This is a genomic window from Cloacibacterium normanense (genome assembly GCF_002943105.1).
Taxonomy (GTDB): Bacteria; Bacteroidota; Bacteroidia; order Flavobacteriales; family Weeksellaceae; genus Cloacibacterium.
In genome coordinates this window covers 411,852-469,522 of record NZ_PTPZ01000002.1, presented here as the reverse complement: position 1 = coordinate 469,522, position 57,671 = coordinate 411,852, and the positions used below count along the sequence as shown (strand labels likewise).

52 protein-coding genes are annotated in these 57,671 nt (G+C 33.7%); 36 read left to right on the top strand and 16 right to left on the bottom strand.

Features of this window, described 5'->3' with window-relative positions; translation table 11 throughout:
- The 7 genes from rnhA (at nt 1) to C3729_RS05180 (ending at nt 8,773) form a co-directional block, all read left to right on the top strand.
- Nucleotides 1–477, top strand: a complete 477-nt coding sequence (rnhA, locus tag C3729_RS05210) for a ribonuclease HI (protein ID WP_104793173.1) — start codon at nt 1–3, stop codon at nt 475–477.
- A 116-nt stretch (nt 478–593) separates the two neighbouring features.
- On the top strand, nt 594–2,168 hold the full coding sequence (gene nadB, locus C3729_RS05205) for an L-aspartate oxidase (protein ID WP_069800089.1): 1,575 nt from the start codon (nt 594–596) through the stop codon (nt 2,166–2,168).
- A gap of 36 nt (nt 2,169–2,204) precedes the next feature.
- Nucleotides 2,205–3,077: a carboxylating nicotinate-nucleotide diphosphorylase gene (gene nadC, locus C3729_RS05200; protein ID WP_069800087.1), complete on the top strand. Its 873-nt coding sequence runs from the start codon at nt 2,205–2,207 to the stop codon at nt 3,075–3,077.
- A gap of 175 nt (nt 3,078–3,252) precedes the next feature.
- Nucleotides 3,253–5,985, top strand: a complete 2,733-nt coding sequence (locus tag C3729_RS05195) for a TonB-dependent receptor (RefSeq protein WP_104793172.1) — start codon at nt 3,253–3,255, stop codon at nt 5,983–5,985.
- A 78-nt stretch (nt 5,986–6,063) separates the two neighbouring features.
- On the top strand, nt 6,064–6,501 hold the full coding sequence (locus C3729_RS05190; protein ID WP_104793171.1) for a hypothetical protein: 438 nt from the start codon (nt 6,064–6,066) through the stop codon (nt 6,499–6,501).
- 194 nt (nt 6,502–6,695) lie between these two features.
- On the top strand, nt 6,696–7,703 hold the full coding sequence (locus C3729_RS05185; RefSeq protein WP_104793170.1) for an aspartate-semialdehyde dehydrogenase: 1,008 nt from the start codon (nt 6,696–6,698) through the stop codon (nt 7,701–7,703).
- A gap of 62 nt (nt 7,704–7,765) precedes the next feature.
- A complete protein-coding gene (locus C3729_RS05180; RefSeq protein ID WP_104793169.1) occupies nt 7,766–8,773 on the top strand; it encodes a cation diffusion facilitator family transporter in 1,008 nt (335 codons plus the stop codon).
- On the opposite strand, the gene C3729_RS05175 is transcribed toward C3729_RS05180, so the two are convergent.
- On the bottom strand, nt 8,770–9,204 hold the full coding sequence (locus C3729_RS05175; RefSeq protein ID WP_104793168.1) for an exosortase F system-associated membrane protein: 435 nt from the start codon (nt 9,202–9,204) through the stop codon (nt 8,770–8,772). The two genes, C3729_RS05180 and C3729_RS05175, sit on opposite strands and share 4 nt — an antisense overlap.
- The gene (gene xrtF, locus C3729_RS05170; protein ID WP_104793167.1) at nt 9,188–9,715 is read right to left on the bottom strand and encodes an exosortase family protein XrtF; all 528 of its coding nucleotides are present in this window, start codon (nt 9,713–9,715) and stop codon (nt 9,188–9,190) included. Before xrtF ends, C3729_RS05175 begins: the two co-directional genes overlap by 17 nt.
- Nucleotides 9,716–9,770: 55 nt before the next feature.
- Here xrtF and C3729_RS05165 point away from each other — a divergent pair, with 55 nt between their 5' ends.
- From C3729_RS05165 to C3729_RS05145, 5 genes are all read left to right on the top strand, one after another.
- Nucleotides 9,771–10,793, top strand: a complete 1,023-nt coding sequence (locus C3729_RS05165) for an aminoglycoside phosphotransferase family protein (protein ID WP_104793166.1) — start codon at nt 9,771–9,773, stop codon at nt 10,791–10,793.
- Nucleotides 10,783–11,196 (top strand): RNase adapter RapZ, encoded by a 414-nt coding sequence (locus C3729_RS05160; protein ID WP_104793165.1) that lies wholly within the window; start codon nt 10,783–10,785, stop codon nt 11,194–11,196. Before C3729_RS05165 ends, C3729_RS05160 begins: the two co-directional genes overlap by 11 nt.
- 30 nt (nt 11,197–11,226) lie before the next feature.
- A complete protein-coding gene (locus C3729_RS05155) occupies nt 11,227–11,946 on the top strand; it encodes an NDP-sugar synthase (protein WP_104793164.1) in 720 nt (239 codons plus the stop codon).
- Between the two features lie 11 nt (nt 11,947–11,957).
- Entirely contained in the window at nt 11,958–12,677 is a 720-nt protein-coding gene (locus C3729_RS05150) for a TIGR00730 family Rossman fold protein (RefSeq protein ID WP_069800065.1), read from the top strand.
- Between the two features lie 79 nt (nt 12,678–12,756).
- Nucleotides 12,757–13,227: a DUF6702 family protein gene (locus tag C3729_RS05145; protein WP_069800189.1), complete on the top strand. Its 471-nt coding sequence runs from the start codon at nt 12,757–12,759 to the stop codon at nt 13,225–13,227.
- 489 nt (nt 13,228–13,716) lie between these two features.
- Here C3729_RS05145 and C3729_RS05140 read toward each other — a convergent pair whose 3' ends face one another.
- A complete protein-coding gene (locus C3729_RS05140; protein WP_104793163.1) occupies nt 13,717–15,768 on the bottom strand; it encodes a DUF5689 domain-containing protein in 2,052 nt (683 codons plus the stop codon).
- 18 nt (nt 15,769–15,786) lie between these two features.
- A complete protein-coding gene (locus tag C3729_RS05135; RefSeq protein WP_104793162.1) occupies nt 15,787–18,624 on the bottom strand; it encodes a carboxypeptidase-like regulatory domain-containing protein in 2,838 nt (945 codons plus the stop codon).
- 252 nt (nt 18,625–18,876) lie between these two features.
- Here C3729_RS05135 and C3729_RS05130 point away from each other — a divergent pair, with 252 nt between their 5' ends.
- Nucleotides 18,877–20,082 (top strand): endonuclease, encoded by a 1,206-nt coding sequence (locus C3729_RS05130; RefSeq protein WP_104793161.1) that lies wholly within the window; start codon nt 18,877–18,879, stop codon nt 20,080–20,082.
- A gap of 94 nt (nt 20,083–20,176) precedes the next feature.
- Nucleotides 20,177–20,596, top strand: coding sequence for a DUF6146 family protein (locus tag C3729_RS05125; RefSeq protein ID WP_104793160.1), 420 nt, complete (start codon nt 20,177–20,179; stop codon nt 20,594–20,596).
- A gap of 71 nt (nt 20,597–20,667) precedes the next feature.
- Here the strand turns inward: C3729_RS05125 and C3729_RS05120 are convergent, their stop codons facing one another.
- Together C3729_RS05120 and rho are read right to left on the bottom strand one after the other, a co-directional pair.
- The gene (locus C3729_RS05120) at nt 20,668–21,267 is read right to left on the bottom strand and encodes a superoxide dismutase (RefSeq protein WP_104793159.1); all 600 of its coding nucleotides are present in this window, start codon (nt 21,265–21,267) and stop codon (nt 20,668–20,670) included.
- Between the two features lie 178 nt (nt 21,268–21,445).
- Nucleotides 21,446–23,248, bottom strand: coding sequence for a transcription termination factor Rho (gene rho / locus C3729_RS05115; protein WP_104793158.1), 1,803 nt, complete (start codon nt 23,246–23,248; stop codon nt 21,446–21,448).
- Between the two features lie 145 nt (nt 23,249–23,393).
- On the opposite strand from rho, the gene C3729_RS05110 reads away from it, so the two are divergent.
- Both C3729_RS05110 and C3729_RS05105 read left to right on the top strand, forming a co-directional pair.
- Complete coding sequence (locus tag C3729_RS05110) at nt 23,394–23,783, top strand: DUF4293 domain-containing protein (protein ID WP_104793157.1); 390 nt, start codon at nt 23,394–23,396, stop codon at nt 23,781–23,783.
- 135 nt (nt 23,784–23,918) lie between these two features.
- A complete protein-coding gene (locus C3729_RS05105) occupies nt 23,919–25,751 on the top strand; it encodes an ABC transporter ATP-binding protein (RefSeq protein WP_104793156.1) in 1,833 nt (610 codons plus the stop codon).
- 173 nt (nt 25,752–25,924) lie between these two features.
- On the opposite strand, the gene C3729_RS05100 is transcribed toward C3729_RS05105, so the two are convergent.
- The 5 genes from C3729_RS05100 to rsfS all read right to left on the bottom strand — a co-directional run bounded on the left by C3729_RS05100 (nt 25,925) and on the right by rsfS (nt 30,628).
- A complete protein-coding gene (locus tag C3729_RS05100) occupies nt 25,925–26,578 on the bottom strand; it encodes a phosphatidylserine decarboxylase family protein (protein WP_104793155.1) in 654 nt (217 codons plus the stop codon).
- 25 nt (nt 26,579–26,603) lie between these two features.
- A complete protein-coding gene (locus C3729_RS05095) occupies nt 26,604–27,476 on the bottom strand; it encodes a phosphatidate cytidylyltransferase (protein WP_069800044.1) in 873 nt (290 codons plus the stop codon).
- A 26-nt stretch (nt 27,477–27,502) separates the two neighbouring features.
- Entirely contained in the window at nt 27,503–28,084 is a 582-nt protein-coding gene (locus C3729_RS05090) for an LUD domain-containing protein (RefSeq protein ID WP_104793154.1), read from the bottom strand.
- A 134-nt stretch (nt 28,085–28,218) separates the two neighbouring features.
- Nucleotides 28,219–30,198: an ATP-dependent zinc metalloprotease FtsH gene (ftsH, locus tag C3729_RS05085; protein ID WP_104793153.1), complete on the bottom strand. Its 1,980-nt coding sequence runs from the start codon at nt 30,196–30,198 to the stop codon at nt 28,219–28,221.
- Nucleotides 30,199–30,265: 67 nt separating this feature from the next.
- Nucleotides 30,266–30,628, bottom strand: coding sequence for a ribosome silencing factor (rsfS, locus tag C3729_RS05080; RefSeq protein ID WP_069800040.1), 363 nt, complete (start codon nt 30,626–30,628; stop codon nt 30,266–30,268).
- A gap of 79 nt (nt 30,629–30,707) precedes the next feature.
- Between rsfS and C3729_RS05075 the strand changes: the two genes are divergently transcribed.
- The gene (locus C3729_RS05075; RefSeq protein WP_104793152.1) at nt 30,708–31,418 is read left to right on the top strand and encodes a biotin--[acetyl-CoA-carboxylase] ligase; all 711 of its coding nucleotides are present in this window, start codon (nt 30,708–30,710) and stop codon (nt 31,416–31,418) included.
- Here the strand turns inward: C3729_RS05075 and C3729_RS05070 are convergent.
- From C3729_RS05070 to C3729_RS05055, 4 genes are all read right to left on the bottom strand, one after another.
- Complete coding sequence (locus C3729_RS05070) at nt 31,412–32,509, bottom strand: LptF/LptG family permease (RefSeq protein WP_104793151.1); 1,098 nt, start codon at nt 32,507–32,509, stop codon at nt 31,412–31,414. The genes C3729_RS05075 and C3729_RS05070 overlap by 7 nt on opposite strands.
- A 69-nt stretch (nt 32,510–32,578) precedes the next feature.
- On the bottom strand, nt 32,579–33,712 hold the full coding sequence (tgt, locus tag C3729_RS05065) for a tRNA guanosine(34) transglycosylase Tgt (protein ID WP_104793150.1): 1,134 nt from the start codon (nt 33,710–33,712) through the stop codon (nt 32,579–32,581).
- A gap of 25 nt (nt 33,713–33,737) precedes the next feature.
- The gene (locus tag C3729_RS05060; protein ID WP_104793149.1) at nt 33,738–34,109 is read right to left on the bottom strand and encodes a DUF4296 domain-containing protein; all 372 of its coding nucleotides are present in this window, start codon (nt 34,107–34,109) and stop codon (nt 33,738–33,740) included.
- Nucleotides 34,106–34,822, bottom strand: coding sequence for a polyprenol monophosphomannose synthase (locus C3729_RS05055; RefSeq protein ID WP_104793148.1), 717 nt, complete (start codon nt 34,820–34,822; stop codon nt 34,106–34,108). The genes C3729_RS05060 and C3729_RS05055 overlap by 4 nt, the downstream gene beginning before the upstream one ends.
- A 113-nt stretch (nt 34,823–34,935) precedes the next feature.
- On the opposite strand from C3729_RS05055, the gene C3729_RS05050 reads away from it, so the two are divergent.
- The 6 genes from C3729_RS05050 (at nt 34,936) to C3729_RS05025 (ending at nt 41,276) form a co-directional block, all read left to right on the top strand.
- Nucleotides 34,936–35,580 carry a DUF4271 domain-containing protein gene (locus C3729_RS05050; RefSeq protein ID WP_104793147.1) on the top strand — a complete coding sequence of 215 codons (645 nt, stop codon included), beginning with the start codon at nt 34,936–34,938 and terminating at the stop codon, nt 35,578–35,580.
- Between the two features lie 21 nt (nt 35,581–35,601).
- Nucleotides 35,602–36,345, top strand: coding sequence for a uroporphyrinogen-III synthase (locus C3729_RS05045; RefSeq protein WP_104793146.1), 744 nt, complete (start codon nt 35,602–35,604; stop codon nt 36,343–36,345).
- Nucleotides 36,346–36,484: 139 nt separating this feature from the next.
- Nucleotides 36,485–38,536: a S9 family peptidase gene (locus C3729_RS05040; RefSeq protein WP_104793233.1), complete on the top strand. Its 2,052-nt coding sequence runs from the start codon at nt 36,485–36,487 to the stop codon at nt 38,534–38,536.
- Nucleotides 38,523–38,882, top strand: a complete 360-nt coding sequence (locus C3729_RS05035; RefSeq protein ID WP_069800021.1) for a hypothetical protein — start codon at nt 38,523–38,525, stop codon at nt 38,880–38,882. Before C3729_RS05040 ends, C3729_RS05035 begins: the two co-directional genes overlap by 14 nt.
- Nucleotides 38,883–39,020: 138 nt before the next feature.
- Nucleotides 39,021–40,565, top strand: coding sequence for a sensor histidine kinase (locus C3729_RS05030; protein WP_104793145.1), 1,545 nt, complete (start codon nt 39,021–39,023; stop codon nt 40,563–40,565).
- A 24-nt stretch (nt 40,566–40,589) separates the two neighbouring features.
- Nucleotides 40,590–41,276 (top strand): response regulator transcription factor, encoded by a 687-nt coding sequence (locus C3729_RS05025; RefSeq protein WP_069800018.1) that lies wholly within the window; start codon nt 40,590–40,592, stop codon nt 41,274–41,276.
- Between the two features lie 54 nt (nt 41,277–41,330).
- On the opposite strand, the gene C3729_RS05020 is transcribed toward C3729_RS05025, so the two are convergent.
- On the bottom strand, nt 41,331–41,846 hold the full coding sequence (locus tag C3729_RS05020; protein ID WP_104793144.1) for an SPOR domain-containing protein: 516 nt from the start codon (nt 41,844–41,846) through the stop codon (nt 41,331–41,333).
- Between the two features lie 180 nt (nt 41,847–42,026).
- Here C3729_RS05020 and C3729_RS05015 point away from each other — a divergent pair, with 180 nt between their 5' ends.
- The 13 genes from C3729_RS05015 to C3729_RS04955 all read left to right on the top strand — a co-directional run bounded on the left by C3729_RS05015 (nt 42,027) and on the right by C3729_RS04955 (nt 57,639).
- The gene (locus C3729_RS05015; RefSeq protein WP_104793143.1) at nt 42,027–43,370 is read left to right on the top strand and encodes a c-type cytochrome; all 1,344 of its coding nucleotides are present in this window, start codon (nt 42,027–42,029) and stop codon (nt 43,368–43,370) included.
- A 22-nt stretch (nt 43,371–43,392) separates the two neighbouring features.
- The gene (locus tag C3729_RS05010; RefSeq protein ID WP_104793142.1) at nt 43,393–46,428 is read left to right on the top strand and encodes a TAT-variant-translocated molybdopterin oxidoreductase; all 3,036 of its coding nucleotides are present in this window, start codon (nt 43,393–43,395) and stop codon (nt 46,426–46,428) included.
- Nucleotides 46,429–46,448: 20 nt separating this feature from the next.
- On the top strand, nt 46,449–47,846 hold the full coding sequence (nrfD, locus tag C3729_RS05005; protein ID WP_104793141.1) for an NrfD/PsrC family molybdoenzyme membrane anchor subunit: 1,398 nt from the start codon (nt 46,449–46,451) through the stop codon (nt 47,844–47,846).
- Nucleotides 47,833–48,354 carry a DUF3341 domain-containing protein gene (locus C3729_RS05000; RefSeq protein ID WP_104793140.1) on the top strand — a complete coding sequence of 174 codons (522 nt, stop codon included), beginning with the start codon at nt 47,833–47,835 and terminating at the stop codon, nt 48,352–48,354. The genes nrfD and C3729_RS05000 overlap by 14 nt, the downstream gene beginning before the upstream one ends.
- The gene (locus C3729_RS04995) at nt 48,347–49,039 is read left to right on the top strand and encodes a c-type cytochrome (protein WP_104793139.1); all 693 of its coding nucleotides are present in this window, start codon (nt 48,347–48,349) and stop codon (nt 49,037–49,039) included. The genes C3729_RS05000 and C3729_RS04995 overlap by 8 nt, the downstream gene beginning before the upstream one ends.
- A gap of 15 nt (nt 49,040–49,054) precedes the next feature.
- A complete protein-coding gene (locus tag C3729_RS04990; protein ID WP_104793138.1) occupies nt 49,055–50,389 on the top strand; it encodes a quinol:cytochrome C oxidoreductase in 1,335 nt (444 codons plus the stop codon).
- A 75-nt stretch (nt 50,390–50,464) separates the two neighbouring features.
- The gene (locus tag C3729_RS04985) at nt 50,465–51,613 is read left to right on the top strand and encodes a DUF6694 family lipoprotein (RefSeq protein WP_104793137.1); all 1,149 of its coding nucleotides are present in this window, start codon (nt 50,465–50,467) and stop codon (nt 51,611–51,613) included.
- Nucleotides 51,614–51,629: 16 nt separating this feature from the next.
- Nucleotides 51,630–52,166, top strand: coding sequence for an adenine phosphoribosyltransferase (locus C3729_RS04980; protein ID WP_104793136.1), 537 nt, complete (start codon nt 51,630–51,632; stop codon nt 52,164–52,166).
- A 133-nt stretch (nt 52,167–52,299) separates the two neighbouring features.
- Nucleotides 52,300–53,313 (top strand): potassium channel family protein, encoded by a 1,014-nt coding sequence (locus tag C3729_RS04975; protein ID WP_104793135.1) that lies wholly within the window; start codon nt 52,300–52,302, stop codon nt 53,311–53,313.
- Nucleotides 53,314–53,412: 99 nt separating this feature from the next.
- On the top strand, nt 53,413–54,123 hold the full coding sequence (locus tag C3729_RS04970) for a hypothetical protein (RefSeq protein WP_104793134.1): 711 nt from the start codon (nt 53,413–53,415) through the stop codon (nt 54,121–54,123).
- Nucleotides 54,124–54,132: 9 nt separating this feature from the next.
- Nucleotides 54,133–54,621: a 6,7-dimethyl-8-ribityllumazine synthase gene (gene ribH / locus C3729_RS04965; RefSeq protein ID WP_104793133.1), complete on the top strand. Its 489-nt coding sequence runs from the start codon at nt 54,133–54,135 to the stop codon at nt 54,619–54,621.
- A gap of 36 nt (nt 54,622–54,657) precedes the next feature.
- On the top strand, nt 54,658–56,742 hold the full coding sequence (locus C3729_RS04960; RefSeq protein WP_104793132.1) for an LTA synthase family protein: 2,085 nt from the start codon (nt 54,658–54,660) through the stop codon (nt 56,740–56,742).
- Nucleotides 56,743–56,787: 45 nt separating this feature from the next.
- Nucleotides 56,788–57,639, top strand: coding sequence for a neutral zinc metallopeptidase (locus C3729_RS04955; protein ID WP_104793131.1), 852 nt, complete (start codon nt 56,788–56,790; stop codon nt 57,637–57,639).
- The last annotated feature ends 32 nt before the right edge of the window (nt 57,640–57,671 follow it).

Here is a 57,671-nt window from a genome sequence, read left to right as displayed (position 1 = left end):
ATGAAAATCGAAATTTACACAGACGGCGCTTGTAGTGGCAATCCTGGAAAAGGTGGCTATGGAATTCTCATGCGTGTTCCTGAAAAAAAATATCAAAAAACTTTTTCCGAAGGTTTCCGTTTGACCACCAACAATAGAATGGAACTTCTCGCGGTGATTGAAGCACTTGAAAAGTTGAAAAATCCCGAAGAAAACGTTCATGTTTTCACTGATTCTAAATATGTAGCCGATGCTATTAACCAAAATTGGATTTTTGGTTGGATAAAAAAAGGGTTTAAAAATGTGAAAAATCCCGATTTGTGGCAAAGATTTATTCCGCTTTTTAGGAAACATAAAATAGAATTTCATTGGATAAAAGGTCATGCTGGTCATCCTGAAAATGAAATCTGCGACCAACTCGCTGTAAAAGCTTCTCAATCATCAAATTTAAAAATTGACACCTTCTTTGAAAATCAAAAAGAGGGCGGATTGTTTTAAATCTGAATAAAGATTATAGTCAATTTCTTTAGCAGAATTCTGCCTATTCTTTTCAAAATCCTTACATTTGAAATGTAGTTTTACAGACTTTCTAATTTCAAATCTCAATTTTTAAAATGATAAAAACAGATGTATTGGTAATTGGCTCAGGAATTTCGGGACTTTCTTACGCCATTAAAATTTCTGAAAAATTACCAGATGCTAAAATCACCATCGTCACCAAAGCTGAGGAAGACGAAACCAACACCAAATATGCTCAAGGTGGTTTAGCAGTAGTAATGGATTTAGACACAGATAATTTCCAGAAACATATAGATGATACGATGCGCGCTGGAGATTACGAAAACAATAGAGAAGTGGTAGAAATGGTCATCAAAGAAGGACCAGACCGTTTCAGAGAAATTGTAGAATGGGGCGTAAATTTTGACAAAAAAGAAGACGGTGAATTTAAACTCGGAAGAGAAGGTGGTCACACCGAATTTAGAATTGTTCACCATAAAGATATTACAGGTGCCGAAATAGAACGGGCACTTTTAGAATATTGCAACAAATCTCCGAATATAGAAATTCTTGATTATCATTACGTTATTGATTTAATCACTCAACACCACATTCCCAATAAAAACTTTGATTTAGAAAATATTTCTTGTTATGGAGCTTATGTTCTAGACCAAAAAAATAAAAAAATAAAAAAAATTACCGCAAAAGTAACCATGGTAGCAACTGGAGGAGCTGGTCACGTTTATAAAAACACCACAAATCCAAAAATTGCCACAGGAGACGGAATTGCTTTTGTACACAGAGCTCGCGGTAAAGTTTCTAACATGCAATACATTCAGTTTCACCCTACCGCAATGTATTCTAAACGAGACGGAATGCTCTTCCTAATTTCGGAAGCAGTACGCGGTGACGGCGCAAAACTCAGAACCAAAAATGGCGAAAAATTCATGCACAAATATGATGAGCGAGAAGAATTAGCTTCGCGTGATATTGTCGCAAGAGCCATTGACAACGAAATGAAAATTTCTGGTGATGAATATGTAGGCCTTGATTGTAGAGAAATGGATAAAGAAAAGTTCATAGAACATTTTCCTAATATTTATCAAAAATGTATGGATGAAGGAATTGATCCATTTAAACAACTGATTCCTGTGGTTCCTGCAAGTCATTATTTAATGGGCGGAATCGTGGTAGATAAAGACGGACAATCTTCTATCAAAAATCTATTTGCAGTGGGAGAATGCACCAATTCTGGATTGCACGGCGCAAATCGTCTCGCTTCTAATTCACTTTTGGAAGGTTTGGTTTATGGTCATAATGCTGCGATGAAATCTATAGAATTGCTTCACAAAGACGAATTTAATTACTTCGACCTAGAAAATGTACCAGAATGGAATGAAGAAGGCATGAAAGTAATGGAAGAAAAAGTACTCATCACTTATCTAAGAAAACAACTTCAAGAAATGATGAGCGATTTGGTAAGTATCGTAAGAAGCAACGAAAGATTGCAACTTGCTCAAAAAAAACAAAGAGAAATCTACGAAGCGGTTACAGAATTGTATAATTATTCAGTAATTTCGCCAGAATTATCAGAATTAAGAAATCTGGTGAATGTTTCTTACCTTATTATTAAGCATTCTTTGGCGATGAAAGAAAACAAAGGTGCTTTTTACAATAAAGATTTTGCTTAAAGATTCATCACAGATAAAAACTTGAAATTTACATCTATGAAACGTCCACATTACGTAACCGATAAAGCCTTAAAACAATTTATAAAATCTGCTTTAGAAGAAGATATTCAAAGCGGTGACCACTCTACTCTTTCTACCATCCCTAAAGAATTGGTACAAAGTGCTAAACTTTTGGTAAAAGAAGACTGTATTTTGGCTGGTGTAGAATTGGCAGAGATTATTTTTAAAACTTTTGACAAAGATTTAAAAGTAGAGGTTTTTATTAAAGATGGAGAAAACGCAAAAGTTGGCGACATTGCTTTCATCGTTACTGGAAGTGCGCGTTCTATCCTTTCTACCGAAAGATTAGTGCTAAATTGCATGCAAAGAATGAGCGGAATTGCTACTTTAACTCATGAGTGGGACTCTAGACTTCTAGGAACCAAAACCAAATTGCTTGACACGAGAAAAACTACTCCAAATTTCAGAATTTGTGAAAAATGGGCAGTAGCAATTGGCGGCGGAACCAATCACAGATATGGTTTGTATGATATGATTATGCTGAAAGACAATCACATAGATTACAACGGAAGCATTACCAATGCAGTGAAAATGACGCAAGACTACCTCAAAAAAAATAAATTAAAACTAAAAGTAGAAGTAGAAACCAGAAATCTAGCCGAAGTAGAAGAAGCTGCAAAACTTGCTGGAAAAGGAATTGATAGAATTATGCTAGATAATATGGATGTAAAAACCATGACAGAAGCAGTGAAAATTATTGCAGGAAAATGCGAAACTGAAGCTTCAGGAGGAATTTCAAGAGACCAACTAAACGAAATCGCAAGAACAGGTGTCACTTATATTTCTGCAGGAGCACTTACCCATTCCGCAGAAAATATAGATTTAAGTTTAAAAGCCATAAAAAATTAAAAATAATAGAAACACGCTAATAGCGTGTTTTTTTGTATCAAATTGAAAATCAAAAACTTCATTGTGGATAAAAAATTATGGATTTCATAAAATTTTAACACTATGTTAATTTTAGTTAAAAAAAAATAATGTATTTTGCATAGCGATAAAACAATGTTTGAAATAATATAACTTTATGAAAATCAACTATTTAGGAAAGTCAAGACTTTCTGTGGTTATTGTATTAAGTGCTGCTAGTGTAGCATTTGCGCAAAAAACTAGAGATTCTATCAACTCTAAAGACATCGAACAAGTTGTTCTTACTGGGGTGGCAGATATCGCAAAGGACAGAAAAACTCCAGTTGCTGTTTCTACTATTAAAGAAGCACAAATTGTAGAGAAATTGGGTAACCAAGAATTCCCAGAAGTCCTAAACACTACTCCTTCTGTGTATGCAACTAAATCTGGTGGAGGTTTTGGAGACTCTAAAATTAACATTAGAGGTTTTGCTCAAGAAAACGTAGCGGTAATGATCAATGGGGTTCCTGTAAACGACATGGAAAACGGAGCTGTATATTGGTCAAACTGGGCTGGTCTATCAGATGTAACTTCTGCTATGCAAGTACAGAGAGGTCTAGGTTCATCTAAATTAGCTATTGCTTCTGTAGGTGGTACTATTAACGTAGTAACTAGAGCTGCTGACAAAAAACAAGGAGGAATTGTTTCTTTAGGTGTTGCTAATGACGATTACTTAAAAACTCTATTTGCTTACAATAGCGGTAAAATGTCTACAGGATGGTCTACTTCTTTCCTATTAAGTAGAACTGCTGGTAACATGTATGCTAATGGTACAGAATTCGAAGGATATAACTATTATTGGGCATTAGGTTACCAAAACGGTAAACATGATTTCCAATTTACCATTACTGGTGCTCCACAATGGCACAACCAAAGATCATCTTTCATTACTATCGCTAACTATATTAAATATGGTGGTGTAAATGGTGGTGATCCAAACAGAAAATATAACGCAGATTGGGGACTTCTAAATGGAGAGGAATACTCTATGAGAAGAAACTATTACCACAAACCAGTAATGTCTTTAAACTGGGATTGGAACATTTCTTCTGCTTCTAAACTTAACACTGTAGTATATGCTTCTTTTGGTAGAGGTGGTGGTACTGGAGATACTGGAAGTTTTTGGAATGGAAAATTTCAAAGTAATGGTTCTCCTTCTACTATTACAGCATCTAATTTACCTAGAACAACAGATGGCTTAATAAGATTTGATGATATTGCTACATACAATAGTGGTGGTGCAGTTGCTGATTTCGGACCTGGTACTGGTAGCGACATCGCTGGAAATCCTAGAACTGTAACTAATCCTGCAAATGGAAAAACTTACACTGTTACAGACGGCATAATAAGAAGGTCATCTATTAATTCTCATAACTGGTTTGGTATTATTTCTAGTTTTAACCAAAAAATTAATGATAACTTAAAACTTACTGCAGGTATTGATGGTAGATATTATTATGGTTACCACTATCAAGTAGCAAGTGACTTCTTAGGTGCTATTGGTTTCAGAGATACTACTAACAAAAACGCTATTTCTACAAGTAACCCAACTGGTCAAAGAATTATCGTAAATTCTCATGATGCTACTCCTACTTGGAATCCTTTTGGAGGAAAAATTGATCCAGAAGCAGATATGATTTCTTACTGGAATGATGGAGAAGTACTTTGGTATGGTGGTTTCGGTCAGTTAGAATATTCTAATGATAATTTATCAGCATTTGTACAAGGTGCAGTTTCTAACCAAGGTTTCCAAAGAATTGACCACTTTATCGTAGATGGTGTTTCTTTATTAAACGGAACATTAGCATCTCCAACTAACCAACCTACTGCTAAAAACCCAGCACTTAACACTAAAACTGGCTTCAAAAATTTAGTTGGTTACAATATTAAAGGGGGAATCAACTATAATATTAATGATCACCATAACGTTTTTGGAAACATCGGTTACTATTCTAAGCAACCTTTCTTAAACGCTGTTTATCCTAACAATAAAAACTTCTTAAACCCAAATCTTACCAATGAAAAGATTTTTGGTGCTGAATTAGGATATGGTTTCCGTTCATCTGCTGTAAACCTTAACGTGAACGTTTATAGAACTTCTTGGAAAGATAGATTCTTAAGAAGAGGTAATTTAAATATTCCAGATCCAAACAACCCAGGAGTAACATTTACTAATGCATATGCTAACATTGCTGGAATTACTGAAATTCACAGAGGTGTAGAAGTAGATGGTAGCGTAAAAGTAAACCAATATTTATCTTTCACAGGTATGGTTTCTGTAGGGGATTGGTATTATGAAGGAAACGCAACTGGTACTTACTTCACTGAAACAAACGAAGAAATCGCTGGAACTAGCTTTGCTGGAACCACACTTTATTTAGACAAAGTAAAAGTAGGAGGATCTGCTCAGAATACTTATGCTGCAGGTTTCGTTCTTGAACCAGCTAAAAACTTCAAATTAGATGGAACATACAGATATGTTAACAATCTATACGCTAACGTAAACCCTATCAACTTCCAAAGTCAAGCTGCTGGAAACTTAGGTGCTCTTAAACTTCCTAGTTTTGGACTTTTTGATTTAGGTGCATCTTACAAGGTAAACCTTAATGCTAAGCAATACTTTACTCTAAGAGCAAACGTTTATAACGTTTTTGATAAAGTTTACATTGCAGAATCTAACACTAACTACCAGAGCAACCTTTCTGCAGCTGATTACGCAGCTTATGGTTCTTCTGCCCCTTCTTACACAAGCTATGTACAAGCAGGAGAATGGAACGGTGTTTCTCAACAAAACCAAGTTTTCTTTGGATTTGGTAGAACTTGGGCTGCAACATTCTCATTCAACTTCTAAAAACAATTTTAGATTTTATAAATCACGAATCCCGGCTATATTTGCCGGGATTTTTTATATTTGTAACAAATAAAAAATATGGATACATTTAACATTATTAGAGAAGCTCACAAAGGTTTCGGTTATTTAATTTTAGTAGCAGCACTAGTTTTCATCGTAGCATTATTGATGGCTATGTTTGGTTATTCTGGTAAAATCAGCAAGCTATTAAAAAAATCTACCCTTTTTACCATGATTTTGTTTCACCTACAATTCTTAATCGGGATTGCTATGCTTGTTTTTTCTCCAGGATTAAAAGCAGCATTAGATAGCGGAACATTAATGAGCGATTCTTACAATAGAGTAACTTTCGTAGAGCATCCTTTTTCTATGTTAGTGGCAGCTATTTTATTGACCATTATCAACAAATATTTAAAAAAGAACGAAACCTTATCACTAAAAGTAGTTTTCATGGGAGTTCTGGCATTGCTATTATTTGGCTACGCATTTCCTTGGGCTAAAGTTTTCGGAGCATAAAAAAGGAAAGGTGTAAAATTGATTTAAATCATTTTATTGCAAAAGATAATTTTTACTATCTTTGTAAAAAATTTAGATAAATTTTCCATTAAACAATTTTCAAAAGGATTATTTATAACGAATTTTATTAAATGTTAGATTTAAGCAATATTTTACACCTTTAACTTTTTAAAAAATTTAAAACAATTTCAATTATGAAAATCGCAGTAGTAGGCGCAACCGGAATGGTAGGCCAAGTTATGTTGAAAGTTTTGGAAGAAAGAAACCTTCCTATTACAGAATTAATTCCCGTAGCATCAGAAAAATCTGTAGGAAAGAAAATCACTTTCAAGAGTAAACAGTATGACATCGTTTCTATGGAAACTGCGATTTCTATGAAACCTGAAATTGCTATTTTCTCTGCAGGAGGTTCTACTTCACTAGAATACGCTCCTAAATTTGCAGAAGTAGGTTGCACCGTGATAGACAACTCTTCTGCTTGGAGAATGGATCCTACCAAAAAATTAGTAGTTCCAGAAATTAACGCTCACGTTTTGACCAAAGAAGATAAAATCATCGCAAATCCTAATTGCTCTACCATTCAAATGGTGATGGTTCTTAATCCTCTTCATTTAAAATACAAAGTAAAAAGAGTAATCGTTTCTACTTACCAATCGGTTTCAGGAACAGGAAAGGCTGCTGTAGATCAATTGAACGCAGAAATTGCAAATGCTGTAAATCCTGGTTCAGTAGAAGTAAACGCCGTTTATCCTTACCAAATTTTCAAAAATGCATTGCCACAGTGTGACGTTTTTGATGCAGATGATTACACTAAAGAAGAGCTTAAGCTCATCAAAGAACCTAAAAAAATCATGGGAGATGATTCTATTAAAATTACAGCAACTGCGGTGAGAATTCCTGTACAAGGTGGTCACTCAGAAAGTGTAAACATAGAATTCGAAAATGATTTTGATTTAGAAGAAGTTAAAAATATTCTGGCTAATACTCCAGGAGTTGTTCTTCAAGATGATGTAGAAAATAAAGTTTATCCTATGTGTTTCTACTCTGAAGGAAAAGACGAAGTTTTCGTAGGAAGAATCAGAAGAGACCTTTCTCAGCCAAACACTCTGAACTGCTGGATTGTAGCAGACAATCTGAGAAAAGGCGCCGCAACGAACGCGGTACAAATCGCAGAATATCTCATTGCAAACCAATTAGCATAAAATAACATCCCGCGAAAAGCGGGATTTTTTGTTAGAACCTTCAAACTTTTAAAATTAAATACATGGAAGTCGCTACCATCAATAAAAACAAACAAAAATTTACTTTCCAGAGAAATGTTGCCATAGTAGGTGTCATTTTATTCATAGGAAAGTTGATTGCATGGCATCTTACCAATTCTGATGCTGTTTTTTCAGATGCTATGGAAAGTATTGTGAATATTATTTCGGCTTTCATGGGATTATATTCCTTGTATTTGGCAGCCCAACCTAAAGACGAAAACCATCCTTATGGTCACGGAAAAGTAGAGTTTGTAACTTCTGGTGTGGAAGGTTCGCTGATTATTTTTGCAGGGATTATGATTATTGTAGAAGCTGTGGACAGTTTGCTTCATGGCAATACTTTAAAAAAATTAGATTATGGAATTCTCATTGTCTTAGCAACTGCCATTATCAATTATTTGATGGGTTATTTTTCCATCAAAAAAGGAGAAAGAGATAATTCTGTGGTTCTTATTTCTTCAGGAAAACATCTTCAATCAGACACTTGGACAACTGTGGGTGTAGTCATCAGTTTAGTTCTAGTATATTTTACTAAAATTTATTGGATAGATGCAGCCGTAGCTTTGGTTTTTGGTTCTTATATCATCTTTGTAGGATACAAAATTGTAAGGAAATCACTCAGTGGAATTATGGACGAAGCAGACCCAGATTTATTAAAAGCTGTAGTAGAAGTTCTCGCCAAAAACCGAAAAAAAGAATGGATTGACATTCATAACATGAAAATCCAACAATACGGAAGTGGTTTACATATCGACGCTCACATTACGCTTCCATGGTATGATACGCTTAGAGAATCTCACCAAGAAATGGAAAACATCATCAAAACTTTAGCATCAGAAACAGAAAGACACGTGGAATTTAATTTCCATATGGATGATTGTAAACCGCATTCTTGCGAAATTTGTCAACTAGAATGTGCGCACAGAATTCATACTTTTAAAAAGAAAATAGAATGGACTCCAGAAAGCGTTTCTCAAGTTTCGAAACATTGTCTAGAAAACAATCCTTAATTTTTTTCAAGTTTTTTTCTGTAATAAAAAATAGGAATAATCAACAGTAAAATTACCGGTTGAATGACAAATCTTCTCACTGAAAACGTGAAAAGATAACCTACTTCCATTTTTGAATACAAACACCAAAGATAAATCGGGAAGAAAAATAAAAACGCTATCGTCATTAAAGCAACAGCTTGCAAAGTCCATTTTTTATTTAAAAACATAAAATGAACTATAACTGCCGAGAAAAATAAATTCAACAAAAATCTTAACAAATGACTTATCATTAATTTCACCGAGTCAAAATCTGGAATCATTGCTACTTTATAATCTCCTTTGAAAAACGCTAAAAATGGATCGTAGAAAATTTTATCTTCTAAAAAACGTATAGAAATTAATCCTAAAATCCCTACGAAAACAAACAGCCAATTAAGAATTTTTCTCATCGGTAATGACAAATTTATTAATCCAAATTAACCACAGAATCACTACTCCGCCATAAATAATTGCAGGAAAAAAATAATCATGTGCAGGTTTAGTTAAAGCAGGAAAATCTACCACAATCACATTCAGCACATAAATTCTAAAAAGATTTAAAATATAGAGCAAAACAATTCCTGAAAAAGCGAAATAAAACGTTTTTACGCCTTTATAAAAAGCAAAAACAAACGCCAAAAACATGATCATCACCGAAACCGCATTACAACCTTCTATCATTCTAGTTGCAGACTTTCCATTAATATAGAAGAGAATAGTTTCATGAGTTGGAAAATCTTTGGTTATCGTTTCATAACCTGTAAAATTCAGTAAGGAAGCACTTTGGTCAGAAATAATTTTAGTAAAGCCATCAATATTTCCAGAAAATTGGTTCAAATACCATTGATACAAAAGAAATAGCAATAGCCAAATCCCCAAAAATCTAAGCAAAACCCACAGTATTTCTTTGAAATCTTTCATATTATAACAAAAATACACAAAAAATCCCTTTTCAAATTATTATATTTGCTTGGTAATGAAAAATCAAGAAATAGCTCAACTTTTTTTCGAAGAGTTTTTAGGCGAAAAAGCAACCGCATTTTTGGCATTGCCTCAAAATGGTTCTGCGCGAATGAATTTCATAGGAAAATCCTCGAATGAAACTTACGTGATTACTTACAACGAAAATCTTCTAGAAAACGAAGCGTTTTTCTATTTCACACAAGTTTTTTCAGATTTAAAGTTGAATACGCCTCAGATTTTAAAAATCAACGAAGAAAGAAAACTATACATTCAGGAATTTTTAGGCGAAAAAACACTTTCTGAAATCATCACTCAAGAAGGCGAATCTGAAAGAGTAAAATCTTTGGTCAAACAAACATTAAAACATTTATTTGAACTTCAAGAAAAGACCCAAAATTCAATAGATCTTTCTAAAACTTTCGATTACGAAAAGTATGACGAACTGCCCATTACGCATGATTTATACTACTTCAAAAATTATTTGATAGACATTCTAGAGTTGCCTTATCACAAATCTACTTTACTGAAAGAGTTCAAAAAAATTGTAGAAAAAATAGAAAATCTAGCTCCAAAATCATTGATGATAAGAGATTTTCAGGCAAGAAATATTTTGGTAAATGATCAAGACGAAGTTTTTTTCATCGATTATCAAGCGGCAATGAAAGGACCTGCTCTTTACGATGTAGTTTCTTTTCTCTTCCAAGCTAAAGCCAATTTTTCTGAAAATTTCAAAAATGAAATGCTGGAATATTACTTCTCTTTTCATCCTTTAGAACAAAGAAATGAATTAGAAAAATCTTTGAAATATTGTAAAATGATTCGTTTTATTCAGGTTTTAGGAGCCTATGGTTTTAGAGGAATTATTCAGAGAAAACCGCATTTTATCGCAAGTTTAGAACAGGGAATTCAAAATTTAGTAGAATTCACCAAAACGGAACTCGAAATGAATGAATATCCAGAACTAAAAAATTTAATTCTACAACTGAACACAACAGAAACTAAAAATAAAATTCAAAAATTAATTGATGGACAATAAACTAAACATAGACATTTACAGTTTTTCTTATAAAAAAGGCGGAATACCAGTAGACAACAGCGGAAATGGTGGCGGTTTTGTATTCGATTGCAGAGGAATTCTCAATCCGGGAAGAATAGAAGAATATAAACCTCAAACTGGCAATGATAAAGGCGTTCAAGAATTTCTAGAAACCAAAACTGAAATGCCTCAATTTATAGACCTCATCAAAAATTTAGTAAGCATTACCATAAATGATTACATCGCTCGTGGTTTTGACCATTTGCAAATAGCTTTTGGTTGTACCGGTGGTCAACACAGAAGTGTGTATTGCGCCATAAAACTCGGCAAATTTTTGCAAGAAAAATATCCAGAATTGGTAAATGTTACGGTGACGCATAACGAACAACCTCAACTTAATTAACAATTGTAAAATCTGCAATATTCATTCTACATGATTAAGAAAGCGCTCATTTTCGCAGCCGGAAAAGGAACTCGGTTAAAACCTTTTACAGATAGCCATCCTAAAGCTTTGGCTTTGGTGAATGATGTTCCGTTGCTGGAAAGAAATATAAAATATCTGCAAAGTTTTGGAGTTACAGAATTTGTGATTAACGTACATCATTTCGGAGAACAAATTGCAGAATTTCTAGAAAAAAACAATCATTTTGGAGCCAAAATTGATATTTCTGACGAAAAAGATGAACTTCTAGAAACTGGAGGTGGCTTGCTTTTTGCTCAAAAGTATCTGGAAAACGAAGAAAACTTCCTGATTATGAATGCTGATATTCTTACCGATTTAAATATTCATGAATTGGTAAAATTTCACGAAACGCATCTTCCATTAGCTACTTTGGCAGTTTCGGACAGAAATTCTTCCCGAAAACTTTTCTTTAACTCAGAAATGGTTTTAAAAGGTTGGATGAACAAAAATTCTGGAGAAACCAAAATGGCAGAATTCAATAATAATTTTAAAGAATTGGCTTTCAGCGGAATACACTGTATTAATTCTTCTATCTTTGACAAAATAAAAAGAAGAGGAAAATTTTCTATCATGGAAGAATATTTGGATTTAATGTTTGAAAATAACATCTTAGGATTTCAGCACGAAGCTAGATTAATAGATGTAGGAAGACCCGAATCTGTGATAGAAGCAGAAAAATATTTTAAATAAAAATTAAAAAAATGCTAGACGATAACGCATCAGAAGATAAAAGATTACAAGAAAGTTTAAGACAAAAAACTTGGGACGAAACCGTAACCAAAGATTCTTGGATGGTTTTCAAAGTGATGTCTGAATTTGTAGATGGCTACGAAAAACTAGCCAAAATAGGACCTTGTGTTTCTATATTCGGTTCTGCAAGGTTAAAACCAGAAGATCCTTATTATCAAATGGCGGTAGATATTGCCAGAAAAATTACAGAAATCGGCTTCGGTGTTATTACAGGAGGCGGTCCTGGAATTATGGAAGCAGGAAACAAAGGAGCGAGAGAAGGCAACGGAAAATCAATTGGATTAAACATAGAATTGCCATTTGAACAGAATTTTAATCCTTTTATAGATAAACCTTACTCGATTAATTTCGATTACTTTTTCGTAAGAAAAGTGATGTTTGTAAAGTATTCTCAAGGCTTCATCGTTTTACCTGGAGGTTTCGGAACGCTAGATGAACTTTCGGAAGCGTTAACATTAATTCAGACACATAAAATCGGCAGATTCCCAATCGTTTTGGTGGGAACAGAATTTTGGAGCGGACTTCTGGATTGGTTTACCGGAACTTTGCTGAAAAATCATTTGATTAAAGAAGAAGATTTAAGTCTTTTCCGAGTGGTAGATACAGCAGATGAAGCAGTAGCTCATATTAAAGCTTTCTACGATAAATACTCTGTAAGTGTAAATTTCTAGAATTTGGCATAAGATTTGACATTTTTTATATACATTTGAAAAAAATACAACTTTGAAAAAAGTATTAAATAAGAAAAAAATGAAAAAATTTATAGGAATAATCGCAATAGGTTTAATCACAATGCTGATGAGTTTTACACTCTCAGATTTTTATTCTTCTATGACCAAGGTAGATTATGTAGAAGGCAGTAAAACGCTAAAATTCACTACAAAATTAAACTCTGGACACATAGCAGAAGTTTTAAAAATTAATCCTAATACAACTGCTTTTGAAGCGGAAGTGAAAAGATATGTAAATGACCATTTTGACGTGTATGTAAACGGTCAAAACAAAGCGCTTACGTTTACCGGAAGTCAAGTGAATGGAGAAAGTGTTTGGGTATATTTCGAAGCGAATGGCGTTTCTGATATTTCTAGCTTAAAAATTAAAAATAATCTTTTATTAGAAGCTTATCCTAAACAACTCAACTTGGTAAATATTGCTTATAAAGGTTCACAAAAAAACATGACCTTTATGCGTGGTAAAGAAGTAAACGAAGTTTCTTTTTAACAAAAATTTTAAAGATAAAAGTAAGCCTTACAGATTTTGTAAGGCTTTTTTGTTCTTAAAAATTATTATCAATTAATGCTTTTGTTTTTACATCTACGTCTTCTTTTCTATTCAATATAAATATTACATCTTCTGTGGCTGATTGATAATTATTCTTGTTATACATTATCATAGAATTGTAGAGAAAATCATCTGCATTACCACTTAAATAATAAATATTTCTTAACTGTTTATAAGCTAATGTATCATTGCTATAAATTGCCTTTTCTTGTAAACTATCTCTTAATTTCTTATTCTCAAAATCTGTAGTATAAATTTCACCTGTGTTTACAGAAGAGTCAAAACTAGATTCTTTCTCTTTACAATTAAAAAAAGAATAAAAATAATGATATTATAAACATTAGATGATTGGTTTTTTACTACTCAAAGTAAATAAAAAAACAGCCTCATTTCTGAAGCTGTTTTATGAATATATATGCGAAGTTAGATTTATTTTCTACCTCTTACTTTTACATTATCAAGCTCCCAAGTTGCAGAAGCTGTAGCCGTAGAAGTATATTTAAATGCAACTACCACATTTTTACCTGCAAAATTAGAAATATCTAATTTACCTGAGTTTACAAATGGTGCAAACTTACTTAAATCAGAATCTAAGATTGGGTTAAGTTTAGTCCAAGTCGTAGTAGCATAGTTTCCTGTATAGTTATCTGTTACATAAACTTCTAACGGATTTGAAGGAACGCTTGCTCTACCATCAGTTTCAAAACTTAAGTAGTAATTTTTATATCCTGCAAGTGTAATAGGTTTAGAAATCAACCAGTCTTCATTACCGTTTCCGCTCATTACAACACATGGTTTTGGATTACCAAACTGTTGGATATTCCAAACAGCAGCTCCAAGAACGCTTACAGCAGTCCAGTTATTGGTTAATGCTCCAGAAAAATCTTCATTAAAAATATTTTCAAAAACTGGTACTGGAGAGCCATCACATCTATTTCCATCAAAGTCTGCTCCAAGTGGATTAGTAATCCAAACTTCGTACTTGCCATTATATTTGGTTAATACACCATAAAGGTCTCCTTTTCCGCTATCAATTTGTCTGCTTGCAAAATTTGCAAAGCTACTTGTAGTAAGAGAAATTTTAGCTCCTGAACAATCTTCTAATGTTCTAGAAGTATTAGAACCACCAGCATAAGATTCCCCTAAATCATCATTAATGAATTGAAGGTTTTTAATTTTTATCCATCTGCCTACATCTGCATCAGTAAGACCCGCGATTGTTTTTTCTGTCGCTACCACTTCTGTAAAATCATTAGTTGGGAAGAAATGCTTATATACGTCGTTTGGTAAAACTCTACCTACATTTCCACTAAATAAGCCTCCTAATTGTACTTCACCGTTTACAGATCCTACATATAAATCCTTAAGATTAATTAACACTTGTTTTCCTACAAAGAATCTAGGGTCTGCATAAAGAGAAGCCATATCTATGTTTACTCTAATACCACCTGTTTTATCTTCTACATAAATGTATTTAAATAAGTTTCCTGTTTTATCGTTAGCAGTTACTTGAGCTTTAAGGTATGCATTATCAGGAATTTGAGCCAAAGTACCAGAGAAATAAGCTTTTACTTCTGCAACAGTTTTCATTGTTTTACCTGTAGTGTTGAAAGTACAAGAAGGAGTAGTACCGTCTAATCTTGCCCCTTTCATGTTAAGATCTGAAACTCTATTAATAAAAAATTGATAATCAGAATTAAATTTACTTAAAATACCTATAAAAGTACCATTTCCAGAAGGTAATTGGTCTGCAGCAAAAGAAGCATAACCACTGTTTCTTACTACTCTAGAATTTATTGGAGTAGTCATGGTAGGGTCTACAATTTGTCTATTTACAGTAGTTCCATTTGGTGCATAAATATTACAAAGTAAATTGATTGGAAATTCTGCATTATTTATTTGTACTAAAGCACCAATTAGAGGATCAACAGTAGAAGTATTCGTTAAACTTGCTAAAGTTATTACTTTAGGAACCATTTTCACTTTAGAAGCACAAGATCTTACCAAATGATTTGCTACTAATTTTTCTGGAATTCTACCAAAAGTAGGAGTATTGGTAATGGGATCAATATTATTATAGCCAACTTGTAAAACGTTACCATATCTACCAAAAGCTAAGCCTTTTAGCTTGATGTATACTTTAGAACCTTGTGGGAAAGAAGTATAAGTACTTACAGCATCTACACTTACTACTAAACCTTGAGTAGGGTTTTCTGGCGCGTCTTGTAAATAAATCGTTTTATAAACATTCCCAGACTCATCAGAAGAAGAGACATACCCTTCTATAATGATATCATCCGTAATAGTTGCTGTGTTATTTGCAAAAGCTGTTTTTACTTCTGCAATCGTTTTAGTAGGTGTTAAATCTTGACACTTTCCTTGTAAATCTGGTGTCGAATAAACATCATCTTGTACACAACTGGTTAAGAAAACCGTAAGTGACAAAATGAAAATTCTTATAATTGAAAAATATTTTTTCATGTTTTAATATTAATGAAATTAAAATCTTAAATAAACATTAGCAAAGAAAGTAGTTCCTCTGTCATACCATAATTTCGGACCAAATAATGAAACTGGTGAAATTACATTATCTACATATGATTCTGTGAAGTTAGATTTTCTACCTTGTTCAAAACCACCTGTTACATAATCTCTATTGTTTAGGATATTGTTTACACTTAAACTTAATCCCATTCTATATTTGCCTAATAAGAATGATTTACCAACATTTGCGTTTAACATGAATTGGTCATCAAATTTCTTTTGTTTGTTTAATGCGTCTACATCACTCTGAGTTACCACTTGTCCTGTAACTGGGTGAATGTAATTATCACCAGTAGTAGGATCTGTGTAGAAGTTTGGAGTTCTGTTTAATGCAGAGAAATCTAAATATTGATCCATTAAATAGTTTGCAGACATACCAAACCACCAATATTTAGGTGAGTTATATCTGAAGCTTAATGAAGCTGCTTTTTGTGGAGTTCCAGCAATTTTATAACCTTTAAGTTTTGCTGTTCCAATTTCGTCATAACCATTAGGATATAAATCTGAATCAATTGAAACATACGCAGTAGGATTATTGCTAATAGTATAATCACCGTAGCTTACTACTAAAACTGATGTTAAAGTAGGGGTAATTTTTACATCTGCAGCAAATTCTGCTCCCATATATTTTTTATCAATTCCTGATAAAATTTCTGCCACGAAAGCATCTTGTGCAGTTGCATCTGTACCTAACTGAATACCTTCTGCAAAATATCTAGAAATTTCTGTAGAATTTTTGATTGAGGTATAGTAACCCGTTAATCTTAATTTAAGAACTTGACCTCTTGTAATGTAACTGAAATCAGAAGAAGCAACTTCTTGGTTTTGCAAGTTTGGAGTTACAAAATCGTTTACTCTTGGGTTAATGAAAATCTCGTTCAATGTAGGTGCTAATGTGAAATAAGCTCCGTTTGCCACTAAGAAATTTCTACCATTAATTTTATAAGTAAGTTTACCTTTTACCCCATAGTCTTGAGAATCGTAAACATCACTTTTTCCTTTAGAATTATTTAGATAAAAATGATTTCTAAAATATCCTTCTCTAAATGACTCTGAATATGAAGAGAAACCAGATAATACCACATTCCATCTTTTTAAATCTAATTCTGTAGAAATATTTAATGCTGCTACATCTCTATTAAGAAGATAAGAATATTGTGTTCTATCGCCTTCGTAAACCCTAGTGCTTGCTCCATCTACATTAAACGGCTTATCACCACCGAATGCATCTAGATTATTAGCATAAGCTGCACCTAACAAATCTTTAATTCTTCTAAAGTTATCTGATCTTAGATTTTGGTAGTTAAAGTTAACATTTAATTTCCAATTGTCTTTTAATCTGGTGTCAAAGTGAGAAACAAAATTAATGGTTTTATCTCTATTTACATCTTCTACCATGGTGTAAACAGCTCCTCTTTCAAGGTTGTTTCTGTTTGCTTCATATAAAAAGTCCCAGTCAATTTGTTGTCCTGATTTATTTTGTCTCCAATCATAGATTCCTCTAGCATAAAGTGGTAAATATGCATTAAATTCTGCTGCTGTTATATTATATCCACCATCACTAGTATCATAAGTTGTTGGAGCAAAAATGTAGCTTGGCAATTTTCTATAATAAGTTGGATTTGGATCCGCACCATGGAACCAATCTAATCTACTTCTAGCATCTTCGCCTTGTTGATAAGAGAAAGTAGAATTTAAATTAGATGATTTTCCGATTTTCCAATAGTGCGCCATTTGGAAAACTGGTTCGAAAACGTTTCTAATTCTAGAATTTCTTTTCTCTCCATCTTGCCATCCCCAATAAGAGTTGTAGTTTTTACCAGCTAAATCATATACTTCTTGTGTATTTGGACTGTTAGAACCTCTGTAAGTTGGTGAACCAAATGCTGTAAAGTTAAGAGCATGTCTTTCTCCTAATCTTTTTTCTACTGATAAGAAATAAGCGTATGCATCTTGATAAGTTCCTTCTATCACTCCTTCTTCTGCCCATCTTCTACTTGCAGAGAATGAATAAGCCCATCCTTTTTTATTAAGTCCACTGTTATAAGTAGCCATCGCTCTGTGGAAATAACTTCTATTAGTAAAAGAATATGCTAATGAAGTTCCTTTTCTATAAGAAGAAGCTCTAGTATTGTAATATGTTACACCACCTAAGTTACCAAACGTGAATTCTGAAGGAGTAAGATTTTCTACATTTTCTTGAGGATATCTTGTTACGTCATTAAGACCTCCCCAGTTACTGAAATCTACTCTACCGTCATCATTTTTAGACATAGAAACACCGTTGAATAAAATATCTTCAAAACGATTATCTACACCTCTTGGTCTAAACCAATATGCTCCTAGTTCAAATGCCGCTACATTAGCAAAAGCATCTCTACCTGAGCTTAACAAACCTACTGTAGGTTGAGTACTACCATTGTCAGAATCTTGAGTGTCAGAATCATCAATGGTAATAACTCCTAAATCTGCCATATCTAGCGAAGGAGCAAGAGAAATAGAACCTAAATCTTTTTTCTTCTCATTTGCATAAACATCAAATTCAATAATTTTGTGTTCAAAGCCCGGCTTCGAAATTGTAATGGAATAATGTCCCGGTTTCATATCCACCAATTGGAAATAGCCAATTTTATCAGCCGTAACATCATTGTCTGAATCTCTCAAATCAACTTCAGCATTCTCTACTGGTTTGCCTTGTGCATCTTTTAGATAGGCATAAACTGTAGTTTGCGCTTGTAGTGCTGAGAAAGAAAGTATCCCAAATATTGAGATAATTGATAATTTCTTAATCATAACTTATTTTATTTTTTTCCTTCTTTACAATAGTGAACTATTGAACCTACAAATTTATGTGAAATTTCCTTTACTTTAACTTTTTTTAATCTTTTTTTCACAAAAATCAAACCTAATAATTGTCATATTTTTTTTAATAATGTTTAATATCATGCTAATCTGGCATTTTTTTGGATATATATTTGCAAATAATTATATGCGTTATTCGAACTAAATGATTTAAATTTGTAATCCACTTTTTAATTTTATAAAATGAGAAAATATTTTAGCCTTATTGCAATAGCGATTTTCTTTATAGGATTTGCTCAAAAACCACAAGTTCAGGTTAAAAGAGCTACTATTGCTTTCCTAAATGTAGAAAACCTTTGGGACACCATTCCATCTGCTGATTATATTGATGGAACCTTACCAATTAATAATCCTGCTTTCCACAGAAGCGTACCAATTGATTCTCTTAAATTTTTACCTGTAACAGAAGAATATAAAGGTCAATGGAGTGACGAATTACTTATCGGAAAAAAAGTAATCAGATACCAGAACTTAGCAGATGATTTTACTCCAAAAAGTGCTAAAAACTATAATTCTAAAGTTTACCAAACTAAACTAGCGAATGAATCAAAAGTAATCTCTGAGCTAGGATATCAATACACCAAAACTTTACCCGCAATTGTAGGTTTAATAGAAGTAGAAAACAGACAAGTTGTTCAGGACTTAATTAAACAACCTGCGCTTAACAAAGTAGAATGGGGAATTGTACATTACAATTCTTATGATGCGAGAGGAATAGACGTAGCTGTAATTTACCAAAAGAAAAGATTTACCGTAACAGATTCTTACAAAAAAGAAGTGGTAAATTATAATGACGAAGGCAGAAGAAGTTACACCAGAGATGTGATGGTGGTAAAAGGTTTATTAGACGGAGAAAAAGTAGCCGTTTTCATGAACCACTGGCCAAGTAGAAGCGGCGGTGAAGCTGCATCTGCACCAAGAAGAAATGCTGCTGCTGCAGTTTTAAAAGCAGAAATGGATAAAATAAGAGCCGAAGAACCAGACAGACTTCTTTTTGCAATGGGCGACTTTAATGACGACCCGGTAAATGTGAGTTTAACTAAACATTTAGGTGCTGTAGGTGACAAAAAAGAATTATCAGAAGAGAGACCTTACTATAATTTAATGTATAAAATGTTCAAAAGTGGTGTAGCATCATTAGGCTACAGAGACGCTCCGAACTTATTTGACCAAATTATCGTATCTAAAAATGCTTTATCTGATACACTTCAAAAAAATTACAGTGTTTACAAAGCTGAAGTATTCGCGCCGTCTTATTTGATTACTCCAGATGGACAATACAAAGGTTATCCTTACCGTTCTTGGGCTGGAGATACTTTTACAGGAGGTTACAGTGACCATTTCCCATCATTGGTAGTTTTACAAAAAGAATTTACACCAGCTCAATAAGCTGTAAATAAATAAAAATTAGACCGCTTCAATTCTTTTGGAGCGGTTTTTGTTTTTTATGATTAACTTTACTTTAAAATAAAACTACCTCATCATGAAAAAATTAATTCTAATTATTGCTACAATATTTTTAATTATCAGTTGTAGTAGCCCACAAAAAATTGCTAAAGACGCCAATAATCAAACTGCAATGAAGCCAGAAAAAAATGATGATGGAGAATGGGATTTAGACGTAATTGATACTCAATATGATTATTTCTTAAACGCCATTGCAAAACCAATGAGCTTTTACTCCGAAGAATATTTGAAATCTAGAAACACTTTTCTCGTAAACGAATGGAACAGTTATTACTACTCTGGAAGATACAGAAACATCATAGAATCTTCTATTGACTATGACCCAAATGAAAAATACGGCTTAAAATTCGAGTATAAACTGTATCAAGTTTTTGCTTATGTACAATGGAAATACGGTCTAAAACTACAAGGTTTAAGCATGACAGAAGTAAGATAATTTCTAAAATGTAGAAAACAAAAAAAGGTTCAGAATTACTCTGAACCTTTTTTTATTGAAATTAAAAGTGATTATAATTTATTATAATTTTCTTCTACTTTATCCCAGTTGATTACTTCAAAAAATGCTGAAACATAATCTGGTCTTCTGTTTTGGTAATGCAAGTAATAAGCATGTTCCCAAACGTCTAAACCTAGAATTGCAGGATTTCCGCAACCCACTCCTGGCATTAAAGTATTATCTTGATTAGCCGAAGAACAAACTTCTAAGCTACCATCTTCTTTTTTACATAACCAAGCCCAACCAGAACCGAATCTTGTTTTAGCAGCAGTAGAAAAATCTTCTTTGAATTTTTCAAAACCACCATAAGCTTCAATTGCAGCTTTTACATTTCCCACAGGCTCTTTGCTACCTCCTGGAGTAAGAATTTCCCAGAAAAGCGTGTGATTAAAATGACCACCACCATTATTTCTAATAGCAGGAACATCAGAAGCTGTTTTACAAATTTCTTCTATTGATTTTCCTTCGTGCTCTGTACCTTTTATAGCATTGTTTAGGTTATCTACATAAGCTTGATGATGTTTTGTATGGTGAATTTCCATAGTTCTTGCATCAATTACTGGTTCAAGAGCATCATAAGCATAATTTAATTTTGGTAATTCGAATGACATAATGTTTATGTTTTTAAATTTTTCCAAAGATAAAAATTCTCATCATACTTTCATTTATAATTTTTTTTAAAAATTTTATACTTAATATAGATGAAACCAAACATTACCTTTCTCACAAAAAAAGAACACGCATTTTGCGTGTTCTTACTTTTTAACTAAATCTTATATTGAAAGGCTTTTATCTATTCATAGACATTAAGAACTCTTCGTTATTTCTAGTGGTTTGCATTTGTTTTTGTACAAATTCCATTGCTTCTAGAGGATTCATATCTGCTAAATATTTTCTGAGAATCCACATTCTTTGCTGCGTAACATCATCATGCAATAAGTCGTCTCTTCTGGTAGAAGAAGCCACTAAATCTACAGCTGGGAAAATACGCTTGTTAGAAATTTTTCTATCCAACTGAAGTTCCATGTTACCCGTTCCTTTAAATTCTTCGAAGATTACTTCGTCCATCTTAGAACCTGTATCAATAAGTGCAGTCGCAATAATGGTTAATGAACCTCCGTTTTCTATTTTTCTAGCAGCCCCGAAAAATCTCTTTGGTTTATGCATAGCATTCGCATCTACACCACCAGAAAGCACTTTCCCTGAAGCTGGCGTTACAGTATTGTAAGCTCTTGCCAATCTGGTGATAGAATCTAATAAAATCACTACATCATGACCACATTCTACCATTCTTTGCGCTTTTGCCAAAACCAAATTTGCTACTTTCACATGTTTTTCAGCTGATTCATCAAATGTAGAAGCAATTACTTCTGCGTTTACACTGCGCTCCATATCTGTAACTTCTTCTGGTCTTTCGTCAATCAAAAGAATCATCATGTAAGCTTCTGGATGATTCGCCGAAATAGAATTCGCAATTTCTTTCAATAGCATGGTTTTACCCGTTTTTGGTTGGGCAACAATCATGGCACGTTGTCCTTTACCAATAGGAGCAAAAAGGTCTACAATTCTAGTAGAAATCGTAGCATTTTTCCCTGCCAAATTAAATTTTTCCTGCGGAAAAAGCGGCGTTAAGTATTCAAACGACACTCTGTCTTTTATAAAGTCTAAATCTCTACCATTTACTTCTAAAGCTCTCTGTAGAGAAAAGTATTTTTCGCCTTCTTTAGGTAATCTTACAATTCCTTTTACCGAGTCACCCGTTTTAAGTCCGTAATTTCTGATTTGTTGTGTAGAAACAAATACGTCATCTGGTGAAGAAATGTAAGAAAAGTCCGCTGAACGTAGGAAACCGTAGTTGTCTGGTAAAATTTCTAAAACACCTTCTACTGTTACAATATTGTCAAAGTTAAAATCTTTTTTAGGTGGATTTTCTTCGGTATTTTCTTGGTTTCCGTGAGATTGATTTTGATTTTGGTTATTTTGAGCACCATTTCCGTTTTGATTACGGTTTTTATTTTTTTGTTGATTTTGCTGATTCTGTTGGTGCTGTTTTTGCTTTTGCTGATTCTGTTGCTTCTGCTGATTTTGATGAGAAGCAACCTGTGGAATTTCTGGCTCCGCATCTTCGGTTTTTGCGACTACTGCAGTTTCTGTGTTTTCTGCAGTAACTTCTGGCTCTGTAGCTTTTTCTTCTGTTTTAGGAGCAATTCTTTTTCTTTGCTTTTTAGAAGAAGTATTTGCTTCCGCAGGTTTTTCTGCTGCTTCTACTTTCGGTTCTGTTACTTCTTCAGGTTTCGCTTCAGGAGTAGTTTCTTCGAAGAGTTCTGCAGGTTTTTCTACGGGTTTAGTCGCTACTTTCTTTTTTGCAGGAGCTTTCGCTTTAGGTTTTGGAGATTCTTGTTTTTCTTCCATAGTATTTTCGGTAGCGTTAAAATATTCCTTTGTTACTTTCGGATTAGAAGCTTGGAAATCTAAAATAGCAAAGACGATGGTTTCTTCAGTACTATTTCTAGGAATTTTAACGCCTAAATCTTTTGAGATTTTGGTCAGTTCCGATAAGGACTTAGACCTTAACGTTTCAATATTAAACATAAAATATGTGAAAAAATTGTAATAATATAAGTAATTGTAAGTAAGAAAGTTGAATCAGGCGATTCTTCTTTTTTGCTGAACTTGTTACTTGCAAATCTACACTTTTTTTGACAAATACAAAAAAATAAATTATTTTTGCACTGAAATGATACAGAGAATACAAACTATATTTTTACTGATTGTAGTATTGGCGCAAGTTGCACTGCATTTTACAGGGTTAGATGTAGCGCTTTTTGGCAGTGTTTATGTTATTGCTACCCTAAGTTTAGTATCATTTTTATTGGCTTTATTATCTATTTTCAGTTACAAAAAGAGAATGAGACAGATTCTGTTGAATAATATCAACATTTTCATAAACGCTTTGTTGACTGGTTTATTGATGTATTGGCTACTAAATTTATCTGGAGGAATAGATTTTCCTGAGAAAGGTATTGAGTTAGCATTCCCTCTGATTTCTTTGTTTTGTTTGTTTATGGCAAACATCAATATCAAGAAAGATGAGAAACTCGTAAAATCTGTAGACAGAATTCGATAAATCTTACCAACGATTTATTTTGAGTGAAAACAGTTTCGGAAACGAAGCTGTTTTTTTTATTTCAACCCTCAAATTCTTTCATTTTCAAATTTTCAAATTAAAAAAGTGTAATTTTGCACTTTATTTTAAATATAAATGAGTCCACTAAAAAGAATACTTGCTTTTGCAAAACCTCATCAGAAATATCTTTTTTTAAGTATATTTTTCAATCTTTTATATTCCGTTTTTCAGATTTTTTCCGTTTTGGTCATGCTTCCTGTGCTACAAATGATTTTCAATGTAGACCAAGAAAAAATCACCAAACCTGTTTACAGCGGAAAGTTTTCAGAGTATTTTTCTTACATCAAAACTTCTGCTTTTTACAACATTCAAGAAAGCATTTCAGAATATGGCGCCATAAAAGTTTTGGCAGCGCTATGTATTATCACCGCAACTTCATTCTTGTTTAGAAATATTTCTAGATATTTTGGTTCATTCATGCTGGTGAACTACAGAGTAGGCATTACCAAAGATTTAAGAAGCAAAGTCTATCAAAAATTTCTAAAATTACCGGTTTCTTTCTTCACAGAACAGAGAAAAGGAGACATGATGAGTAGGATTTCAAACGACATCGGGAGTATCGAAAATTCTATTATGGGAAGTTTGGTAGACGTTATCAATGCGCCTTTTATGATTACGGCTTCTCTAATTACACTATTTGCATTATCACCAAGTCTAACCTTGTTCTCTCTATTGGTTTTCCCAGTAATGGGCGGAATCATTTCTTGGGTAGGAAAAAGCCTGAAAAGAAAGTCTAAAAAAGCACAAGAAGAACTCGGAAACCTTTTTTCAATCGTAGATGAAACCTTGAAATCATCAAAAATCATTAAAATCTTCAATGCTGATATCATTCTGAATACTCGTTTTGAAAAAACCACGCAAAACTGGAAAAATCATGCAATTGCCATGAGCCGAAGAAGAGAATTAGCTTCTCCAAGTTCAGAATTTCTAGGTTCGGTAACCATTTTGTTAATTACTTGGTTTGCAGGAATCCAAATTCTAGAAAAACAAACTATGGACGCGGTAACTTTCATAGGATTCATCGCTATCTTTTTCCAAATTCTAGAACCTGCCAAAAGATTATCTGCCGCTATTTCTAACATGCAAGGAGGAATTCCCGCAGTGCAAAGAGTTCTGGAAGTTTTAGATTACGATTTAAAGGTAGAAGAAATTGCCAATCCTATTTCTATCAAAAACCTCAATCATCAAATAGAATTCAAAAATATTTCTTTCTATTACGACAAAGACAATCAAATTCTTAAGAATTTCAATTTGACCATTCCGAGAGGAAAAACAGTGGCTTTGGTAGGACAATCAGGAAGCGGAAAAACCACGATTGCGAATCTTTTAGCCAGATTTTATGATGTAACAGATGGTGAAATTTTAATCGACGGCATCAATATTAAGGACTTAAATTTAACCGAATACCGTAAACTTCTGGGAATGGTTACTCAAGAATCGGTATTGTTTAATGACAGTGTTTATAACAATATTTGGATGGGAAAAACCGAAGCATCGGAAGAAGAAGTGATTCATGCTGCAAAAATTGCCAATGCTCATCAATTCATAGAAAATTTGCCAGAAAAATACCAAACCAATATTGGTGATGACGGGAACAAGCTTTCTGGCGGACAAAAACAAAGGATTTCCATTGCAAGAGCGGTGCTTAAAAATCCACCAATTATGATTCTAGACGAAGCAACTTCTGCACTGGATACAGAATCTGAAAGATTTGTACAAGACGCATTGGACAAAATGATGGAAAACCGAACTTCTATAGTGATTGCACATAGACTCTCGACGATTCAAAAAGCAGATCACATCGTAGTAATGGAACGTGGAAACATAGTAGAACAAGGCACTCATGACGAATTGATTACCAATAATAACGTTTATAAAAAACTTGTTGAATTGCAGAATTTTGGGTAGGGTTTTTACCACGCAAAGGCGCAAAGAATTTCGCGAAGAGCGCAAAGATTTTTTTAAAAAAATTCTGATATTCAATATGGAAAAAAGGTAAAGATTTTAGAATCTTTACCTTTTTTCTTTTAAAAATATTGGCGTGTTTTGCATTTCAAAACTTAGCGCTCTTTGCGTGAAATTTATTCTTTCATCTTCGCAATTACATCTATTCCGCCTTTGGTTTTATCCCCAATTTTACAAGTAATTTCTGTATCTAACGGTAAGAAAACATCCATTCTAGAACCGAATTTAATGAATCCAAATTCGTGACCAGCCTTAGAAGTATCACCTTCATTACAATAGAAAACAATTCTACGTGCTACATAACCAGCAATCTGGCGAAAAACCACTTTATGATTGGTTAAACTTTCTACAGCTACTGTAGTTCTCTCGTTTTCGGTAGAAGATTTTTCGTGCCAAGCTACTAGATATTTTCCTGGGTGATATTTTTTATAAATCACTTTACCAGAAACTGGATATCTACAAATATGAACATTCAGCGGAGACATAAAAATAGAAACCTGAATGGCTTTTTCCTTTAAAAACTCATCTTCGAAAACTTCTTTTATCATCACCACTTTTCCGTCTACTGGTGCAATTACGTTTTCTTTATGGTCTACAATATCTCTATTGGGAACTCTGAAGAACCAAAAAACCAATCCATATAAAATTAATAACGGAATAAGGATGATTAATGACCAAATTTCTAGAAAATATACTGCTAAAAAACCGAATACAGCTACTGCAATGGTAGCAACTAGAATGGTTCCTTTACTTTCTTTATGTAGTTTCATTTTTATGAGTTAATAAGTTATGTTTTTAGAATATGTTTTCTAGAATAAAGTACAAATATACAACAGGCGCTGCGATTATAAAACTGTCTAATCTATCAAGAACGCCACCATGTCCTGGAATGATATTTCCGCTGTCTTTTACACCGAATGTTCTTTTTAGTTGGCTTTCTACCAAATCACCAAGTGGAGCAAAAATAGAGACCAATAATCCCACTACAATCCAATTCCCACGTAAATCTGGGAATTTTTGCTCGATGAAATATCCTAAAATTAAGGTGAAGAAAACGCCTCCCGCAAAACCTTCCCAAGTTTTTTTGGGTGAAATTTTCGGAGCCATTTTATGTTTCCCGAACATTCTTCCGGTAAAATAAGCAAATGAATCACTGCTCCAAATAAGGACAAAAAGAAGAAAAACTTCCCAAGTGAAAGCATTATCGTTTAAAAAATATTTTGGCAAACCTAATGCGAAACCAAATGGTAAAACCGTATAAATAACGATGAAGATAAGCTTGCCTTCGTCTTGATATAATTCTTGAGGAAATTTAAATAAGGTAATCGCAGCAATTAGGATTAATGAAAGTGCTAAAATTTCGGATAAATCAAAGGTGTAATAAAATCCAAAACCGAAGAATCTTGTCGTAAATTTATAATAAACCAATGCGACTAAAGGCAAAACCAACCATTGATATAAGTTCCCTTGGAATTTCATAATTCTCACGCCTTCATAAGCTCCTACAACTAAGAAAAATGTGATTAATCCATAAAAAAGCTGATGAGGTTTTACTAAATCTGGCGAAATTTTATTGATGAGTATTGCTCCGTATTCTGTAGTGCACAGAAAAGTAAGTAATCCGTAGATGAGACCAGAGCCAACTCGCTGAATGAGATTTTTATCCAATTTGTAAAATTTAAAAATAGAAAGAATTAGTCTTCTAGTAAAATTAAGAAAAGTTTAGTTTGATCTTGAGTAGGAGCATCTAACTTAGATTGGCTTCCGCTGATGGAAGTAAGATTTCTTACATTCCCTCTTCTCTTAATTTTCATCATGGCTTCATTTAAGTCTCTTACAATCTGTGAAACGGTTGCCATAATGATGATTTTACCAGGCAATCTAGAAGAATGATAATGCAAAATATTATTGTAAGAAAGCATAACTCTTCCGTCATAAGCGATTAAAAATTCGCAGGTAATAAAAGCGGCATCATTATTAATATCTAGATTTTTGGTAAAATTGGTTTTGGTAACGTTTAAAAAATTCTGTAAGTCATCATCACAACAAAAAACATTCTTAATGCCCTCGATTTTGATTATCTGATTTAAGACTTGTAATGCTTCTGCTTCGTCTCCGCAATAGTTAAAAAAACCACCTGAAGCCGTAAATAATTGCGCAAATTTATAATCAAGATCAGCATTTTTAAGTTGATCTGCCAATTTTGTAACATTGGGATCATCTTGCTGCTCGTCTTGATTAAGAATTTTACTTACAATTTTCTTAAATAAACTCAATTTTCTTCAGATTTTTAAACTTAGCCAACAACAAAAATATAAAATAATTTAGAAACTAACTATATATCAAAGATATAAATAAAAAAGTTCCTAATAAAAATATTAGGAACTTCTATATTAATGAATGTAAATTCTTAATTTTGAGACTCTTGCGGCTCTTCACTAGAAGTGTTTTCTGGAGTATTTTCTACTACCGCTTCAGTAACTGGACGCTCTGTTAATTCAGGATCCCAAGCTCTTTTGCCAAAAATCTCTTCTAAGTCTTCTCTGAAGATGACTTCTTTTTCTAAAAGCTTTTGAGCAAGAGCATCTAACTTATCTCTATTCTCATGAAGAATAGTTACCGCTCTTTTATACTGATTTTCGATGATATCTTTAATCTCCACATCTATTTTCTTAGCCGTTTCTTCTGAATAAGGCTTACCAAAACTGTATTCTGACTGACCAGAGCTGTCATAGTAAGAAATATTACCGATGTTTTCGCTCAAACCATAAATCGTTACCATTGCTTGAGCTTGTTTCGTAACTCTTTCTAAATCCGAAAGCGCACCTGTAGAAATATTTCCAAACGCTACTTGTTCTGCTGCTCTACCACCTAAAGTAGCACACATTTCGTCTAGCATTTGTTCTGTAGTAGTTAATGAACGTTCTTCTGGTAAATACCAAGCCGCACCTAAACTTCTTCCTCTTGGAACAATTGTTACTTTTAATAAAGGCGCTGCATGTTCTACCAACCAAGAAATCGTAGCGTGTCCCGCTTCGTGGAAAGCTACTCTTTTCTTTTCTGAAGGCTTAATCGCTTTATTTTTCTTTTCTAAACCACCGATAATTCTGTCTACAGCATCTAAGAAATCTTGCTTTGTAACAAATTCATGATTGTTTCTTGCTGCAATAAGCGCTGCTTCGTTACAAACATTCGCAATATCCGCACCCGAAAATCCAGGAGTTTGTTTTGCCAAGAAATCTCTATCAATGTCTGGAGCTAATTTAATTTTAGCCAAATGCACATCAAAAATCTCTCTTCTTTCGTGCATTTCTGGTAAATCTACATAGATAGAACGGTCGAAACGTCCTGCTCTCATCAATGCTTTATCTAAAATATCAGCTCTGTTAGTTGCCGCCATTACAATTACATTGGTATCTGTTCCGAAACCATCCATTTCTGTAAGCAATTGGTTCAGCGTATTTTCTCTTTCGTCATTTCCTCCTTGCAAACCACCTCTTCCTCTAGCTCTACCAATCGCATCAATTTCGTCAATAAAAATAATGGCTGGAGATTTTGCTTTAGCTTGAGCAAATAAATCTCTTACTCTAGAAGCTCCAACTCCTACAAACATTTCTACGAAATCTGAACCAGAAAGCGAGAAGAAAGGAACTTTTGCTTCACCAGCAACTGCTTTTGCCAATAAAGTTTTACCTGTTCCTGGAGGACCTACTAAAAGAACTCCTTTCGGTATTTTACCTCCTAATTTTGTGTATTTTTCAGAATTTTTCAAGAAATCTACTACTTCTTGCACTTCTTCTTTAGCACCTTCTAGACCTGCTACATCTTTAAACGTAACTTGAACTTTTTCATTTTCGTCAAAAAGTTTAGCTCTAGATTTACCAATGCTGAAAATTTGTCCACCAGGTCCGCCTCCGCTTCCCATTTTTCTGAAAAGGAAATAATAAATAACGGCCATGATTCCAAACCAAATTAAAGCTTGGATTAAAATATCTTGAAAAGGAGAACCTGCAGTTTTAAAATCATATTGCGTTTTAACCTGAGGATTTTCTTTTTTCAAATTGTCAAATTTCTCTTGGAAGTATTGTAAATTTCCGTAATTGAAATCAAAATCTGGTTTTTGCTCTTGCATTGCTGGCAAAAGATTCTGAGTGTCTTTTTTAGCATTTTTCACCATTGCAGCTCTGGCTTCTTTGGTAAGAAACACATCTGCTCTAGGCGTATCTGTGTACACAATTACTTTTTCTACCTTGTTTTCTTTCAGCAAAGTGAAAAATCCGTTCTCATTGATAGACTGAGGCGGATCAAGATTGAGCAACGGATAAATGGTGATGGCTAATACTGCAAAAACCACCAGATAAAACCAGTTGAAACTACTTTTTTCTTTCATTTTATAATCATTAAAATCCTGATAGAAATTCAGAAAATTTCATCAGGATATTATTTTTAGGTTAATATTAATTTTCTACGGTGATTACTTTGGCGTCTCCCCAAAGTTCTTCTATATCGTAATATTCTCTGATATGTTTTTGGAAAACGTGAACGACAACTGAAATATAATCTACTAAAACCCACATTGCGTTTTCGCTTCCTTCTACATGCCAAGGTCTGTCTTGGAGCTCGTTACGTACTTTTTTTTCTACATTTCCAGCGATAGAAGATACTTGTGTATTAGAATTACCACTACAAATCACGAAATAATCTGCCACAGAATTTTCTATTTTAGTAAGGTCTAGTATTTTAATGTCTTCACCTTTTGTGTCTTGTATTGCATCAACAATTTTAGCGATTAATGCTTCTTTTTCTGTATTTTTACTCATTCAAAAATATATGTTTAATTGCAAATTTATTGTTTTTTATTCAGTTTTTAGTGATTAAGGTTACTTAAAGTTTTGTTAAATGAACAGTCTAATTTACTTCAATAATTGTGCTTCTACGCAAGATGAGCTTATAGATTTTCTCAATCAGCATTATCTTTCTGAAGATTTTTTAGCGGTTTATACCTTTAATCAAACCAAAGGAAGAGGACAGTACGGAAATTCTTGGGAAAACCTACCCGAGGAAAACCTCGCCTATTCATTTGCTCTAAAAGCCAAAAACATAAATGTTTCTGATACTTGCTTCAATTTCTATACCGCAATTCTGGTGAGAGATTTTATTGCCAATTTGACAAAAACAGAGGTTAAAATCAAATGGCCTAATGATTTGATTCTCAAAAACAAAAAAATCTGCGGAATGCTTTTCGAGAAGAATAAAAATTATTTCGTGGTAGGAATTGGCATTAATATTCTCCAAGAAAATTTTAAAAATCTGCCAAAAGCAGGTTCTGTTCTAAGCCAAACCGGACTGTCTTTTGAGCTGAAAGCCTTTACAGAAAGCCTTCATCAATATTTATTTGAACATTTGGTTCAAAAAGAAATTCCCAATAATATTTTAGAATTGTATCATCTACATCTTTATCGTAAAAATGAAGTTTCTGTTTTTGAAAAAAACGAGGTGCGACAAAATGGCATAATTCAAAACGTAGACGAAAATGGTTATATTTGGATTGACCTAGAAAATGAAGGTTTACAAAAATTCTTCCACAAAGAAATAGAAATGCTCTATTGATTCGCTCTCTTCATGTAAAGGTAAAATGCCAATGCTCCGAAAACAATATTCGGCAACCACATCGCCAAAAGTGGCGGAATGGAATTATTACCAGATGCTACAATTTTGAGCACTTCAAATGAGAATACAAAAACGAATGCCAATGAAATTCCGATGGCTAAATTCATTCCCAGACCTCCTCTTTTTTTCTGCGAAGAAAGCGAAAGCGCTAAAAAGGTTAGAATAATAATAGAAACTGGCATCGCAGTTCGCTGATGAAGTTCATTGAGATAAGCATTGATATTACTATTTCCTTTTTCCTTCTCTCTTTCGATGAAATTAATTAAATCTGGAGTGGTTTTATTTTGACCCAATAATTCATTCGGGAATAATTCTTCGGGTGTATGTTTAAAATCTTGTGTTTTAGTGTCTCCATTTGTCAAGATTTCGTGGTCATTTTTATCAATTCTTTTTTCTAAATAATTACTGATAACGAAGTTTTTCTTTTTCTCGTCCCAGTAAATTTCCATGGCATTGATTTGATAAAGCAGCTTTTTATTTTTATCAAATTTCTGATACAGGTAACCAGAACCTCTGTTCATTTGGCGGTTATAACTATTGATAAAAATATATTCCTGAGGATTTAATTGAGTAGAAATCTGTGCATTTGCCGTAAATTTTTCACGGTTCGTGGTGTTCATGGTGTAGATTTCTAATTTATTTTTCTTGATATTAGACCAAGGCAAAATAAAATGGTTGACAGCAAGAATTGCCGTGGCAATAATAAGCGCAGCAATAAGATATGGTTTCGCAAAACGGTGAAAACTCGCACCACTACTGATGTAGGCTACAATTTCTGTATTATTCGCAATTCTAGAAGTAAAATAAATTACCGAAATAAAAACTAAGATTGAAAAGAATGTAATCAGATAATACACCATCAAAAATGGGTAGAAATTTATCAAAAAATAGCCTACTGTAAAACCATTACTCTCAATTCTGGGAGATTTTGCTTGTACATCTATCACCACAATGATCACAGAAAGCAACACCAGCATGAAAGCAAGAGTTCCTAAGTATTTTTTAAGGATGTATCTATCTAAAATTTTCATTAATCTGTAAAATCGATGATTTGCAAAAATGCTAAATCGTTTTTAAAAACACTTGAAAGTTAATTATTTTTAAAGTCTTTGTTTCAATTGAGGAATGATTTGCTCTTTCCACTCGTAGAAGTCTCCAGCAATAATGTGCTCTCTAGCAACTTTTACCAAATCTAAATAAAATGCTAAATTATGAATAGAAGCAATCTGTTTTGCTAAATATTCTTTGGCTACAAATAAGTGACGAACATAAGCTTTGCTGTAATCTCTATCTACATAACTCGTCCCAAACTCATCTAATGGAGAAAAATCTTTTTCCCATTTTTTATTTTTCATGTTCATTACGCCTTGCCAAGTGAAAAGCATCGCGTTTCTCGCATTTCTGGTAGGCATTACACAATCCATCATATCAATTCCTAGACCAATACTTTCGATGATGTTCCAAGGTGTACCAACTCCCATTAAATATCTCGGCTTATCTTTTGGCAAAATATCGGTTACTTCATCTGTAATTCTGTACATTTCCTCTTCTGGTTCACCAACCGAAAGTCCACCAATTGCATTTCCATCTGCTCCAGCTGCTGAAATTACTTCTGCTGAAATTTTTCTCAAATCAGAATATGTAGAACCTTGAACAATTGGGAAAAGGTGCTGTTTATGTCCGTAAATTTCTTGATTTTCATTGGTCCAATCAATACATCTTTTTAACCAACGATGCGTAAGTTCCATTGAAAGTTTTGCCTGATTGTATTCGCAAGGATAAGGTGTACATTCATCAAAAGCCATGAAAATATCTGCTCCAATCTGACGCTGAATTTCCATAGATTTTTCTGGAGAAATGAAATGGTAACTTCCATCAATATGCGACTTGAATTTCACGCCTTCTTCTGTCATTTTTCTGCTCGAAGAAAGTGAAAAAACCTGATAACCACCAGAATCAGTAAGAATGGGTTTTTCCCAATTCATGAATTTATGCAACCCACCTGCTTCTTGCATGATTTCCATCCCTGGTCTTAAATATAAATGATAGGTATTCCCAAGTATAATTTGTGCTTTTATGTCTTCTCTTAGTTCATGCTGATGAACGGTTTTTACAGAAGCTACTGTTCCTACTGGCATAAAAATAGGAGTAAGAATTTCGCCGTGGTCTGTAGTTATTTTTCCGGCTCTTGCTTTACCGGAAGTGTTTTTTTCAACTTCAAAAAATTTCTGCATTATTGTATAAAAGTAAGTTTGTACTTTATCTTAAAAATTCTGGGAGATTAGGATTCTCCTTTTTCTTTTTTTCTATGTAATCTTCTAATTTTGGGTCTTTGTCTAAGATAATTTCTTTAGCTTCTGCAAAGATGTCATCCATTTCCTCTGGATTAGAAATATAATATTTATAGCTATCTCGGTAAGTTTTGGCATCTATTTTATGTTTTTTCAAAACAAATCTGCTTACCAATTCCATATTAGCATCTGGTTTTACCGTATAAGTTTGGTCATAAATAGCAAAATCTGCTATTATTTCTGCCATTTCATGTTTTTCGATAAGATTTTTGGGCTTATCAACAATTTTTTCGCAGGAAAACAGTGAAAACAGTATAAAAAAAACGAGGAGTCTTCTCATATTTTACCGAAGATAGATTTTAATTTCAAATTAATTACTCCAAAAATGGCTTCTTTTATAATTCCGCCACTCATTTTACTTTCTCCTTCTGTTCTATCTGTGAAAATAATAGGAACTTCGTTTATTTTAAAACCTTTTCTGTAAGCTCTGTATTTCATTTCTACTTGGAAACCATACCCTGTCATTTTCACTTGGTCTAGACCGATATTTTCTAAAACTTTTCTAGAAAAACACACAAAACCAGCAGTGGTATCAAAAATAGGAATCCCTAAAACGAATCTCACATATTTAGAAGCAAAATACGACAGTAAAACTCTAGACATAGGCCAGTTTACCACGTTTACGCCTTTGCAATATCTAGAACCGATGCTCATATCGCCTTTTTGTGCGGCATCAAATAATTTAGGCAAATCATTAGGATTGTGCGAAAAATCTGCATCCATCTCGAAGATGTAGTCATAACCATTTTCTAATGCCCATTTAAAACCATGAATATAAGCTTTGCCTAATCCGTCTTTTACTTTTCTTATGGTAAGATGTAGCAAATGCGGAAATTCATGCTGCATTTTTTTTACGATTTCTGCGGTTCCATCTGGTGATGAATCATCTACAATCAAAACATGAAAATCTTGTTCTAAAGCAAAAACAGCTTTAATAATGTTTTCTATATTTTCTTTTTCGTTGTAGGTTGGGATAATGACTAATTTTTTCATAGAGATAAGAAAATGCAAAGATAATGTTTTTAAGGTTTTAAATAATTATTTAATATAGCCTTATATCAAAATGTATTCCTTAAAATTCTTACTTTTGCAAAAAATCTAATAAATTGATAAGAGTTGTAGAACATCATGACTGGGTTATTTACTGTATAATAGGCATTATTCTGTCTTATATTATCATATTTAAAACCCTGCACAGAGATGTAACCTTGATAGAATTTATTTTACAACCTTATGAAGAATCAAACAATAACACTTTAAGTTGGGTTTTCACTACTATACTTTTTTCGGTAAGTTTTTCGGTGTTATTTTCGCAATTCATTCCGATTGTCCCGAAATTTATTGCCCAAAATTTAGTTGTAGCAGGCATTACTTTTAACAAATTTGGTTTTGTTCTCGTTTCACTGCTTCTGTTTCACCTTATTAAAAATATTTTCGTCTATTTATTCTACGGAAGCATTAATCAATTAGAACGATTCGGCAGATATTCTTTTGTAGCGCAGAAATATTTTATGGTGTATTCTTTGGTGATTTTGGTCATAAGTTTCTTCCATTATTACCTGCATTTCAAAACTTCTAATGCCTTTGTTTACTACAGTAGCTTGATTTTCATAGCATTTACTATCAAAATATTAATCTATCTGTTTCATCCTCAGCAAATTTTACCGAGACAATGGTATTATAAATTTTTGTATATTTGCACACTCCAAATTCTACCAATATTGGTGCTTTGGAAATTTTGGTTTTTATAAATCGTTTTATTAAGTTTAATAATGAAAATAAAATCTATTTTGGTTTCTCAGCCTGCTCCACAAGGTGATTCTTCACCATATTTAGAGATGGCTAAAAGTGAAAAAATTAAAATTGATTTCAGACCTTTCATCCATGTTGAAGGTGTAGATGCTAAGGAATTAAGAACTCAAAAAATTGACCTTTCTCACTATACAGGTGTTATTTTTACTAGTAAGAATGCAATAGATCACTATTTCAGATTAGCAGAAGAAATGCGTTTCTCTGTTCCTGATAATATGAGATACATTTGCCAATCAGAAGCTATTGCGAATTATCTTCAGAAACACATTATTTACAGAAAAAGAAAAATTTCTTTTGGTGAAAAATCAATGGCAGATTTATTGCCACTTTTCAAAAAACACCATGACGAGAAATATCTTCTTCCATGTTCTGATGTAGTGACAGAAGAAACAACTAAAATCTTAGACCAATCAGGAATTGACTGGACTAAAGCAGTAATGTACAGAACGGTAGCAAGCGATTTATCTGATGTAAAAGTAGAAGAATATGACATGTTGGTATTCTTTTCTCACCAAGGAATCAAATCTCTTTTCCACAATTTCCCTAATTTCCAACAAGGAGATAGAAAAATTGCAGTTTTCGGAGTAACTACGCAAAACGCAGCAGAAGAAGCTGGCTTAAAAATAGATGTAATGGCTCCTACTAAGGAAACTCCATCTATGACGATGGCAATAGAAAAATACATCAGAGCCAATCACAAATAAAATTCAACAATATAGATAATATCAAAATCATCAAAATATTTTTGGTGATTTTTTTCTTTTTTAGAAAACCTATATTTGCAAAAATTTAAAATTTAGAGAAATAAAATTACTTATTGCTCCACTCAAATTGAACTTAATGATGAACGCTCCCAAAGCAAAAAAAATAGATAAATCACTAGAAATTCACGGTCACCAAAGAAACGACCCGTTTTTCTGGCTCAATGAAAGAGAAAACCCCGAAGTTTTACAATATTTAGAAGAAGAAAACGCTTATTGCGACTTCGTGATGAAAGACACCGAAGAATTGCAAGAACAGCTTTTCCAAGAAATGAAAGCTCGTTACAAAGAAGATGACGAGAGCTTGCCTTATTTTTTCAATGAATATTGGTATGTGGTAAAATTTCAAAAAGGAAAAGAATATCCACTGTTCTACAGACATTTTAAAAGCTTGGAAAACGAAGCAGAACTCATGCTAGATGTAAACGAAATGGCAGCGGGTAAAGATTTTTACGATGTAGGAAGTTTCTCTGTTTCGGTGAATAATCAGTTGGCTGCATTTTCTGAAGACATTATTGGAAGAAGAATCTATACCATTTTGCTCAAAAATTTAGAAACGGGAGAATTTCTAAATGATAAAATTGAAAATACAACTGGTAAAACAGTTTGGGCAGCAGATAATGAACATTTTTTCTACATCAGAAAAGACGAAACGTTACGCGCTTTCCAGATTTACAGACATAAAATTGGTACTTCTCAGGAAGAAGATATTTTGGTTTTCCACGAAGAAGATGAAACTTTCGATGTAACCGTTTACAAATCAAAATCTTTAGAATATATTTTTATTGCAAGTTCTTCTACCATTTCAGATGAACATTGGTTTATTCCTTCTGACAATGTTTTCGCAGAATGGAAAGTCATTCAAAAACGTGAAGACGATTTAGAATACGCAGTAGAACATTATCAAAATGATTTTTATATCATCACCAATGAAGGCGATGCTACCAATTTCAAAATTATGAAAACTTCGGTAGATCAACCTTCTAAAGAACATTGGAAAGAAGTAATTCCGCATAAAAAGGAAACTTTACTGGAAGGTTTTGAAATTTTCAAAGATTATTTCGTGATTGAAGAAAGAACCGAAGGTTTACTTCAACTGAAAATTATCGATAACGCAACGGGAAATTTTCATTATTTGCCTTTTGACGAACCAACTTACACCGCTTATGTAGGACTGAATTTAGATTTTGACACAGAAGTTTTGCGTTATGGTTACACTTCGCTCACCACGCCAAGTTCTACGTATGAATACAATATGAAAACAGGCGAAACCAAACTTTTGAAACAACAAGAAGTTTTGGGCGGAACTTTTGATGCTAAAAATTATATTTCTGAAAGAATTTGGGCAAATTCCAGAGACGGAAAAGTGAAAATCCCGATTTCTTTAGTCTATCATAAAGACACTCCAAAAGCTGCCGAAACTCCTCTTTTATTATATGGTTACGGAAGTTACGGACACACTATTGATGCCAGTTTTTCTAATGTAAGGTTATCAATTTTAGATAGAGGTTTTATTTATGCGATTGCTCACGTTCGTGGCGGCGAATATTTAGGAAGAGAATGGTATGATAATGGAAAAATGCTGAAAAAGAAAAATACTTTCTTCGATTTTATTGACGCTGCGAAATTCCTCATTTCTGAAAATTACACTTCTCCGAAACATCTCTATGCGATGGGCGGTTCTGCTGGTGGACTTTTGATGGGAGCGGTTATGAATTACGAACCTGAAATTTTCAACGGAATTGTGGCACAAGTTCCTTTTGTAGATGTGGTTACTACCATGTTAGACGAAACAATTCCTTTGACAACTGGAGAATTTGATGAATGGGGCAATCCGAAAAAGAAAAAATATTACGATTACATGCTTTCTTATTCTCCTTACGATAATATAGAAGCAAAAAATTACCCAAATACATTAATCACCACTGGTTTTCACGACAGCCAAGTGCAATATTGGGAACCTGCAAAATGGGTTGCAAAATTGCGTGATTTAAAAACTGACAATAATATCCTCATTTTCAAGACCGATATGAAATCTGGTCATGGTGGCGCTTCTGGAAGATTTGAAAGCTTGAAGGAAGACGCTCTGGAATATGCATTTTTATTAAAATTAGAAAACAATGGAAGAAATTAACGAAATAGAAGTTTGGAAAGATGTAGAAAAATTTTTCGTTGAGAATTTTCAAACGGAGAAAAATCCGCCTATTGAAACGCTTTTGTTTTTGATAGGAATCCAAGAATTAGGTAGTGGAAAACAAAAATATTCTAAAGACGACAAAGTAAACCTTATTCACATTGCGGTTTGCAGATTGCTAGAACCTTTCGGGTTTTATGAATTCGAGGATTATGATGATGACGGTTGGCCAATGTACAAGCAATTAGAAGAACTCCCAGAACTGAAACCGAATGAGCAACAACTGCTCATGAAAAAAGCCATTATTCAATATTTTATAGACGAAGACTTGTTAGAAGTTTCTTAAAAAATTTCTACAAATGGGAAATTAATTCACAATAATTTGTTAAAATTCTCGTTTTTAAGAAAAATCATATAAAAATACTGTGATTTTTTTGTTTAATTTGTGTTAAATTTCTAATTTTAACAAAATTTTTAGGCGAAAATGAATAATAAATTTATCCCAATAATCTCCGTATTCATGACGATTTCACTTGTTGTTTTCGTGTCATTGCAATTTTATTGGCTTAAAGAATATTACACCGCACTAGAGCAAGATTTTTCTAATAAAGTGTACACTGCGCTAGAAAGCTCAAGTAAAAAAATTGAAGAATTAGAAATTCAGAAATACAACGAAAAATTTAAAAATTTCGACAAAACTTTAGCTAATAACGCTAAAAGTCCTACTCTTTTTCAAATCCAGCAAACGCAGGATTCTGCTAACAAAACCACGCTAACTTTCAATAAAACCATTATTGAAAAACAAAACATTCCGATTTCTAAAAAAGGTGATAGCATTACCAAAATAAAACTTTACAAAGACGAAGGTTTATACAGCATTAAAAAAAACGAAAGCACTCCTCAGATTATTTCTTCGGTTCAGAGTCAAGACATCAGCAGCGGACAGTTTACTTTGACAGAATTTGCGAAATTTAATGCTTCTAACTTACCTATCAACCAAAGAGTCAATCCAAAAATGCTGGATTCCGTTCTTGCTAAAGAACTGAAAAACAATGGAATAAACTCTAAATTCGGCTATGGAATTTTGGACAAAAACAATAAATTAACTCAGATTTCTAATAACACTTATTTAGATCAGCGAGACAAAACCAATTATAATTTTCCACTTTTTACAGACGATAAAGACCGAACGCTTTTTACGCTTTCGCTAGTTTTCCCAAGAAAAGATGCGTCTTTGGCAATGAATAATTTGCCAATGCTACTAGGAACTTTCATGTCATTATTGACGATTTTAGGAATCTACATCATCTCGATTAATTACATGATGAAACAGAAAAAAATCTCAGAAGTAAAAACTGATTTCATCAATAACATGTCTCATGAATTCAAAACACCTTTAGCTACCATTTCCGTAGCGACAGATGCTTTGGCTAATGATAAAATCTCTACCAATCCAGAAAAAGTAAAATATTATTCTCAACTCATCAAACAAGAGAACTTGAGAATGAAAAAACAGGTAGAAAACGTTCTCAACATGTCTAAATTAGAGAGAAACGAAGTAAAACTCTTCTTAAAAGAAACCAATGTAAGAGAACTCATCAAGCAAATTTCTCAGTCATTCAGACTTATTGTAGAAGAAAGAGGCGGAACATTAACCGAAGAATTCAAAGCGGAACATTACAATGTAAAAGTAGATGAATTTCACCTTTCTAACGCTCTGGTAAATTTATTAGACAATGCCAATAAATATTCGCCAGAAACCCCAGAAATTAGAATTACTACTAGAAATGAACCTGGATTTTACGTCATTGCAATTTCTGATAAAGGAATGGGAATGGAACAACATAACAGAACTAAAATTTTCGAGAAATTCTTCAGAGAAGAAACTGGGAATATTCACAATGTAAAAGGACAAGGTTTAGGATTGTCTTATGTGAAGAAAATCGTAGAACTGCATCACGGTCAAGTGATTGTAGAATCAGAAAAAGATAAAGGCAGCACATTTACCATAAAACTGCCGATGAAATAACAACAAATAAAAACACCAAATATTATGAGTAACAGAATCTTATTAGTAGAAGACGACCAAAGTTTCGGAGCGGTACTTAAAGATTATTTAAGCATTAACAACTTTGATGTAACCCTTGCTATAGATGGAGAATTAGGGCTAAAAGAATTCACAGAAAAGGAATTTGACATTTGTATTTTTGATGTCATGATGCCCAAAAAAGACGGCTTTTCACTAGCTGAAGACGTGAGAAAAATAGACAAGAATACTCCCATTATATTTTTAACGGCAAGAAACCAGCGTGAAGACGTTTTAAAAGGCTATCAAATCGGCGCAGATGATTACATCACGAAACCGTTTGACACAGAATTACTTTTATACAAAATCAAAGCTATTTTACAAAGAAGTGCAGTAGTAGAAGACGAAGAGCAAGAGCAATTTAAAATTTCTAACATGTTTTTCGATTCAGTTTTAAGACAATTACGAGTAGGCGATAATGAATATAAACTTTCGCCAAAAGAAAACGAATTACTAAAACTTCTTTGCCTACACAGAAATGATTTTATGCCAAGAGATTTAGCATTAAGAAAAATCTGGAAAAAAGAAAATTATTTCACGGCAAGAAGTATGGACGTGTACATTGCTAAACTGAGAAAGCTCCTAAAAGACGATGAAGGATTAGAAATCATCAACGTGCATGGAGAAGGGTTCAGACTTTTAGTAAAAAATTAAATAAAAAAATCCACCAAAATTTTGGTGGATTTTTGTTATGCTAATGTGTGAAAATTATTTTGCTTCTACACAGAAAACTCTGTATTGTACTGCAATTGCAGCAGGGAAATAACTTCTAATTCTTGCTAAATCGCCACTTGCAGATTGCTTACTGAAATAGCTCCCTACCAAAACCTTATAATTAGGTCTTAGCGAAGCATCAGTTTCTGCTTTCATATTCGGAAATTTCGTACGGAAATAAGATTTCACTTTGTTGGCTTCCTCATTACTTTTTACAACTGCCACCTGAATTTTGTAACCTAAAATTCTAGGATTATCTCTACAGATTTCAGCATTTGTTTTAGGTTTCGTCGAAATTTCTACTTTCGGAGCTTCATTTTTATTGGCTTCTTCCTCTTTAATCTTATCACATTTCCCTTCTAAATCCGTTAAAAGCTCATTTACTCTGCTATCCATAGAAACTTTTAACTCTGTTCCATTATGCGTTTCTTTTTTCTCAACTACCTGAGCATTAGAGATATTAAAACTTAAAAAAGTTAATAATGATAGTATTTTTATTACGTTTTTCATTAAAATTATTTTTGACAAAGTTAATACAAATAAAAATTATACCAATCTTTCTTATTTAGAACAATTATAAATTAAAAAAAATTGATAAAATACATACAAACCTTCTGTTAATATTGTGTTAAAGTATTATTTTTGCGGAATTGAATGTAAACTCAATAGTATTAACCCAAGATTATTTAAATGATTAGTTGGAGAAAGCATTACAAGAGAGTGTTGTTAGCATGTAGTTTGCTCTTAACAACCAGTGCTTCTATTTACGCTCAAGATCTTAAAGGTGACGCTAAGAAGGGAGAAACCCTTTTTAAAACCAATTGTTCTGCGTGTCACGCGTTAGACAAACAAATGGTAGGCCCAGCTTTAGGAGGCGTAGTAGACAGATTAAAAAAGGAACAAAATTTAGGTGTAGATTGGTTCCAAAAATGGATTAAAGATAACAAAGCACTTAGAGCTTCTGGCGATAAGTATGCGAATGAAGTCTTCGAAAAATTCAACAAAGTAGAGATGACTCAGTTCCCTAATCTTACAGATCAGGACATTGCAGATCTTCTAGAATACACCACTAATCCGCCAAAAGCAGAGCCTGCTGCAGCAGAAACTGATGTGAATTCACCAGAAGCCATCAAAGCTGCTCAAGATGAAAAAAATAATTCATCTGCTCTTCTAATTTCTTTAGTCGCAGTTGGAGGATTACTTCTTTGGTTACTCTTCAGATTAACCCAACTCGTAAATTTACACAGAAAATCTGGAGAAATTTCTGCTCTAGACGCTACAAGAATCAACTCAATTGGCGAATTCTACGAGAAGTACAATACGCTAGGTAAAGCATTAATGGGATTATTAGCCCTATTAGCACTTTACGGAATTTGGAATTGGTTAATGTGGGTAGGTGTATACAAAGGTTATCAACCAGAGCAACCTATTTACTTCTCTCACAAAATTCACGCTGGTGAGAATAAAATCGATTGTCAATTATGTCACTCAAGTGCTAAGTATGGTAAAGTATCAGAGATTCCTTCTGTAAACGTTTGTATGAATTGCCACAAAGGTATTTCAGAATACAAAGGAAAATACATAGAAGAAGGAAAATCTAGAGAATTCTATACTGCAGAGATTAAGAAAATCTACGAAGCTGCTGGTTGGGATGAAGGTTCACAGTCTTACACTGGAAAAACTAAACCAATCGAGTGGGTGAGAATTCACAATATGCCAGATTTCGTATACTTCAATCACGCACAACACGTGGTAGCTGGTGAACAAACCATCATCAAAGCTAAAAAAGTAGACGTAGTATGTAAAGCTTGTCACGGTCAAGTTCAAGAAATGGACAAAGTACAAATGGCAAATAACTTTACAATGGGATGGTGTATTGATTGTCACAGAACTACAGAAGTAGACATGACAAACGGTTATAACAAAGAATACTACCAAAAACTTCACGACAAGTTGAAAAAACAATACGGTGGAGAAACTAAAATGACCGTAGACGCTATTGGTGGTTTAGAGTGTGGTAAATGTCATTATTAATAACAGAAAATTAGAAGTATAAATGGCTTCAAATAAAATACAATTCAGAAGTATTCACGAACTTAAAGACCAATCGCTTAATGCGAAATTGGCTCAAAAAGAATTTCAAAACGAAATTCCTGTAGATGAGTTCTTGGGTGATGCAGAAAAAATGAACAATTCTGGGACTTCTAGAAGGGATTTCTTAAAATTATTAGGCTTCTCTACAGCTGCAGTTACTCTTGCAGCGTGTGAAGCGCCAGTAATCAAAACAATTCCTTACGTGGTAAAACCACACAGTATTATCCCAGGAATTCCTAATTATTATGCATCTACCTATTTTGACGGGTTTGACTTTTCTAGTGTTTTAGTAAAAACTAGAGAAGGTAGACCAATTAAAATTGAACCGAATAAAACTGCAAATGATCTAGGTAAAACAAACGCTAGAGCTCAAGCAAGTGTATTGTCATTATATGATAATGATAAAATTAAGCAACCAAAACTAGATGGTAAAGACGAAACTTTCGACAAAGTAGACGCTGTAGTGCTAGAAGCACTAACTAAAGCTCAAGCTGAAAACAAGAAAATTGTAGTTCTTTCTCATTCATATCCTTCTCCTACATTCAAGAAATTATTCGGAGAGTTTAAAACCAAATATCCTAATGCAGAATTAGTAACTTACGATGCTTATACGTATGCTGCTGCATTAGACGCTGCTCAAGAAGTTTTCGGTAATAGAGCATTACCAGTTTACGACTTATCAGCTACTGAATTAGTGGTTTCTTTCCAAGCAGATTTCTTAGGAGATTATAACGCAAATAGCTTAGAAACATCATACGCAGCTGCTAGAAAACCAGGAGCTAACATGCTTAGACATATTCAAGTAGAATCTAACATGTCTCTTACTGGTGCTAATGCTGATACTAGAATTAAGCAAAAACCTTCTGCTGTAAATAAAACTTTAGTAGAAGTTTATAACGCAATCGTAGGAGGTGGAACTTCTGATAAAGTAGCTTCTGAAATTGCTAAAGAATTACAAGCTAAAGGAAACAAAGCGGTAGTTTTTGCTGACGGTTCTAAAGCTTCTTATGTTTTAGCACACTTAATCAATCAAAAATTAGGTTCTGTAGCTTTCACTGGAAAAGCTAACCTATTAAAAGAATATGACAACGCTAGATTTAACGAGTTTTTAACTTGGGTAAATGCTGGTCAAGTGGGTGTTTTAGTTGCTAACAACGTAAACCCAATCTATTCTCACGCAAAAGGTGCAGAATTTAAAAAATCATTAAGCAAAGTAGGAACTGTAGTTGCTGTAGCTGATAAGAAAAACGAAATTGCTCAAGCAGCAAAAGTAGTCATTCCAGCAGCACATTGGTTAGAATCTTGGGGTGATATCGCTCCTCAAACTGGTGCTTATTCATTAATGCAACCTACGATCCAAAAAATATTCAAGTCTAGACAAATTGAAGAATCACTTCTTGTTTGGATGAATGGAAAAGGATTTACTCCTAACTATTATGAATATTTAAAAGCTAATGCTGCAACAATTCTTAATGGAACTTCATTTAACCAAGCACTTTATAATGGTTTTAATGCAGGAAACATTATAGGAACACTATCTTACACAGGTGGAGATGCTGCAAAAGCGGTTTCAGAATTACAAGGTTTCAAAGCTTCTAAATTAGAACTTGTACTTTATACCACTACTGCAATGGGAGACGGTACTCAAGCCAATAACCCTTGGCTACAAGAGTTGCCAGATCCTATTACGAGAATGGCTTGGGATAACTACCTTACTATTTCTCCAGCAGACGCTAAAGAATTTGGTATCGAGAATGAATTAAATGCGAGAATGCAGTTAGATGGTACTGTGGTAAATCTTACTGTAAATGGTGTGAAATTAGAAAACGTTCCTGTTTTCATTCAGCCAGGTCAAGCAGAAGGTTCATTAGGTCTTGCTTTAGGTTATGGTAAAAAAGACTCAGGTAAAGTAGCTGAAACAGGTGTAAACGCTTATCCTTTATTTGATGGATACAACACTGTAGTATCTAATGTTTCTATTGAAAAATCAGGAGCAGATGATCACGAATTTGCAGGTGTACAGCTTCAAAATACATTAATGGGTCGTTACGAAATCGCTAAAGAAGTAACATTAGACACTTACTTAAACGAAGACGTAAACAAGTGGAATAAACCATTAACAATGGAAACATTACAAGGAACTTTACCAATGGGCAAAGTAGATCTTTGGGATGCTTTCGATGATACTGATGGCCCTCACTTTAATCTTTCTGTAGACCTTAACTCATGTATCGGTTGTGGAGCTTGTATCATTGCTTGTCAAGCAGAAAACAACGTACCTGTAGTAGGTAAAGAAGAGGTAAGAATGTCTAGAGATATGGCTTGGCTAAGAATCGATAGATATTACTCTGCTAAAGAAAAAATAGAAGTAAAAGAAGGGATTGATAAGGGATTAAACGTTCCTAACCTTTATGATATATTAATTGAACCAAACGAAAGTCCTGATGTGATTTTCCAACCAGTAATGTGTCAGCACTGTAATCACGCACCTTGTGAAACAGTATGTCCTGTTGCTGCAACTTCTCACGGTAAGCAAGGTCAAAACCAAATGGCTTACAACAGATGTATCGGTACAAGATATTGTGCAAACAACTGTCCTTACAAAGTAAGAAGATTCAATTGGTTTACTTATAACTTGAATGATAAGTTTGACTTCAACATGAATAACGATTTAGGAAGAATGGTTCTAAATCCAGATGTTGTAGTAAGAACTAGGGGGGTAATGGAAAAATGTTCTATGTGTATCCAAATGACTCAAGCTACAATTCTAGAAGCTAAAAAAGAAGGCAGAAGAATTGAAGATGGGGAACTTAAAACAGCTTGTTCACAGGCTTGTTCTACAGGAGCACTTAAATTCGGTGATATGAATGATAAATCATCAGAAGTAAGAGCATTATTCAATGACAAGAGAAAATATGTATTGCTAGAAGAAGTGGGTACTAAACCAAACGTATTCTACCATACAAAAGTGAGAAACAGAAAAGAAAACAACGTTTAAATAATATAAATAGGTAAAAAATGTCAGGACATTACGAAGCCCCTATTAGGGAACCGCTAATTATTGGTCACAAGACTTATCACGATATCACCGAAGATATTGCAAGACCTATCGAAGAAAGAGCCGGAAAACTCTGGTGGATTTCTTTTTGGGCAGCTCTAGTTCTATTTGTATACGGTTTTGGATGTATTGCTTACACCATTGGTACCGGTATCGGAGCTTGGGGACTAAACAAAACCATTAACTGGGGTTGGGATATTACTAACTTCGTTTGGTGGGTAGGTATTGGTCACGCAGGAACCTTAATCTCTGCAGTATTGTTATTATTTAGACAAAGATGGAGAATGTCTGTAAACCGTTCTGCAGAAGCGATGACGATTTTTGCAGTTGTACAGGCTGCTATCTTCCCAGTAATTCACATGGGTAGAGTTTGGGTAGGATATTGGGTATTCCCTTTGCCAAACCAATTTGGTTCTCTTTGGACTAACTTTAACTCTCCACTACTTTGGGACGTATTTGCAATCTCTACTTACTTCTCTGTATCTACCGTATTCTGGTTCATGGGATTAATCCCAGACTTTGCGATGATTAGAGATAGAGCAAAAACGCCTTGGACTAAAAAGATTTATACATTCCTAGCATTCGGTTGGGGTGGTAAAGCAAAACACTGGCAAAGATTCGAAGAATTATCTCTTGTATTAGCTGGTTTAGCAACACCACTTGTATTCTCAGTACACACCACGGTATCATTTGACTTCGCAACTTCAGTAATCAAAGGATGGCACTCTACCATCTACCCTCCTTACTTCGTAGCAGGTGCGATTTTCTCAGGATTTGCAATGGTACAAACCCTTCTATTAGTTGCTAGAAAAGTAGCACACTTAGAAGATTATATTACCATGTATCATATCGAAATTATGAACATCGTAATCATCGTAACAGGTGGTATGGTAACGGTAGCATATGGTGTAGAATACTTCATCGGTTGGTACTCAGGAAGTAGATATGAAGACTTTACATATTTATCTCCAGGTGCTGCTACTGGTCCTTACTGGTGGGCATTCTGGGCGCTAATTATCTGTAACTTAGTTGTTCCTGCTTCTTTCTGGTTCAAAAAATTAAGAACGAATATTATTTGGACTTTCTTCGTAGCATTAATCATCAACATCGGTATGTGGTTTGAAAGATTTGACATCATTGTGATCAACCTTTCTAGAGACTACTTACCAGGTTCTTGGACGATGTTTAAGCCAACGATTATAGACGTAGGAGTTTATTTAGGAACAATTGGTTTCTTCGGAGTATTATTCCTATTGTACGCTAGAACATTCCCTGTAATTGCACAGGCTGAATTGAAGACTATTTTGAAAATTTCAGGTGAAACTTATAAAGCAAAAGAAGGAGATGAGCACCACTAAAAGAATATATGGACTTTATGGCGATGACGACGATTTAATGAACGGCGTTAAAGCTTTCAGAGATAAAGGTATTGAAATTACCGAAGTGTATACTCCATTCCCAGTTCACGGGCTAGATAAAGCTTTAGGTCTTAAGAAAACTAGAATTTCAGACGCAGCTTTCATTTATGCTTGTTATGGTGTTACCATTGGTGCTTTAGCAACTTGGTATATGATGAATCATGACTGGCCACAAAACATCGGTGGTAAACCAGCTTTTTGGTGGGGTCATAACATGCCAGCTTTTGTAGTTCCAATGTTTGAATTAATGGTATTCTGTGCTGCACACATGATGTCTCTTACTTTCTTAGTAAGAAATAAAATGTATCCAGGAGCTGCTCCCCAGAATCCAGACCCTAGAACTACGGATGATAAGTTTATGATGGAGTTTGTGTCTGAAGATGTAGAAACCATTAAACAGATGCTGATTGAAACAGGTGTAGAAGAAATAACTGTAAAAGATGCGTAATATGAAAAATATTTTAAAAATAACAACCATCTTGGGAATCTCAGTTATCGCGCTGAATTCTTGTGGACCAAAAGATAATCCGCCATTAGTTTACTTTCCGGATATGTATTTTCCTGTAGCTTATGACCCAATGTTAAAAACTGCTAGTAAAGCAGATGGACATTATGTAAGCAAAGAAAACGAAATCCCGGCTTTTGTAAATAACTACGGCTCTACTTTACTTTCTCCTGTAGAAGGTACGGTTCCTCAAGACAAGGAAGGAATTTTGCCAGAAGATAAAACTCCTAAAAATGTAGAAGAATATACTGCATTTTATGAAGAGTCAAAAAGTGTTACCGCTTCTCCTCTAGATCCTAAAAATAAAGAAAAAGATTTAGCAAGAGGTAAAAAATTATACGAAATGACTTGTGCAGCTTGTCACGGTGTGGGAGGTGATGGACAAGGTCCAATTGTACAAAGTGGTGCATATTCTGGTGTTCCTAATTACAAAGACAGACAGATTACAGTAGGTTCTACTCATTATGTAATTGTAAACGGAAGAAACTTAATGGGATCTTACGCTGGTCAATTAGCTCCTGCTGATAGATGGAGAGTAGCAATGTATGTAATGAGCGCTTTCAAAGCTGATGCTGTAGCTCCTGTAGCCGCTGCTGATGCAACTACAACTCAAACCAATACTAAATAATAAAAACAGAAAAAAATGTATAGTTTTTCACCAAAATTAAAATTGTATTCTATTATACTGATAGTTGTTGGATTGGTACTATTCGGTATTGGCTACCTATTAAATCATGGGTTAAATGAGTCTGCAATTCAGACAATGATGGATAATGTACACCATGGTACAGAACATCATACCCCAATGAACTCTTCAGAATTAGTAGGGCCTCAAGATAATGCTGCACACTTAGAACATGCTACGCATCAGATTCATAATACGCCGTTCTCGGCTTTATTAACTGCTGCTATGTTATTCTTCGGAATCTCTGCTTGTGCTTTATTCTTTTTATCAATTCAGCATGCAGCTCACGCTGGTTGGTCTGTAATTGTAACAAGAGTAATGGAAGCGGTAGCTTCATTCATTCCAGTAGGTGGGATTGTTTTATTAATCTTAACTTTCCTAAACGTAGGTGGAATTGCTCATTTATATCACTGGATGGATCCGGATTTAACAAATCCTAATTCTCCAAACTTTGATGTTATCCTTTACGAAAAATCTAAATTCTTAAACATTCCTTTTTATGTAGTGAGAGTTCTTATCTACGTAATTGGAGCTTCTTTCTTCGTTTGGAAAATTAAGAAAGTTTCTAAGAGATTAGATGAAACTAAAGATAGAAAAGATTACAAAGCATTATACAACTGGAGTGTAGGTTACATCGCTTTCTTCGGATTTGCTTCTGCAGCTTGGGCTTGGGATTTCTTAATGTCTATTGACCCTCACTGGTATTCTACACTTTATATTTGGTATTCTATGGTATCTACTTTATCAAGTGCTGTTGCAGTAATTATTATTGTTGCAGTTTACTTAAAGAAAAAAGGGCTTTTACCACAGTTTAATGATAACCACTTACATGATTTAGCTAAATTCTTATTTGCTACTTCATTATTATGGACTTATTTATTCTTTGACCAATTCATGCTTTACTGGTACGCAAACATCCCAGAAGAAGTAAGATATTTCTTTGACAGATTTGCTTACTACAAGTACACTTTCTTACCAATGCTTATCATCAACTTCTTATTACCACTATTGGTATTAGTAAGTTCTAGCATCAAGAGAAATTACAAAGTAGTAACTACAATGGCTGTTCTAGTAATTCTAGGTCACTGGTTAGATTTCTTCAATATGATTATGCCAGGAACAGTAGGACCTTTCTGGAATAATGCATACACATTCTTATTAGTAGTAGGTGCATTCTTATTCATGGTAGGTTTATTCGTTTTAGTAGTAATGTCTGCATTATCTAAACTTAAATTGATTCCTGAAGGAAATCCTCTAGTAAAAGAATCTAAGATTTTTGAATATCCTTTCTAATTTCAGAAAGAAACATCATATAAATCCCAACTTATTGTTGGGATTTTTTTATTTTTGTATATAAATATTCATTTTATGAAACGTTTCCTTTTTCTAAGCATATTTTCAATGCTTTTTTTAATCGGTTGTAAAAAAGATGCAGTAGATGCAAGCAGTACGAAAGCCTTCCAAGAAAGTATTAATGACATGTCTTCTTCGCTTCCCACTATTAAACAAATTAAGTTTAATGAAGCTCTTTATATTCTAAAAACCTTTGGCGTAGATGCAGAAGGCGATATCGAAGAATTAAAAGCTCTTGGTAAACTTCTAGAAGGAAAAAAAGTGCCAGAAATTTTTGCAATGGCAGACAAAGTAGCACAAGAAAACGGAATCAACTGGGCAAGTACAGCTCCTCCTTCATTAGGTGAAATGAATATCTTCCAAAATATCATGCCGTCTGAAACAGATGTAAATGATATTTCCGCAAATTCTTTGCACATTACAACCAGTGAAGTTTCTGTAGATAGTGTTTTAGGACCAAAAGCTTTACAAATTGTTCCCAGATTATTAGACGCAGCAGGAAATAAAGTAGATTTCGAAAATGCAGCCTTAGAAACCACTTTAGAAGTTTCTAGTCAAGGAGTAAAACTTTTGACTTCTAAAAATTTAATGCAAAACAATCAATTCAAAGGATTTTTCATGAGATTTTCTTCTCTTCCTCAAGAGAAAGTAATAGACAATAAAATTGACATAAAAGTTACTGTAAAAACTTCTAAGAAAACCATTCAAATGACCAAAATGGGTGTAGATGTAAATCCTAACGCTCTTTTGATGCCTCAAAGCTCAGAAAACACAGAAAATCTTGAAGGAACTCCAGAAGAAAATGCTACGGGAACAGATTCTCCAAAAGTAATTGGAGACCCAAAAAATACGGTAGTGAATTTCTTAAACAACTTAAACAGTCAGAATTTAAAAGCAGCTTACAGTCAATCAGAAAACCCGAATTGGGGTTCTTATGAAACATTTGCAAATCCTACATCTGGTTTTGGAACCGTAAAAAGTGTAGATGTAAACAACGTTTCTACTAAAGCGAATGCCAATAACACTGCAAGTGTAAATGCAACGTATACCGTAACAGATAAATCTGGAAACGCAACTTCACTTGACGTTTCTTATGGATTAAAAGCTACAGAAACAGGTTGGAAAATCACCAGCTATAAAATCAATTCTTCTCAAAAAAAATAAATTAAAATCCCATAAAATGGCAACGCAAGATTTAATCGCTAGATTAGAAAGCACAATTCAGAATATTCCAGATTTCCCAATCGAAGGAATACAATTCAAAGACATTACGCCCATTTTCTTAAATCCTAAATTATATGAAGACGTAATTGCAGATTTAGTAGAATTCAGCAGAGGTAAAGTAGATGTAGTGTGCGGAATAGAAAGCAGAGGCTATCTCTTCGGAATTGCAATTGCTGTTGCCCTAGAAGTTCCATTTATTTTAATTAGAAAAAAAGGAAAACTTCCTCCTCCATTTATTTCAGAAAAATACGATTTAGAATACGGAACTGCCGAAATAGAAATGCGCACGAACCAAATTCAACCGAACCAAAGAGTTTTGATTCACGATGATTTATTAGCAACTGGCGGAACAACTGAAGCTGCCGCTAAATTGGTTGAAAAACAAGGCGCAAAAGTAACACAGTTCAGCTTTTTAATTGGTCTTAAAGATTTACACGGCGAAGACAAACTGAAACAGTTTGACGCTGAAGTGTACAGTATTCTGAACTACTAATTTTTATTATTTTCTTTTCCATTTTGCAATTGTCAGCACATATTTTTGATGCTGAAAAACATTGTAATATATTTTTCTCAAATCGTCAATCATAACTGTAATTTTTGTAAATTTATACAAGAATTCATTGATAATGAATAGATTTTCTGCATTATATAAAAGAATATTAATTTTAGTTGTCTCCATTCTCATTTTTGTCTTATTGGGAGCATTAGCGCTTATGTATTCCGAAGAAATGAGATTTCTAGACGCGGTTTGGTATAGCATTATGACGCTCACTACCGTAGGTTTTGGAGTGCCCGACAATTTCTCAGATTTAGGAAAAATCATTACTATTTTTTTAATGCTTTTCGGTGTGGGAGCTGTGCTTTATGGTTTAACAGCACTTGCATTAGAATTTTTTAACGGAAATTTCGCCAAAGAATACAAACAAAATCTCATCAAACGCAATATGAAAAATTTAGAAAATCACATCATCATTTGTGGTTTCGGGAGAAATGGCAGACAAGCTGCCAGAAAACTTATTCTCCACAAAAAACCTTTTGTTATTATTGACAAAAAACCGCTAGAAAATAGAGATGATGAGTTCCGCAACACTATTTTTATCCACGGAAATGCAGTAGAAGATGAAATTTTGATCAAAGCTGGAGTAGAAAAAGCCAATGGAATCATCGCTTGTTTACCATCTGATGCAGATAATCTTTTTATTGTAATCAGTTCCAAAGAATTGAATCCAAAAATTAAAGTCATCAGTAGAGCTTCTAACAGCAGTACCATCAAAAAACTGAAAACTGCAGGTGCCGAAAATGTAATTATGCCTGATAAAATTGGCGGCGAACACATGGCTTCTCTTCTTATTACGCCTGATTTGGTAGAATTTATTGACAATATTGTGTTGGAAGGCACCAAAAAAATTAACGTTTTAGAAATTTATACGGATAAACTTTCCAAAAAATTTATCGGCAAAAAATTAGAAGAACTGCAAATTTTCCCAAAAACAGGTTGTAAAATTGTAGGCTACAAAGACGTTCACGGAGAATACATCATCAATCCTGACGAAAGTAAACTCATAGAACCGAATAGTTGTATTTTCATTCTTGGGCAACCTCATCAGATTGAAAACCTACAAAACATGTATCCTCAATAAGACAAATACTTCTCATAAAAACCCTAACTGAAAACCACTGAAAATAAATATTGTATATCACAATAGAAACTATTATTTTTGCATTTCAATTTCAAAATTATGACAGATAAGCATAAAAGCAAAAAAGAGCTAGAGAACGAAGGAAAAGAAACGGTAGAAATTTTTCAAGATTTAGACCAAACCGCGCTCAAAACAGAGATGTTCATTGAAAAATACGCTAAACAAATCGGGATTATTTTCGGTGCTGTAGTATTAGCAGTTTTAGGATACTTTGCTTATCAGCAATTCATCGCTAATCCTAAAAACGAAGAAGCTACACTGAGCTATCTGGCTGCTCAAAAAAACCTTTCAGAAGGGAAAGATGATATCGCACTAGGTGGAAAATCTGCTGCAAATCCAGGATTCAAAGGTACTTATGAGCAATTTACTAGCACTGATGCAGGTAAACTTTCTGCTTACAATGCAGGTTTACTAAAATTCAAAGAAGGTAAATACCAAGAAGCTTACGATTTATTAGACAAGTTTTCTTCTGATAATAAAATCTTAATGGCTCTAAAATATGGAGCAATGGGAGATGCTCAAGCAAATCTTAATAAAAATGAAGATGCACTTTCTCTTTTAGACAAAGCTGCTTCTGCTTCTGATGATGCATACACTTCTTATTACTTTACAAGAAAAGCTGGTTTACTAGCACTTGCAATGAAGAAAAACGCTGAAGCTAAAAAATACTTCGAAACCATCGAAGAAAAATATGCAGATTATGACGGCGGCACTTCTGATGCTTATATAGAAATGGTAAAAAACTTTTAAAAATATAAAATGGCAACTGTAAATCTTTCGGATTACAAACCATTACAAATCTCAAATGCTGATTCTTTTAGAATCGGCATTGTTGTTTCAGATTGGAATGATTTTGTAACCTATAACCTTCGCGATGCAGCGATACAAATTCTAGAAAAAGAAGGCGTAAAAAAAGAAAATATAGAAATTTTCTCTGTTCCTGGTGCATTTGAGTTAAGCTACGCTTGCATGCAATTGTGTGCCGCAGAAAACCACGATGCAGTGATTGCGATTGGCAATGTAATCAGAGGAGAAACTCCACATTTTGATTACGTTTGTAGAGCCGTAGCTCAAGGAATTAAAGATTGTAATGTAATGACAGATGTTCCGGCTATTTTCTGTGTTTTGACAGATGACAATAAGGAACAATCTTTAGCAAGAAGCGGCGGAAACCTCGGAAACAAAGGCGTAGAAGCTGCGGTTACTGCTCTTAGAATGATTGAATTCAGAAGAATTTTGAATAAATAATCAAATTCTATACACAAATCTCAAAATTGTATTAAAATGTATCTTCAAAAAGTAAAACCTTTTCTCTATTTAGGGATTTTTTACCTTATCGTTTCCTTTTTATTAAGGTTAGTATTTGTATTCCACCCGATTACCACTGCAGATTTTTCTTTTGCAGAAATATTGAAGGTTACTTCACTAGGATTAGTGAATGACATTTTGGTATTTACAATTGCCAGTAGCTTTTTAGCGCTTTATTTTTTATTCCTGTCAAACGGTAAATATCAAAAACCTTACGGACAAATCATCCTAGGAGTTCTGGTTCTTGCTTTTATATACATTTTAGCAACTCCAAATAATATTTTCAAACAATATGGAGGTGGCGTAGTAAAAATTGTTTTAGCATTTTTGGGGCTTAAAATTTTATTTTTTGCATTGATGCTGTTTTTACCAAAACAAAGGCTTAAAATCAGAAACAGTTTATACTTTACCACGCTATTCTTGTACGTGCTTTTGATTATTTTCAATGCCGTTTCAGAATATTTCTTCTACAATGAATTTGGGGTTCGTTATAATTTTATCGCAGTAGATTATCTTATTTACACCACCGAAGTTATAGGAAACATTATGGAAAGTTATCCTATCATTCCTTTGTTTACTGCTATTTTTGTGGTAACAGGATTGGCAACTTGGTGGATTTACAAAAAGACTAAAGACAGTCTTTTACAATTACCTAATTTGGTTCAAAAACTTACTTTATTGGGTGTTTTTGCTGTTTTATTGGGAATCAGTTTAAGCTTTGCAGAGAAAATTAACCTTAAAAAAGGAAACATTTTCCAACAGGAAATCGCTGCGAACGGAATGGTAAAATTCTACGAAGCGTTTAGCAATAACACATTAGATTTTTTCACCTTCTATCCTACTGTTGACCAAAAAACCGCAGAAAAAAACACTCTGCTTCCTTTAGGAACCACTACTTTAAATAGAACTATCACTTCTGAGAAACCAGAATTACAAAAAAATGTGGTTCTCATTTCTATAGAAAGTTTGTCAGCAGCTTACATGAAAGCTTATGGTTATGAAGAAAGTGTAACTCCTTTCTTAGACCAATTGGCACAAAAAAGTTTATTTTTCACCAATTTATACGCAACAGGAAACAGAACGGTAAGAGGTTTAGAAGCATTAACGCTTTGTATTCCGCCAACTGCTGGAGAAAGCGTAATTAAAAGAGAAAAAGAAAACAAAAATAAATTTACCACAGGAAGCGTATTTAAGTCAAAAGGTTACAGCGTAAAATACTTATACGGTGGTTACAGTTATTTTGACAATATGAAAGATTTCTACGCTGGAAACGGCTACGAAATTGTAGATAGAGATAATTTCACTCCAGAAGAAATCACTTTTGCAAATGTTTGGGGTGTTTGTGACGAAGATATGGCAACTAAAGCCATCAGCGAAATGAACAAAGATTATAAAGCAGGTAAACCTTTCTTCCATCATTGGATGACGGTTTCTAACCACAGACCTTTTACTTATCCAGAAGGGAAAATAGACATTCCAGCAGATTCTAAATCTAGAAAAGGTGGCGTAAAATACACAGACTATTCTATCATGAAATTTTTTGAAATGGCTCAAAAACAGCCTTGGTTCAAAAATACCGTTTTCGTGATTGTAGCAGACCATTGTTCGTCTAGTGCTGGTAAAACAGAACTCCCAATGGATAAATACAGAATTCCGGCGATGATTTACGCACCAGAATTTGTGGCACCACAGAAATTCTCACAAGTTACTTCTCAGATAGATGTAATGCCTACTGTTTTGGGATTATTAAATTTCAAATATCAATCTAAATTTTTAGGTCAAGATGTTTTCTCCAAAAATTTCGTTCCTAGAGCGTATATTGCAACGTATCAGGATTTAGGATTCGTAAAAGACAATTACCTTACGGTGATTTCTCCTACTAAAAATATTAAACAATATCAATTAGTTCAAAAACCTAACACCAATACCACAACTGAGTTTAACATTTATTACACCGAAAATCTTTTACAAGACAATCCTAGAAAAGATTTGGTAGATCAAACCATTTCAAATTATCAAAGTACAAGCTTTTGGCTAAAAAATAAAATGCTCGACAAATAATTTTTTATTACATTTATCCATCATTAAATCTAAAATTTTAAAATTATGAAATGGACAAATGACAGAGCAGATAACGTAGATGATAGAAGAGGTTCTGGCGGTGGCGGAATGCTAGTTGGTGGTGGATTAGGAACCTTAATCATTGCTGCAATTATATTTTTCCTAGGAGGTGATCCTTCTGCTATTTTAAGTAATGGTGTTGGAAACGCTCCTCAAACGGAACAAAGAGAACTCACTACCGAAGAAGTCCAGGTAAGAGAATTTGTAAGAATGCTTTCAGCAGAAAATAACCAAACTTGGACTAAAATTTTCTCTGAAAACGGAATGCAATACAGAGAACCGAAAATTGTACTCTTCGAAAATGTAACGCAATCTGGTTGCGGAACTGCACAAGCTGCGATGGGACCTTTTTATTGCCCTGCAGATGAAACGGTTTATATGGATATGAGTTTCTTTGGCGAAATGCAACAAAAATTTGGCGCTCGAGTTACAGAATTCACAGTCGCTTATGTTTTAGCTCACGAAATTGGGCATCACATCCAGACGATTTTAGGAACTACTCAACAAGTAGATAAAATGCGCAGAAGTGGACAATATTCCGAGGCTGATATGAATAGAGTTTCGATAGCTACAGAATTACAAGCAGATTTCTACGCAGGTTTATGGGCAAAACAAACCGATAACAGAGAAAAATTTCTTGATCCTCAAGATATTCAGAGCGCTATGGAAGCAGCAGCAGCAGTAGGTGATGATAATATTCAAAAAAGAACGGCGGGTTATGTAAACCAAGAAGCTTTTACTCATGGTAGTTCAAAACAGCGTGTAGAATGGTTTATGAAAGGCTATAATTCTGGAGATATTACCCAAGGAAATACTTTTGATCAACTTTTTAAATAATAAAAAATAAAAACCCGAAAATTTTTGGGATT

Bases quoted from the DNA above. Each gene is read 5' to 3' on its own strand.
- rnhA (WP_104793173.1), top strand. From the start codon at position 1: ATGAAAATCGAAATTTACACAGACGGCGCTTGTAGTGGCAATCCTGGA.
- nadB (WP_069800089.1), top strand. From the start codon at position 594: ATGATAAAAACAGATGTATTGGTAATTGGCTCAGGAATTTCGGGACTT.
- nadC (WP_069800087.1), top strand. From the start codon at position 2,205: ATGAAACGTCCACATTACGTAACCGATAAAGCCTTAAAACAATTTATA.
- C3729_RS05195 (WP_104793172.1), top strand. From the start codon at position 3,253: ATGAAAATCAACTATTTAGGAAAGTCAAGACTTTCTGTGGTTATTGTA.
- C3729_RS05190 (WP_104793171.1), top strand. From the start codon at position 6,064: ATGGATACATTTAACATTATTAGAGAAGCTCACAAAGGTTTCGGTTAT.
- C3729_RS05185 (WP_104793170.1), top strand. From the start codon at position 6,696: ATGAAAATCGCAGTAGTAGGCGCAACCGGAATGGTAGGCCAAGTTATG.
- C3729_RS05180 (WP_104793169.1), top strand. From the start codon at position 7,766: ATGGAAGTCGCTACCATCAATAAAAACAAACAAAAATTTACTTTCCAG.
- C3729_RS05175 (WP_104793168.1), bottom strand. From the start codon at position 9,204: ATGAGAAAAATTCTTAATTGGCTGTTTGTTTTCGTAGGGATTTTAGGA.
- xrtF (WP_104793167.1), bottom strand. From the start codon at position 9,715: ATGAAAGATTTCAAAGAAATACTGTGGGTTTTGCTTAGATTTTTGGGG.
- C3729_RS05165 (WP_104793166.1), top strand. From the start codon at position 9,771: ATGAAAAATCAAGAAATAGCTCAACTTTTTTTCGAAGAGTTTTTAGGC.
- C3729_RS05160 (WP_104793165.1), top strand. From the start codon at position 10,783: ATGGACAATAAACTAAACATAGACATTTACAGTTTTTCTTATAAAAAA.
- C3729_RS05155 (WP_104793164.1), top strand. From the start codon at position 11,227: ATGATTAAGAAAGCGCTCATTTTCGCAGCCGGAAAAGGAACTCGGTTA.
- C3729_RS05150 (WP_069800065.1), top strand. From the start codon at position 11,958: ATGCTAGACGATAACGCATCAGAAGATAAAAGATTACAAGAAAGTTTA.
- C3729_RS05145 (WP_069800189.1), top strand. From the start codon at position 12,757: ATGAAAAAATTTATAGGAATAATCGCAATAGGTTTAATCACAATGCTG.
- C3729_RS05140 (WP_104793163.1), bottom strand. From the start codon at position 15,768: ATGAAAAAATATTTTTCAATTATAAGAATTTTCATTTTGTCACTTACG.
- C3729_RS05135 (WP_104793162.1), bottom strand. From the start codon at position 18,624: ATGATTAAGAAATTATCAATTATCTCAATATTTGGGATACTTTCTTTC.
- C3729_RS05130 (WP_104793161.1), top strand. From the start codon at position 18,877: ATGAGAAAATATTTTAGCCTTATTGCAATAGCGATTTTCTTTATAGGA.
- C3729_RS05125 (WP_104793160.1), top strand. From the start codon at position 20,177: ATGAAAAAATTAATTCTAATTATTGCTACAATATTTTTAATTATCAGT.
- C3729_RS05120 (WP_104793159.1), bottom strand. From the start codon at position 21,267: ATGTCATTCGAATTACCAAAATTAAATTATGCTTATGATGCTCTTGAA.
- rho (WP_104793158.1), bottom strand. From the start codon at position 23,248: ATGTTTAATATTGAAACGTTAAGGTCTAAGTCCTTATCGGAACTGACC.
- C3729_RS05110 (WP_104793157.1), top strand. From the start codon at position 23,394: ATGATACAGAGAATACAAACTATATTTTTACTGATTGTAGTATTGGCG.
- C3729_RS05105 (WP_104793156.1), top strand. From the start codon at position 23,919: ATGAGTCCACTAAAAAGAATACTTGCTTTTGCAAAACCTCATCAGAAA.
- C3729_RS05100 (WP_104793155.1), bottom strand. From the start codon at position 26,578: ATGAAACTACATAAAGAAAGTAAAGGAACCATTCTAGTTGCTACCATT.
- ftsH (WP_104793153.1), bottom strand. From the start codon at position 30,198: ATGAAAGAAAAAAGTAGTTTCAACTGGTTTTATCTGGTGGTTTTTGCA.
- rsfS (WP_069800040.1), bottom strand. From the start codon at position 30,628: ATGAGTAAAAATACAGAAAAAGAAGCATTAATCGCTAAAATTGTTGAT.
- C3729_RS05075 (WP_104793152.1), top strand. From the start codon at position 30,708: ATGAACAGTCTAATTTACTTCAATAATTGTGCTTCTACGCAAGATGAG.
- C3729_RS05070 (WP_104793151.1), bottom strand. From the start codon at position 32,509: ATGAAAATTTTAGATAGATACATCCTTAAAAAATACTTAGGAACTCTT.
- tgt (WP_104793150.1), bottom strand. From the start codon at position 33,712: ATGCAGAAATTTTTTGAAGTTGAAAAAAACACTTCCGGTAAAGCAAGA.
- C3729_RS05060 (WP_104793149.1), bottom strand. From the start codon at position 34,109: ATGAGAAGACTCCTCGTTTTTTTTATACTGTTTTCACTGTTTTCCTGC.
- C3729_RS05055 (WP_104793148.1), bottom strand. From the start codon at position 34,822: ATGAAAAAATTAGTCATTATCCCAACCTACAACGAAAAAGAAAATATA.
- C3729_RS05045 (WP_104793146.1), top strand. From the start codon at position 35,602: ATGAAAATAAAATCTATTTTGGTTTCTCAGCCTGCTCCACAAGGTGAT.
- C3729_RS05040 (WP_104793233.1), top strand. From the start codon at position 36,485: ATGAACGCTCCCAAAGCAAAAAAAATAGATAAATCACTAGAAATTCAC.
- C3729_RS05035 (WP_069800021.1), top strand. From the start codon at position 38,523: ATGGAAGAAATTAACGAAATAGAAGTTTGGAAAGATGTAGAAAAATTT.
- C3729_RS05030 (WP_104793145.1), top strand. From the start codon at position 39,021: ATGAATAATAAATTTATCCCAATAATCTCCGTATTCATGACGATTTCA.
- C3729_RS05025 (WP_069800018.1), top strand. From the start codon at position 40,590: ATGAGTAACAGAATCTTATTAGTAGAAGACGACCAAAGTTTCGGAGCG.
- C3729_RS05020 (WP_104793144.1), bottom strand. From the start codon at position 41,846: ATGAAAAACGTAATAAAAATACTATCATTATTAACTTTTTTAAGTTTT.
- C3729_RS05015 (WP_104793143.1), top strand. From the start codon at position 42,027: ATGATTAGTTGGAGAAAGCATTACAAGAGAGTGTTGTTAGCATGTAGT.
- C3729_RS05010 (WP_104793142.1), top strand. From the start codon at position 43,393: ATGGCTTCAAATAAAATACAATTCAGAAGTATTCACGAACTTAAAGAC.
- nrfD (WP_104793141.1), top strand. From the start codon at position 46,449: ATGTCAGGACATTACGAAGCCCCTATTAGGGAACCGCTAATTATTGGT.
- C3729_RS05000 (WP_104793140.1), top strand. From the start codon at position 47,833: ATGAGCACCACTAAAAGAATATATGGACTTTATGGCGATGACGACGAT.
- C3729_RS04995 (WP_104793139.1), top strand. From the start codon at position 48,347: ATGCGTAATATGAAAAATATTTTAAAAATAACAACCATCTTGGGAATC.
- C3729_RS04990 (WP_104793138.1), top strand. From the start codon at position 49,055: ATGTATAGTTTTTCACCAAAATTAAAATTGTATTCTATTATACTGATA.
- C3729_RS04985 (WP_104793137.1), top strand. From the start codon at position 50,465: ATGAAACGTTTCCTTTTTCTAAGCATATTTTCAATGCTTTTTTTAATC.
- C3729_RS04980 (WP_104793136.1), top strand. From the start codon at position 51,630: ATGGCAACGCAAGATTTAATCGCTAGATTAGAAAGCACAATTCAGAAT.
- C3729_RS04975 (WP_104793135.1), top strand. From the start codon at position 52,300: ATGAATAGATTTTCTGCATTATATAAAAGAATATTAATTTTAGTTGTC.
- C3729_RS04970 (WP_104793134.1), top strand. From the start codon at position 53,413: ATGACAGATAAGCATAAAAGCAAAAAAGAGCTAGAGAACGAAGGAAAA.
- ribH (WP_104793133.1), top strand. From the start codon at position 54,133: ATGGCAACTGTAAATCTTTCGGATTACAAACCATTACAAATCTCAAAT.
- C3729_RS04960 (WP_104793132.1), top strand. From the start codon at position 54,658: ATGTATCTTCAAAAAGTAAAACCTTTTCTCTATTTAGGGATTTTTTAC.
- C3729_RS04955 (WP_104793131.1), top strand. From the start codon at position 56,788: ATGAAATGGACAAATGACAGAGCAGATAACGTAGATGATAGAAGAGGT.